This window comes from Pseudotabrizicola formosa, from assembly GCF_002900965.1.
Taxonomy (GTDB): domain Bacteria; phylum Pseudomonadota; class Alphaproteobacteria; order Rhodobacterales; family Rhodobacteraceae; genus Pseudotabrizicola; species Pseudotabrizicola formosa.
In genome coordinates, this window is record NZ_PJOM01000001.1 from 111,119 (window position 1) to 168,150 (window position 57,032).

52 protein-coding genes and 1 tRNA gene (2 of these 53 running past the window's edge) are annotated in these 57,032 nt (G+C 64.1%); 30 read left to right on the plus strand and 23 right to left on the minus strand.

Annotation, left to right across the window (positions count from 1 at the left end; all coding sequences use genetic code 11):
- Positions 1-1,090, minus strand: the 5' portion of a protein-coding gene (locus CXR43_RS00565) for a TRAP transporter permease (protein ID WP_103332117.1). Its footprint begins 1,001 nt before the window's first position; the window shows 1,090 of its 2,091 coding nt (coding positions 1-1,090); its start codon is at positions 1,088-1,090; its stop codon lies beyond the left edge, outside the window.
- A gap of 64 nt (positions 1,091-1,154) precedes the next feature.
- On the minus strand, positions 1,155-2,114 hold the full coding sequence (locus tag CXR43_RS00570) for a TAXI family TRAP transporter solute-binding subunit (RefSeq protein WP_246831240.1): 960 nt from the start codon (positions 2,112-2,114) through the stop codon (positions 1,155-1,157).
- A 310-nt stretch (positions 2,115-2,424) separates the two neighbouring features.
- Between CXR43_RS00570 and CXR43_RS00575 the strand changes: the two genes are divergently transcribed.
- The 5 genes from CXR43_RS00575 (at position 2,425) to CXR43_RS00595 (ending at position 9,958) form a co-directional block, all read left to right on the plus strand.
- Positions 2,425-3,105, plus strand: a complete 681-nt coding sequence (locus CXR43_RS00575; RefSeq protein ID WP_103332118.1) for an SOS response-associated peptidase — start codon at positions 2,425-2,427, stop codon at positions 3,103-3,105.
- Entirely contained in the window at positions 3,095-3,682 is a 588-nt protein-coding gene (locus CXR43_RS00580) for an ImuA family protein (protein WP_103332119.1), read from the plus strand. Before CXR43_RS00575 ends, CXR43_RS00580 begins: the two co-directional genes overlap by 11 nt.
- On the plus strand, positions 3,645-5,081 hold the full coding sequence (locus CXR43_RS00585; RefSeq protein WP_354000995.1) for a Y-family DNA polymerase: 1,437 nt from the start codon (positions 3,645-3,647) through the stop codon (positions 5,079-5,081). The genes CXR43_RS00580 and CXR43_RS00585 overlap by 38 nt, the downstream gene beginning before the upstream one ends.
- A complete protein-coding gene (locus CXR43_RS00590; protein WP_103332121.1) occupies positions 5,081-8,509 on the plus strand; it encodes an error-prone DNA polymerase in 3,429 nt (1,142 codons plus the stop codon). Before CXR43_RS00585 ends, CXR43_RS00590 begins: the two co-directional genes overlap by 1 nt.
- Before the next feature lie 171 nt (positions 8,510-8,680).
- Positions 8,681-9,958, plus strand: a complete 1,278-nt coding sequence (locus tag CXR43_RS00595; protein ID WP_103332122.1) for a Gfo/Idh/MocA family protein — start codon at positions 8,681-8,683, stop codon at positions 9,956-9,958.
- Between the two features lie 29 nt (positions 9,959-9,987).
- Here CXR43_RS00595 and mtaB read toward each other — a convergent pair whose 3' ends face one another.
- Both mtaB and dapF read right to left on the minus strand, forming a co-directional pair.
- Positions 9,988-11,256 carry a tRNA (N(6)-L-threonylcarbamoyladenosine(37)-C(2))-methylthiotransferase MtaB gene (gene mtaB, locus CXR43_RS00600; protein ID WP_103332123.1) on the minus strand — a complete coding sequence of 423 codons (1,269 nt, stop codon included), beginning with the start codon at positions 11,254-11,256 and terminating at the stop codon, positions 9,988-9,990.
- Entirely contained in the window at positions 11,253-12,098 is an 846-nt protein-coding gene (gene dapF / locus CXR43_RS00605) for a diaminopimelate epimerase (RefSeq protein WP_103332124.1), read from the minus strand. Before dapF ends, mtaB begins: the two co-directional genes overlap by 4 nt.
- A gap of 98 nt (positions 12,099-12,196) precedes the next feature.
- Here dapF and CXR43_RS00610 point away from each other — a divergent pair.
- Positions 12,197-12,272 (plus strand) — tRNA-Lys (locus CXR43_RS00610).
- 91 nt (positions 12,273-12,363) lie between these two features.
- Here CXR43_RS00610 and CXR43_RS00615 read toward each other — a convergent pair.
- From CXR43_RS00615 to CXR43_RS00630, 4 genes are all read right to left on the minus strand, one after another.
- Positions 12,364-13,599 (minus strand): saccharopine dehydrogenase family protein, encoded by a 1,236-nt coding sequence (locus CXR43_RS00615; protein WP_103332125.1) that lies wholly within the window; start codon positions 13,597-13,599, stop codon positions 12,364-12,366.
- 45 nt (positions 13,600-13,644) lie between these two features.
- On the minus strand, positions 13,645-14,739 hold the full coding sequence (locus CXR43_RS00620; protein WP_103332126.1) for a carboxynorspermidine decarboxylase: 1,095 nt from the start codon (positions 14,737-14,739) through the stop codon (positions 13,645-13,647).
- Positions 14,740-14,829: 90 nt separating this feature from the next.
- Positions 14,830-15,534: a winged helix-turn-helix domain-containing protein gene (locus tag CXR43_RS00625; protein WP_103332127.1), complete on the minus strand. Its 705-nt coding sequence runs from the start codon at positions 15,532-15,534 to the stop codon at positions 14,830-14,832.
- Complete coding sequence (locus CXR43_RS00630; RefSeq protein WP_246831242.1) at positions 15,506-15,796, minus strand: hypothetical protein; 291 nt, start codon at positions 15,794-15,796, stop codon at positions 15,506-15,508. The genes CXR43_RS00625 and CXR43_RS00630 overlap by 29 nt, the downstream gene beginning before the upstream one ends.
- 226 nt (positions 15,797-16,022) lie before the next feature.
- On the opposite strand from CXR43_RS00630, the gene CXR43_RS00635 reads away from it, so the two are divergent.
- From CXR43_RS00635 to CXR43_RS00650, 4 genes are all read left to right on the plus strand, one after another.
- Entirely contained in the window at positions 16,023-16,601 is a 579-nt protein-coding gene (locus CXR43_RS00635; RefSeq protein WP_103332129.1) for a hypothetical protein, read from the plus strand.
- A 102-nt stretch (positions 16,602-16,703) separates the two neighbouring features.
- A complete protein-coding gene (gene rnhB, locus CXR43_RS00640) occupies positions 16,704-17,336 on the plus strand; it encodes a ribonuclease HII (RefSeq protein WP_103332130.1) in 633 nt (210 codons plus the stop codon).
- Positions 17,337-17,426: 90 nt separating this feature from the next.
- Positions 17,427-18,548, plus strand: coding sequence for a site-specific DNA-methyltransferase (locus CXR43_RS00645; protein ID WP_103332131.1), 1,122 nt, complete (start codon positions 17,427-17,429; stop codon positions 18,546-18,548).
- Between the two features lie 244 nt (positions 18,549-18,792).
- Positions 18,793-19,938, plus strand: coding sequence for a TIGR03862 family flavoprotein (locus tag CXR43_RS00650; protein ID WP_103332730.1), 1,146 nt, complete (start codon positions 18,793-18,795; stop codon positions 19,936-19,938).
- 18 nt (positions 19,939-19,956) lie between these two features.
- Here the strand turns inward: CXR43_RS00650 and CXR43_RS00655 are convergent, their stop codons facing one another.
- The 5 genes from CXR43_RS00655 to CXR43_RS00675 form a co-directional block, all read right to left on the minus strand.
- Positions 19,957-20,277, minus strand: a complete 321-nt coding sequence (locus CXR43_RS00655) for a hypothetical protein (RefSeq protein WP_103332132.1) — start codon at positions 20,275-20,277, stop codon at positions 19,957-19,959.
- Positions 20,278-20,305: 28 nt separating this feature from the next.
- Positions 20,306-21,331 (minus strand): DNA polymerase III subunit delta, encoded by a 1,026-nt coding sequence (gene holA, locus CXR43_RS00660; RefSeq protein ID WP_103332133.1) that lies wholly within the window; start codon positions 21,329-21,331, stop codon positions 20,306-20,308.
- Positions 21,328-21,813, minus strand: a complete 486-nt coding sequence (gene lptE / locus CXR43_RS00665; RefSeq protein WP_103332134.1) for an LPS assembly lipoprotein LptE — start codon at positions 21,811-21,813, stop codon at positions 21,328-21,330. Before lptE ends, holA begins: the two co-directional genes overlap by 4 nt.
- The gene (gene leuS, locus CXR43_RS00670) at positions 21,800-24,355 is read right to left on the minus strand and encodes a leucine--tRNA ligase (protein ID WP_103332135.1); all 2,556 of its coding nucleotides are present in this window, start codon (positions 24,353-24,355) and stop codon (positions 21,800-21,802) included. The genes lptE and leuS overlap by 14 nt, the downstream gene beginning before the upstream one ends.
- Before the next feature lie 153 nt (positions 24,356-24,508).
- Positions 24,509-25,057 (minus strand): DUF3576 domain-containing protein, encoded by a 549-nt coding sequence (locus CXR43_RS00675; RefSeq protein WP_103332136.1) that lies wholly within the window; start codon positions 25,055-25,057, stop codon positions 24,509-24,511.
- A 270-nt stretch (positions 25,058-25,327) separates the two neighbouring features.
- Here CXR43_RS00675 and CXR43_RS00680 point away from each other — a divergent pair, with 270 nt between their 5' ends.
- On the plus strand, positions 25,328-26,314 hold the full coding sequence (locus CXR43_RS00680; protein ID WP_103332137.1) for a porin: 987 nt from the start codon (positions 25,328-25,330) through the stop codon (positions 26,312-26,314).
- Positions 26,315-26,405: 91 nt separating this feature from the next.
- Positions 26,406-27,059 (plus strand): YggS family pyridoxal phosphate-dependent enzyme, encoded by a 654-nt coding sequence (locus tag CXR43_RS00685; RefSeq protein ID WP_103332138.1) that lies wholly within the window; start codon positions 26,406-26,408, stop codon positions 27,057-27,059.
- Here CXR43_RS00685 and CXR43_RS00690 read toward each other — a convergent pair whose 3' ends face one another.
- From CXR43_RS00690 to ribA, 3 genes are read right to left on the minus strand one after another with little or no spacing between them, the layout of a single operon-like run.
- Positions 27,060-28,946 carry an amylosucrase gene (locus CXR43_RS00690; protein WP_246831243.1) on the minus strand — a complete coding sequence of 629 codons (1,887 nt, stop codon included), beginning with the start codon at positions 28,944-28,946 and terminating at the stop codon, positions 27,060-27,062.
- 59 nt (positions 28,947-29,005) lie between these two features.
- Positions 29,006-29,464, minus strand: a complete 459-nt coding sequence (locus CXR43_RS00695; RefSeq protein WP_103332732.1) for a L,D-transpeptidase family protein — start codon at positions 29,462-29,464, stop codon at positions 29,006-29,008.
- Between the two features lie 41 nt (positions 29,465-29,505).
- Positions 29,506-30,594 carry a GTP cyclohydrolase II gene (ribA, locus tag CXR43_RS00700; protein WP_103332139.1) on the minus strand — a complete coding sequence of 363 codons (1,089 nt, stop codon included), beginning with the start codon at positions 30,592-30,594 and terminating at the stop codon, positions 29,506-29,508.
- A 151-nt stretch (positions 30,595-30,745) separates the two neighbouring features.
- Between ribA and CXR43_RS00705 the strand changes: the two genes are divergently transcribed.
- A complete protein-coding gene (locus CXR43_RS00705) occupies positions 30,746-31,432 on the plus strand; it encodes a response regulator transcription factor (protein ID WP_103332140.1) in 687 nt (228 codons plus the stop codon).
- A 422-nt stretch (positions 31,433-31,854) separates the two neighbouring features.
- Positions 31,855-32,643, plus strand: coding sequence for an exodeoxyribonuclease III (locus CXR43_RS00715; RefSeq protein WP_103332142.1), 789 nt, complete (start codon positions 31,855-31,857; stop codon positions 32,641-32,643).
- Between the two features lie 17 nt (positions 32,644-32,660).
- Here the strand turns inward: CXR43_RS00715 and CXR43_RS00720 are convergent, their stop codons facing one another.
- The 3 genes from CXR43_RS00720 to CXR43_RS00730 are packed head-to-tail and all read right to left on the minus strand — an operon-like array spanning position 32,661 to position 36,916.
- Positions 32,661-33,479, minus strand: a complete 819-nt coding sequence (locus tag CXR43_RS00720) for a glycosyltransferase family 2 protein (RefSeq protein ID WP_354000996.1) — start codon at positions 33,477-33,479, stop codon at positions 32,661-32,663.
- Positions 33,473-35,980, minus strand: a complete 2,508-nt coding sequence (locus CXR43_RS00725) for a hypothetical protein (RefSeq protein ID WP_103332144.1) — start codon at positions 35,978-35,980, stop codon at positions 33,473-33,475. Before CXR43_RS00725 ends, CXR43_RS00720 begins: the two co-directional genes overlap by 7 nt.
- Before the next feature lie 9 nt (positions 35,981-35,989).
- Positions 35,990-36,916, minus strand: coding sequence for a hypothetical protein (locus CXR43_RS00730; RefSeq protein WP_103332145.1), 927 nt, complete (start codon positions 36,914-36,916; stop codon positions 35,990-35,992).
- 70 nt (positions 36,917-36,986) lie between these two features.
- Here CXR43_RS00730 and CXR43_RS00735 point away from each other — a divergent pair, with 70 nt between their 5' ends.
- The 11 genes from CXR43_RS00735 to CXR43_RS00785 all read left to right on the plus strand — a co-directional run bounded on the left by CXR43_RS00735 (position 36,987) and on the right by CXR43_RS00785 (position 49,764).
- Positions 36,987-37,223, plus strand: coding sequence for a WGR domain-containing protein (locus CXR43_RS00735; protein ID WP_435530773.1), 237 nt, complete (start codon positions 36,987-36,989; stop codon positions 37,221-37,223).
- Entirely contained in the window at positions 37,220-38,269 is a 1,050-nt protein-coding gene (locus tag CXR43_RS00740; protein ID WP_103332147.1) for a saccharopine dehydrogenase, read from the plus strand. Before CXR43_RS00735 ends, CXR43_RS00740 begins: the two co-directional genes overlap by 4 nt.
- Before the next feature lie 12 nt (positions 38,270-38,281).
- Entirely contained in the window at positions 38,282-39,433 is a 1,152-nt protein-coding gene (locus CXR43_RS00745; protein ID WP_103332148.1) for a saccharopine dehydrogenase C-terminal domain-containing protein, read from the plus strand.
- Positions 39,434-39,544: 111 nt separating this feature from the next.
- Positions 39,545-41,293, plus strand: coding sequence for a heparinase II/III family protein (locus CXR43_RS00750; RefSeq protein WP_103332149.1), 1,749 nt, complete (start codon positions 39,545-39,547; stop codon positions 41,291-41,293).
- Between the two features lie 15 nt (positions 41,294-41,308).
- On the plus strand, positions 41,309-42,898 hold the full coding sequence (gene purH / locus CXR43_RS00755) for a bifunctional phosphoribosylaminoimidazolecarboxamide formyltransferase/IMP cyclohydrolase (RefSeq protein WP_103332150.1): 1,590 nt from the start codon (positions 41,309-41,311) through the stop codon (positions 42,896-42,898).
- Between the two features lie 5 nt (positions 42,899-42,903).
- Positions 42,904-43,404, plus strand: a complete 501-nt coding sequence (gene lspA / locus CXR43_RS00760) for a signal peptidase II (protein WP_103332151.1) — start codon at positions 42,904-42,906, stop codon at positions 43,402-43,404.
- A gap of 53 nt (positions 43,405-43,457) precedes the next feature.
- Positions 43,458-43,973 carry a DUF3035 domain-containing protein gene (locus CXR43_RS00765; RefSeq protein ID WP_103332733.1) on the plus strand — a complete coding sequence of 172 codons (516 nt, stop codon included), beginning with the start codon at positions 43,458-43,460 and terminating at the stop codon, positions 43,971-43,973.
- A gap of 110 nt (positions 43,974-44,083) precedes the next feature.
- Entirely contained in the window at positions 44,084-45,412 is a 1,329-nt protein-coding gene (locus CXR43_RS00770; protein WP_103332152.1) for a M16 family metallopeptidase, read from the plus strand.
- Positions 45,409-46,719, plus strand: a complete 1,311-nt coding sequence (locus tag CXR43_RS00775; protein WP_103332153.1) for a M16 family metallopeptidase — start codon at positions 45,409-45,411, stop codon at positions 46,717-46,719. Before CXR43_RS00770 ends, CXR43_RS00775 begins: the two co-directional genes overlap by 4 nt.
- A 61-nt stretch (positions 46,720-46,780) precedes the next feature.
- A complete protein-coding gene (mutL, locus tag CXR43_RS00780) occupies positions 46,781-48,607 on the plus strand; it encodes a DNA mismatch repair endonuclease MutL (RefSeq protein WP_103332154.1) in 1,827 nt (608 codons plus the stop codon).
- A complete protein-coding gene (locus CXR43_RS00785; protein WP_103332155.1) occupies positions 48,604-49,764 on the plus strand; it encodes a DNA recombination protein RmuC in 1,161 nt (386 codons plus the stop codon). The genes mutL and CXR43_RS00785 overlap by 4 nt, the downstream gene beginning before the upstream one ends.
- Here CXR43_RS00785 and CXR43_RS00790 read toward each other — a convergent pair whose 3' ends face one another.
- Complete coding sequence (locus CXR43_RS00790) at positions 49,765-50,409, minus strand: ChrR family anti-sigma-E factor (protein ID WP_103332156.1); 645 nt, start codon at positions 50,407-50,409, stop codon at positions 49,765-49,767.
- Positions 50,406-50,993: a sigma-70 family RNA polymerase sigma factor gene (locus tag CXR43_RS00795; protein ID WP_103332734.1), complete on the minus strand. Its 588-nt coding sequence runs from the start codon at positions 50,991-50,993 to the stop codon at positions 50,406-50,408. Before CXR43_RS00795 ends, CXR43_RS00790 begins: the two co-directional genes overlap by 4 nt.
- Positions 50,994-51,227: 234 nt before the next feature.
- Between CXR43_RS00795 and CXR43_RS00800 the strand changes: the two genes are divergently transcribed.
- The 4 genes from CXR43_RS00800 to CXR43_RS00815 all read left to right on the plus strand — a co-directional run bounded on the left by CXR43_RS00800 (position 51,228) and on the right by CXR43_RS00815 (position 55,393).
- Complete coding sequence (locus tag CXR43_RS00800) at positions 51,228-52,520, plus strand: NAD(P)/FAD-dependent oxidoreductase (protein ID WP_103332735.1); 1,293 nt, start codon at positions 51,228-51,230, stop codon at positions 52,518-52,520.
- The gene (locus CXR43_RS00805) at positions 52,517-53,269 is read left to right on the plus strand and encodes a DUF1365 domain-containing protein (protein WP_103332157.1); all 753 of its coding nucleotides are present in this window, start codon (positions 52,517-52,519) and stop codon (positions 53,267-53,269) included. The genes CXR43_RS00800 and CXR43_RS00805 overlap by 4 nt, the downstream gene beginning before the upstream one ends.
- Positions 53,266-54,519, plus strand: coding sequence for an MFS transporter (locus CXR43_RS00810; RefSeq protein ID WP_103332158.1), 1,254 nt, complete (start codon positions 53,266-53,268; stop codon positions 54,517-54,519). The genes CXR43_RS00805 and CXR43_RS00810 overlap by 4 nt, the downstream gene beginning before the upstream one ends.
- A 136-nt stretch (positions 54,520-54,655) precedes the next feature.
- Positions 54,656-55,393: an SDR family NAD(P)-dependent oxidoreductase gene (locus CXR43_RS00815; protein WP_103332736.1), complete on the plus strand. Its 738-nt coding sequence runs from the start codon at positions 54,656-54,658 to the stop codon at positions 55,391-55,393.
- Positions 55,394-55,400: 7 nt separating this feature from the next.
- Here the strand turns inward: CXR43_RS00815 and CXR43_RS00820 are convergent, their stop codons facing one another.
- Positions 55,401-56,642, minus strand: a complete 1,242-nt coding sequence (locus tag CXR43_RS00820; RefSeq protein ID WP_103332159.1) for an RsmB/NOP family class I SAM-dependent RNA methyltransferase — start codon at positions 56,640-56,642, stop codon at positions 55,401-55,403.
- Positions 56,643-56,714: 72 nt separating this feature from the next.
- Between CXR43_RS00820 and CXR43_RS00825 the strand changes: the two genes are divergently transcribed.
- Positions 56,715-56,897, plus strand: coding sequence for a DUF1674 domain-containing protein (locus tag CXR43_RS00825; RefSeq protein WP_103332160.1), 183 nt, complete (start codon positions 56,715-56,717; stop codon positions 56,895-56,897).
- 12 nt (positions 56,898-56,909) lie between these two features.
- Here CXR43_RS00825 and CXR43_RS00830 read toward each other — a convergent pair whose 3' ends face one another.
- A protein-coding gene (locus tag CXR43_RS00830; protein ID WP_103332161.1) for an MBL fold metallo-hydrolase crosses the window boundary here: on the minus strand, positions 56,910-57,032 show its end. It continues 240 nt past the right edge of the window; 123 of the gene's 363 nt are visible here — the last part of the coding sequence; the start codon falls outside the window, past its right edge; the stop codon is at positions 56,910-56,912.

A 57,032-nucleotide genomic window follows, 5' to 3' on the forward strand; every position in this document is an offset into this window, starting at 1 on the left:
CCAGTGGCAGGATCAGGTGCCAGCCTGCCTTGAGCGCGGCGATCGGCGAGGGCAGCTCTGCCTTTGACAGCCCGCGCAGGTTCAGCCGCCCGGCCTCCAGATGCACCATCCAGAAGGCGGCGGCGAAATACAGGATAGCGGGGATAATGGCGGCGCGAACCACCTCGATATAGGCGACGCCCAGCGTTTCGGCCATGATGAAGGCCACCGCCCCCATCACCGGCGGCATGATCTGCCCGCCCATGCTGGCCGTGGCCTCGACCCCGCCGGCGAATGCCGGGCGGTAGCCAAAGCGCTTCATCAGCGGAATGGTGAACTGGCCGGTGGTGACCACATTGGCCACGCCCGACCCGGAAATCGTGCCCATCAGGCCTGATGACAGAACCGAAACCTTGGCCGCCCCGCCCATCTTGTGCCCGACCAGGCCCAGCGAGACATCGGTGAACAGCTTGATCATCCCGGCCTTTTCCAGAAAGGCCCCGAACAGGATGAACAGGAAGATGAAGGTCGACGACACATAGGTCGGAATGCCGTAGATGCCTTCGGTGCCGAAAGCCATATGCTCGACCACTTGGGCGAAATCATAGCCGCGATGGTTCAGGGGCGAGGGCAGATATTCCCCGAACAGACAATAGGCCAGAAATGTGCCTGCGATGACCGGCAAGGCAAGGCCCATCATCGCCCAGGCCGCGCCGAACACGGTGGCGAGGGCAATGACGCCCACCACAATATCCAGCGGCAGCGGATCTCCGGCGCGCATCAGCAGCGGCACATATTCCCACCATTGGTAGACTGCGACCGCCACCGACAGGCCTGCCAGACCCCATGCGATCAACCGCACCACCGGCCCGGCGCCCCGCATCAGCGCCAGCAGCGGAAAGCCCAGCAGCAGCAAAAAGCCGACGTGAAAGGCGCGGGTGATCTGGCTGGCGAAATCCACCAGATGCGCCGCCGTCAGGATCTGGAACACCGAAAAGGCAATCGCAATCCAGAACAGGGCGCGGCCTTCCCAGCCCGGAGGAAATCCTGCGGCCAGCGGATCATGCGGATTGTGCGCCTCTACCACGGCGTCGGCTTTGTCTTTGGTCATGCTGGCCCTCCCCGGCCCGATGCAGGCGGGCTGTGCAGCCCGCCTGTTCCCCTCTTGACGCGGGTTACTGGATCAAACCTGCTTCGCGGTAATAGCGTTCTGCCCCCGGATGCAGCGGCACCGGCATACCATCCAGCGCGGTTTCAAGCGTGATCGCCGTCGCTGCCTGATGCGCTGCCGCAAGCGCCGGCAGGTTTTCAAACAACAGCTTGGTCATCTGATAGGCGGTTTCGTCATCCACCCCGTCATGGGTCAGGAAGAAATTGCCGACCGCAAGGGTCTGAACATCTTCAGTCTGCCCTTCATAGGTACCGGCCGGAATCATGGCCGACAGGTAGGGCGCGCCCAGCGTTTCAGCCACTTCTGCCGGGACCGAGACGATGGTGGTGTTGACCGACGTGGCCAGATCCTTCAACGAAGACACGCCCAGGCCGGCCGATTGCAAAGTGGCATCCAGCTGACGATTTTTCATCAACTCGACCGATTCCGCAAAAGGCAGGTATTCGGTCTTGCTCAGATCGTCATAGCTCATCCCCAGCGCGCCAAGGATGGCGCGGGCATTCAGTTCAGTCCCCGATTTCGCCGCACCCACCGACAGGGATTTGCCCTTGAGATCGGCAACCGTGACAACGCCGCTGTCACCGTTTGCCGCGATCTGGATATAGTTCGGATAGGCCGCAGCAATGCCGCGCAGCTTGTCCAGCGGGGCGTTGAAACCCGCATCGGCATTGCCTTCCCAGGCCAGTTTCACTGAATCGCCCAGAGCAATGGCAAACTCGCCCTTGCCCTGCTGCAGCAGGTTCAGGTTTTCTACGCTGGCCTTGGTGGCCTGCACCTGGGTCCGCGCCCCTTCGATACCATCAGCATAGATTTTCGACAGGCCCACACCGATCGGATAATACACCCCCGACGTACCGCCGGTCAGGATATTGATGAACTGTTCGGCCTGTGCCGAAACCGGCAGAACGGTCAGCGCCGTGCAGGCGACAAGCGCGCGAAAGCCGCGCGTCATGGAAATGGTCATGTGATCCTCCTCTGATCCGGACAGGGTTGGCCTGCCCCTCCTTTTCCCTACTCCTCAGCGGGATGACATACATTGGCGCATAAGTGCCGCAGAACGAAAGGGGTTTTTGACAGTGGCCTCCTGTGCCTTGAGGTGATCCGTCATCCCGTTTTGCGTGGAACGCTGCCAAGGCAGGCAGGTTGCGGCACAGACAAAGCGGACAGCGCCCCTGCGTCAGGCTGCCCCAGACTCTATCATGGACTTTCCTTGCAGGCCTTGTTCTGCCAATGTTCCAAGGATTAACCCTTCACCATGAGTCTGTAGCGCGCCCATGTGCAACCTGTATTCCCAGACCAAAAGCCAGGATGCGATGCGCCATGTCTTTGATGACATGCTGCAAGAAAGTGAGTCGGTTGAAGATGCGACAGGCAACCTGCCATCGATGCCCGGAATCTACCCTGACTATGCCGCGCCGATTCTCCGGCACCGGCCCGGCGGCGGATGGCAGATGGCTTTGGCGCGCTGGGGCATGCCCACGCCGCAGGTGTTTCTGGCGGGCAAGCGCACAGATCCGGGTGTGACCAACATCCGCAACACCGCATCACCGCACTGGAAGCGCTGGCTGGCCCCGGCGCACCGCTGCCTTGTGCCCTTCACCAGCTTTTCCGAAATCGACAGCCGCTCCGGTGCCCCGCGCAACCATCCGGTCTGGTTCGCGCTTGGCGCAGATCGCCCGCAGGGGTTCTTTGCAGGGATCCGCACCGAATGGACCTCGGTCCGCAAGCTGAAAGAGGGGGAGGTGACGGCGGAGCTGTTCGGCTTTCTGACCTGTGATCCGAATGCCGAGGTGCAGGCGGTTCACCCAAAGGCGATGCCGGTGATCCTGACCACGCCGGAAGAGTGGCGGATTTGGCTGACAGCCCCTGTGGCGCAGGCGCTGACCCTGCAACGGCCCTTGCCTGACGGGATGTTGCAGATTGTCGCCGAAGGGGGGCGTCAGGATGCGGCCTGAACCCGCCCCCTCCGACCCTTTCGATCTGCGCAAAGCCCGCGTGCACGAGGCCGAAGGCCGGGGTCGCCGCGCCTTTGCCCTGCTGCAGGCGGCGCGGCATCTGGGGCCGCTGGTCTGGATTCTGCCCGGCCATGTGCCCGAAGTGCCCATGCTGCGCGGCCTGCCGCAGGGGGTGGGCGACCGGCTGCACCTGTTGCGACCTGCAAGTGAGGCCGATCTTTTGTGGTGCATGGAAGAATCGCTGCGCGCCGCCCCGGTTGGTCTGGTGATTGCCGAGCCGGAAAAGCCACTCTCGCTGACGGCAGGTCGGCGGTTGCAGCTGGCGGCAGAAAAGGGCCGCACCACTGGCCTTGTGCTGATCCGTCAGGATGCGGGCAGCCCGGCAACCGAAACCCGCTGGCACTGCGAAGCGATGGCAGGCCCGGTTGCGGACTCGACTCTTCATGACTGGAGTCTTAAAAAGAACAAAAAGGGAACACTTGGGCATTGGGTTGTAAACTGGGATGGCACGTCGGCTGCTTTCACTCTGGTTCCCAAGGTTGGCGAGCGACGTCAGCCTGCGGAACCGGCCTATTGAAGGCCCCTTTGCCCTGACCCTGCGGTCAGGCAATTCCGATCATCTGCATTGCCTGAACGCGGCGGCAGATCAGCGTGGGCTGCATCGCGGCATGCCGCTGGCCGATGCCCGCGCAATCTGCCCGGATCTGTCCACCCGCCCCGCTGATCTTGCCCGCGAAGGGGCGGCGCTGGCCAGCCTGCGGCGCTGGGCCAGCCGTTATGCGCCTATGGTCGCCAGTGATGGCACCGATGGGCTCATCGCCGATATCACCGGGGTCGCACATCTGTTTGGCGGCGAGGGTGATCTGCGCGCCGATCTGCACGCCCGGCTGGCCCGCGCAGGGTTGCAGGCCAGCAGTGCCATTGCGGGCACGCGCGGTGGCGCCCATGCGCTGGCCCGCCATGGCGGCGGCATCATTGCCGACGGTGCGCTGGCGCAGGGTCTGGGCGGGTTGCCGGTCTCGGCCCTGCGCATCGATCATGACACTGCCGAAGCGCTTGCGCGTGTCGGTCTGGCGCGCATCGCCGATCTGGCCCATCTGCCGCGCGCGCCGCTGGCCCGTCGCTTTGGCGCTGGGCTTGTCCTGCGGCTGGATCAGGCGCTGGGCGTGCAGGCCGAACCGGTGGCGGCCGAACCGGATATGCCGCATTTCGGGGTACGGATGACCCTGCCAGATCCGATCGGCCTGCAATCTGATGTCATGGCGGGCCTGTCCCGCCTGCTGGACCGGCTTTGTGCCAAGCTCGCCCTGCACCGGATGGGCGCGCGGCGGGTGCGGCTGGAACTGCGCCGGGTGGATCGCGGCACGGTACAGGTGGAGATCGGTCTGGCGCGGCCCATGCGCGACCCCGCCCGCATTGCCGCGCTGTTTGCCAAGGGCGTGGACGAGATTGATGCAGGGTTCGGCATCGACGCCCTGCGCCTGACTGCGCCGGTGACAGAGCCGCTGGCCCCGGAACAGATCGGGGGTGGCCCCGATGCCCGGCAGCAGGATGCGCTGGCGGATTTCCTGTCCTCCACCGGCAATCGCATCGGCTTTGATCGGGTGCTGCGGCTGTTGCCCGCCGAAAGCCTGATTCCCGAACGCAGCTTCCTTCTCGCCCCCGCTGCCTATTCCGCGCCGGAGCCGGGCTCGCTCCGCCACGGCCCCGCCCGCCCGGCCCTGATCTTTCCACCCGAACCGGTAGAGGCTGCCTCCGGCTCCCCCCCCACCAGTTTCCGCTGGCGTCGCATGCGCTTTACCACGCTGCGCGCGCAGGGGCCGGAACGGATTGCGCCGGAATGGTGGTTCGATGACCCCGCCTGGCGCAGCGGCATGCGTGACTACTGGCGGGTCGAGACCCGCGAAGGTCCGCGCCTGTGGTTGTTCCACACCCCACAATCCCCGGAATGGCGCATTCAGGGAGAATTCCCCTGATGCCTCCTCCTCTTGACAAGATCAGGCCTGAAGACAGGCAGGACAAAGCTTTGCTGCTGTCTGCAAAGGGGCCACCGGCCTATGCCGAACTCTATGTCACCTCGAACTTCACCTTCCTGACCGGGGCGTCGCATCCCGAAGAACTGGTAACCCGGGCAGCCGAACTGGGCCTGACCGCCATCGCGATCACCGACCGCAATTCGGTCGCAGGCGTGGTGCGGGCGTTTTCTGCGCTCAAGGAACTGACGCGCCTGCGTGAGGAGGCGCTGGCCACCGATCACGCAGCACAAGACGGGCCCAGCATCCGGTCGCAGCATGTCACCGACCATTCCAGCCGCCAGACCGTGCCGCATTGCACCGGGGCCACCGCCGCGCCTGTTTTGCCAGACACACCGCTGCCCCGGCTGATCCCCGGCGCGCGGCTGGTGCTGACCGATTCTCCTGTCGAATGGCTGGCCTTGCCGACCGATATTTCGGCGTGGTCACGGCTGACCCGGCTGCTGTCCGTCGGAAAACGTCGCGCGCCCAAAGGTGACTGCCACCTGACGCAGGCCGATCTTGTGGCCTGGGGCAGGGGGATGATCCTGATCGCCCTGCCGCCCGATCCGCTGGAGGATCGGGCGTTGAAAACCACCCATGCCGCGCTGCTTGCCATCGCCCGTGCCTTTCCCGGACAGTGTTTTCTGGGGGCCACGCCACAGTATGACGGTCGCGATCAGGCCCGGCTGGACCGTCTGGCGGCAACGGCGCAGCAGACCAACCTGTCGATGGTGGCCTTGGGCGGTGTGCTGATGCACCGCGCCGCGCGCCGCCCCTTGGCCGATGTGCTGACCTGCCTGCGCATCGGCTGTACCATCGACGCCATCGGGCAGCACCGCCTGCCCAATGCCGAACGCCGCCTGAAATCGGGGGACGAGATGGCGCGGCTGTTCCACCGCTATCCTGCCGCCCTGCGCCGCACGGTGGAAATTGCCAATGCCTGCGCCTTCCGCCTGGACGAGTTGCGCTATCAATACCCCGATGAGGCGCTGAACGGCGAACCGGCCCAGGCCCGGCTGGAGCGTCTGGCCCGCAACGGTCTGCTCTGGCGCTACCCGGATGGGGCTTCGCCCAAGATCGTCGCCCGGGTGGAAAAGGAACTGGCCCTGATCCGCGACGTGGACTATGCGCCCTATTTCCTGACCGTGCATGACATCGTGGCCTTTGCGCGGTCGCGCGGCATCCTGTGTCAGGGGCGCGGGTCGGCAGCCAATTCGGTGGTGTGCTACCTTTTGGGCATCACTGAAGTGCCGCCTGAGTCCATCACCCTGATCTTTGAACGGTTCATCTCGAAAGAACGCGGCGAGCCGCCGGACATCGACGTTGATTTCGAGCATGAACGCCGCGAAGAGGTGATCCAGTGGATCTATGAGCGTTATGGCCGCGAACGTGCAGGCCTGACCGCCACCGTGATCCATTTCCGCTCCCGCGCCGCCATCCGCGAGGTGGGCAAGGTGATGGGCTTGTCACAGGACGTGGTCGCCCGCCTGTCGGGCCAGATCTGGGGCTGGTCGTCCTCCGCCCCGGGGCAGGACCGGATGCGCGACGCAGGCCTTGATCCGACCGACCGGCGCATGATGCTGACCACCCGGCTGATTGCCGAGATCATCGGCTTCCCGCGTCACCTTAGCCAGCATGTCGGCGGCTTTGTCATCACCCAAGGCCGGCTGGACGAGCTGTGCCCCATCGAGAATGCCGCGATGGATGACCGCACCATCATCGAATGGGACAAGGATGATATCGACGCCTTGGGCCTCTTGAAGGTGGATATTCTGGCGCTGGGGATGCTCACCTGCATCCGAAAGGCGTTCGGCCTGCTGCGGGATCATCGTGGGCTGAGTCTGACGCTGGCCAATACCCCCGCCGAAGACCCGGCGGTCTATGACATGCTGTGCCGTGCCGATGCCATCGGCGTGTTTCAGGTGGAAAGCCGGGCGCAGCTGAACTTCCTGCCCCGGATGCGCCCGCGCGAATTCTACGATCTGGTCTGTGAAGTCGCCATCGTCCGACCCGGCCCGATCCAAGGCGGCATGGTGCACCCGTTCATCAACCGCCGTCAGGGCCGCGAGGCGGTGGAAGACCTTGGCCCTGCCATGATGGAGGTGCTGGGCCGCACCTATGGCGTGCCGCTGTTTCAGGAACAGGCAATGCAGATCGCCGTGGTGGCGGCGGGGTTTACCCCGTCCGAAGCCGACCGCCTGCGCCGCAGCCTTGCCACCTTCAAACGCATGGGCACCATCGGGTCGTTCCGCGACCGGTTCGTGTCGGGCATGCTGGAACGCGGCTATGACGCCGATTTCGCGCTGCGCTGTTTTGCGCAGATCGAAGGCTTCGGCAGCTATGGCTTTCCCGAAAGCCATGCCGCCAGCTTTGCACGGCTGGTCTATATCTCGGCCTGGCTGAAATGCCATCATCAGGCGGTGTTCACCTGTGCCCTGCTGAACTCTCAGCCGATGGGGTTCTATGCCCCCGCCCAGCTGGTGGGCGATGCGCGCGATTGCGGGGTGGAGGTGCGGCCGGTCTCGGTCAACCATTCCCACTGGGACTGCACGCTGGAACATCGCGCCGATGGCGCACTTGCCCTGCGGCTGGGGTTCCGGCAGATCAAGGGGATGCGCGAAGAGGATGCCGACTGGATCAGTGCGGCGCGCGGCAATGGCTATCCCGATGTCGAAAGCCTGTGGCGGCGGGCAGGCGTGCAACCAGCCACGCTCGAACGGCTGGCCGAAGGCGATGCCTTCGCCGCGCTTGGCCTGTCGCGCCGTGATGCGCTCTGGGCTGCCAAGGCCCTGCGTGCCCCCGCGCCGCTGCCGCTGTTCGGCCCGGATGGTGAGGGCGGGGTGGAGCCTGCGGTCACCCTGCCGCGCATGACCCTTGGGCAAGAGGTGATCGAGGATTACCTGTCGCTGCGCCTGTCCTTGCGCGCCCATCCGATGGAACTGCTGCGTTCGCGCCTGCCCGAAAGCCTGCCGCATGACCGGCTGGCAGACGCCAAAGGCCGCGTCACCGTTACCGGCCTTGTCATCACCCGCCAACGTCCCGGCACCGCGTCCGGCGTGATTTTCCTGACGCTGGAGGATGAGACCGGCACCGCGAATGTCGTGATCTGGAAAAAGGTCTATGAGACCTTCCGCAAGGCGGTGATCGCGGGCCGTCTGGTCCGGGTGCGCGGCCGGGTTGAACGCGACGGCCCGGTGATCCATCTGATCGCCGAACATGTCGAGGATGTCTCGCCGCTGCTGGCCACGCTTGGCCGTCCGGTGATCATCCCGTCCAATGACGGGCGGGCGGATGAAACGAAACGCCCGGTCATCAGCCGCGGCCAGTCCAGCGCCCGCCACCCGCGCGAACAGGCGCGCAAACTGTTCCCCAGCCGGGATTTTCACTAAGCCTGAGCATCATCTGACCATATTGGCGTCACATCGGGGCTGCAAAAGGCATCCGGGTGCAAAAATGCACCAAGCCCAACAGGCATGCCCTGTCGACCATGGAAGGTCAGCACATCATCGGGCAGATCAGGACAGTTACGGCAAGGACGCCAGAATGAAGGTTGCCACAGAATGAAGGTTGCTCTTGTCGGCTGCGGATCGCGGCATCAGATGTTCCGCAACGCTCTGACCGGGCCCTATGCCGGCCGGCATGATCTGGTGGCGCTGTGCGACACCAACCCGTACCGGCTGTCCCTCTCGGCGGCAGCGGTGGCAAAGCCCGGTACCAATGGCATCGCCACCTATCTACCCGCCGATTTCGACCGGATGATTGCCGAACAAGGGGCCGATACCGTGCTGATCGCATCCCCCGACCATACCCATGCCGGTTACATCATCCGCGCGATGGAGGCGGGCTGCGACGTGATCTGCGAAAAGCCGATGACCATCGACCTGCCCTCCTTGCGCCAGATCCTGGCGGCACAGGACCGCACCGGTCGCAAGCTGCGCGTGACCTTCAACTACCGCTATGCCCCAGCGCGCCAGCAGATCCGCGCCCTGCTGGCCGCCGGGACCATCGGCACGGTCACAGGGCTCGATTTCCGCTGGCATCTGGATCAGGTGCACGGGTCGGATTACTTTCGCCGCTGGCACCGCGACAAGGCCAACTCGGGGGGGCTTTTTGTTCACAAGGCCACGCATCATTTTGACCTGATGAACTGGTGGCTGGGCACCAACCCTGTCGCCGTCGCGGCGTCCGGCGGGCGCTTGGCCTATAGCCCCGCCCGCGCGGCAGACCTTGGGCTGTCAGGTCATGGCCCGCGCTGCACCGGATGCCCGGTCAGGCAACGCTGCCCTTATCCCCTTGATCTGGATGCCGATGACCGTCTGGCCGCCCTTTACCGAGATGCGGAAGGCGAGGATGGCTATCACCGCGACCAGTGCATCTTTTCCCCCGAGATCACATTGGAAGACACGCTGCAGGCCCAGATCCGCTTTGCCAATGGCGTCACCGCCAATTACAGCCTGACCGCCTATGCCCCCTGGGAAGGGCTGGAGGTGATGGTTCACGGCACCGGCGGACAGCTGAGCCACCGGCATGTCGAAGTGCATGGCGTGTTTGGGGGCAAGCGGCCCAAGGAAAAGCAGTCTGTCACCACCACGCTTCATCTGGCCGGACAGGAACCTGTGGCCATTGCCGTGCCAGAGGCACAGGGCGATCACGGCGGGGCAGACCCTTTGATGCTGGAAGACATTTTCGGTGCCGGCGGACCTGAAAGCCTTGCTTCAGACCATCGCGCCGGGGCCTGGTCAATCCTTGCCGGAATTGCGGCCAATGCCGCGCTGGAGTCGGGGCGCGTTGAAGAGATCGGCCCGCTGCTTGCACGGGCTGGCATCGCCCGCATCTGAACAGCAGGCCCAGACCAGACGGAGCGCGGTCACGCCAATTCCGGGCGTGCCAGCAGCCGCGTGGTCCCGAAACCCTCGATACATGCGGTCATGATCTGCCCTTCCGGCTGATCCTGCGCGAAATCGACCTCGGTAAACTGCTCTGTCCGGCCCATGCGAGGGCCCTCCATCAGCACCCGATGGGTCTGGCCGATCTGCGCAGACAGGTGCCGGGTCAACGCCGCCTCTCCCTTGGCGCGCAGCCGGGCGGCACGAGTCTTGATCTCTGGCCCGTTCAGCTGTGGCATCCGGGCTGCGGGCGTGCCTTTGCGCGGGCTGAACGGAAAGACGTGCAGGAAGGTCAGCCCGCACTCATCGACCAGCCTCAGACTGTTTTCGAACATGGCTTCCGTCTCGGTCGGAAAACCGGCGATGATATCGGCTCCGAACACCATATCGGGTCGCAACCGCCGCGCCTCTTCGCAGAAGCGGATCGCATCATCGCGCAAATGGCGGCGCTTCATCCGTTTCAGGATCATGTCATCGCCCGCCTGCAAGGACAGGTGCAGATGCGGCATCAGGCGCGGCTCGGTCGCGATGGCCAGCATCAGGTTGTCGTCGGCCTCAATCGAATCAATCGACGAAATCCGCAGGCGCGGCAGGTCCGGCACCAGCCGCAGGATGCGCATCACCAGATCGCCCAGACGCGGCGTGGCGGGCAGATCAGCGCCCCATGATGTCAGGTCAACCCCGGTCAGCACCACCTCGTTGAAGCCCTTGCCCACCAGCCGCTTGATCTGCTCGATCACCACACCTGCGGGAACGGACCGCGAATTGCCCCGACCGTAGGGGATGATGCAGAAGGTGCAGCGATGATCACAGCCGTTCTGCACCTGAACATAGGCGCGGTGGCGGCCAAAGCCGTCGATCAGATGGCCGGCCGTTTCGCGCACCGACATGATGTCATCGACCTGCACCCGCTCGGTCTGGCCGATGAAATCGGGGCCGGCGATGGCAGCCCAGGTCGCGGCCTGCATCTTTTCAGTATTGCCGATCACTTGCGTGACTTCCGCCATGGCGGCAAAGGTTTCGGGTTCGGTCTGCGCGGCACAGCCGGTCACAATGACCGCGGCACCGGGATTTTCGCGCGACAGGCGGCGAATCTCCTGCTTGGCCTTGCGCACCGCCTCGGCGGTGACAGCGCAGGTGTTCACGATCACCGCGCCTGTCAGCCCGGCAGCTGCGGCCAGTTCCTTCATCGCTTCGGATTCGTAAGCGTTCAGGCGGCAGCCCAGGGTGGCGAAAACCGGCGCAGTCATGGGTGGGCCGCCAGAAAGGCCGGCGTCAGCCAGCCATCGAACACATGCGCCACCGGACCGGTCATCCAGACGCCGTCGCTCCGCCAATCCACCTCCAGCACACCGCCATCAAGGTCCAGCACGACGCGTCGCCCGGTCAGCCCGCGCAGATGCGCGGCCACGGCGGTGGCGCAAGCCCCGGACCCGCAGGCCAGCGTGATCCCCGCCCCCCGCTCCCATACCCGCATCCGCAGGCGGTCAGGGCCGATGACAGAGACGAACTCCACATTCGTACGCTCGGGAAACAGAGGGTCATGTTCATAGCGCGGGCCAAGACCTGCCACATCCACCGCTTCGGCATCCTCGACAAACAGCACGCAATGCGGGTTTCCCATGCCCACGGCCACCGGATCGCGGGGCAGGGGCAGGTGCATAAGGTCAACCTCGTGCGCCAGTGGCACTGCCTGCCAATCGCGCTGCGGCGCGCCCATGTTCACGGATACCCGCCCATCGGTCAGCCGTACGGCGGACAGCCCGCCGCGCGCGGTGGTCAGTGTCACGGAATCCTGCCCCAACCCCCGCATCACATAATCCGACACGCAGCGTGTGGCATTGCCGCAGGCTCCGGCGCGGCTGCCATCGCTGTTCCAGAAATCCAGCGTGAAGTCTGCCCCGTCGACGCCGTCCCGAATCTCGGCAAGCTGATCAAAGCCGACACCGCGGTTCCGGTCGCCCAGGGCCAACGCCAGCGCAGGGGTCACCAGCGCCCCGGCCCGCCCGCGCGAGTCGATCACCACGAAGTCATTGCCGGCACCGTGCATTTTCATGAAGGGCAGGCCGTCTGGCTGGGGCATCTTGTCCATTCGCGGGCATATACGCCCGATCCGGCAGATTTGCCAGAGCCCTGCATCTTTTGTCCTTGACCCCACCGGCCTCTGACCGTAATCAGCGCCCCAGTTGTGGGCCGGTAGCTCAGTTGGTAGAGCAGCTGACTTTTAATCAGCGGGTCACAGGTTCGAATCCTGTCCGGCTCACCACTTCTCCAAAAACCCGGGCCTTGGCCCGGGTTTTTTGATTCTGCGCCCTGCAGCGCGCAAAAAAAACCCGCCGTTTCCGGCGGGTTGTGTTTCAGAAGGTCAAAGCCCGGTCGCCTGCGGCATCCTTGATCCGCGTCGGCAGCCCGATCTGGTTCAGCAAGGTGATGAACGGGGCAGGGTCCATGTCTTCGACATTGGCCATGGCCCCCACATCCCAGACGCCCTCGGCAATCAGCAAAGCGGCAGCGACCGGCGGAACGCCCGCGGTATAGCTGATGCCCTGAGAGCCGACCTCTTCGTAGGCTTCCTTGTGATCCGCCACGTTGTAGATCAGCACCTCGACCGGCTTGCCATCCTTGGTGCCTTTGACAAAGTCACCGATGCAGGTCTTGCCGGTGTAATTGGGCGCAAGACTGGCCGGGTCGGGCAGAACGGCCTTGACCACCTTGAGCGGAATCACTTCCAGCCCTTCGGCCGTGGTCACCGGCTGTTCCGACAAGAGGCCAAGGTTTTTCAGCACCGTAAACACGTTGATGTAATGGTCGCCAAATCCCATCCAGAACCGCACATCGGCAGCGGGATAGCGGGCAGACAGCGAATGCACCTCGTCATGCCCGGTCAGATACGCCTTCTGTTCGCCCACCACCGGCATGTCGAAGGTCTTGCCGACCTCGAACATGGTGTTGGTCTGCCATGCGCCATTCTGCCACGAATACACTGTGCCGGTGAATTCGCGGAAGTTGATCTCGGGGTCAAAGTTCGTGGAAAACCATTTGCCATGTGACCCGGCATTGATGTCGACAATGTCGATCGATGTGATGCTGTCCATCATGCCTTCGGCCACGCGGGCATAGGCATTGACCACGCCGGGGTCGAAACCGACGCCCAGAATGGCGGTCACGCCAGCGGCTTTACAAGCCTCACGCCGTTTCCATTCGTAATTGCCATACCAGGGGGGCGCTTCGCAGATCTTGCCCGGATCTTCATGAATTGCCGTGTCCATATAGGCCACACCCGCCTGAATGCAGGCATCCAGCACCGGCATGTTCACAAAGGGAGATCCGACGTTGATCACGATCTGACATCCCGTCGCCTTGATCAGTGCGACCACGGCAGCGGTGTCCATCGCATCCAAGGCATGGGCGGCAAACACGCCCGGCACCTTCATGGCCGATTTGGCATGTACGCTTTCAATGATCGCTTCAGCCTTGGCCACGGTGCGGCTGGCGATGTGAAGGTCGCCCAGGCGGTCATTGTGCTGCGCTGCCTTATGCGCCACCACTTGGGCCACGCCACCCGCGCCGATGATCAGAACATTCCGTTTCACTTCGAACCGTCTCCTTTAAGGACAGAGGGAAGGGTGCCGCCTTGATTACCCAAGGTTGCCTTCAAAATCGGCATAGCCGAATTCACGCGCGACGGTCATCGACCCGTCAAGTTCCTTGATGACGATGCCCGGCATCTTCACCCCGTTGAACCAGTTCTTCTTGACCATGGTATAGCCCGCTGCATCGGCGATGCTCAGCCGGTCGCCCACTTGCAAGGGGGCGGGGAAATTGAATTCACCGAAGACATCGCCCGCAAGGCAGGATTTGCCGCAGATCTGGACCGGGTGATCACCCGTGGTCTCGATCTTGCCCGATATGCGATAGATCAGCAGGTCGAGCATATGCGCCTCGACCGAAGAATCGACCACCGCAAGATCCTTGCCGTTGTTCAGCACGTCCAGCACTGTCACCTCAAGGCTCGCGGCCCCGGTAATCGCAGCCTCGCCCGGCTCCAGATAGACCTGCACGCCAAAGCGTTCGGAAAACGCTTTCAACCGCGCGGCCAGTTTTGCCAGCGGATAGCCTTCTCCGGTGAAGTGGATGCCGCCGCCAAGGCTGACCCAATCCAGCCGCGACAGCAGCATGCCAAACTCATCCTCAATCCGAGTCAGTTGGCGGTCAAACAAGTCGAAATCGTCATTCTCGCAGTTGTAATGGATCATGAAGCCGGAAATCCGGTCCATCACCTGTTCGATCTTGGTCGCATCCCATTCGCCCAGACGGCTGAACGGCCGCGCCGGATCGGCCAGATCAAACCCGCTGGTGGAAAAGCGCGGGTTCAGGCGCAGACCACGGTTGATGCTGGCCGACTGGGTGTCGAACCGCGTCAGCTGACCAATGGAATTGAAGATGATCTTGTCGGCATAGCCTACAGCCTCGGCAATCTCATGATCCGCCCAGGCGACCGAATAGGCGTGGGTTTCCTTGCCGAACCGCTCGCGCCCCAGCTTCAGTTCATAAAGACTCGAGGATGTGGTGCCGTCCATATGCTGCCGCATCTGGTCGAACACGCCCCATGTGGCAAAGCATTTCAGCGCCAGCAGGGTTTTTGCCCCAGATGCTGTGCGCAGCTCATCCATAATGGCCATGTTCCGCGCCAGTTTGATGCGGTCGATCAGGTAGTAGGGTGTCTGGATCATCGCATCCCCCTTTCGGGCAGCAGAAGGAAGAAGGGCGCTATTTATGGCCCCCACCCCCCCTATGCAAGCCCTGTGACGGCCCGATGACAGTCAGATCATGCGGATGACGTCCTTGCCAACGGCCAAGACATAGCCCCGGCGCGCAATGGTCTTGACCAGCAATTCACTGACCAGCTGATTGCCCAAGGTGTCGCGCAGGCGCTTCACCCGTGTGGCGCCGGCGGCTTCGTCGCAATCCACCTCGTTGCGGCCCGAAATCACCGATTCTATCTGTGCCCCCGTCAGCACTTCGTCATCCATCCGCGCTTCTGCCAGCACTGAAAGGGTTTCCAGCGCCGCTTCGGTCAGGGCAAATTCCATATCGTTGATATAGACCGCCCGGCCTTCCCGCGAAATCATCAGGCTGGCGACCTGAATGCCCGACCGCTGGATCGCCGATATTCGCCGGTTCAGGGCGATGATCATCACCAGAAAGACCAGCGCCGATATCAAGAGCGCCGTTGAAAACACCAGCAAAACAAAGATCACCATGCGGTAGCTTTGCAGGACCTCGGAAAACGACGTGCCCGATTGCGCCAGAATTTCCAAGAGCTTGATCTCGGCATTGGTGGTCAGGTTGTCGTTTTCGACAAACAACCGTTCGACCCGTGCATTGAAGGCATTGGCGTCTGGCAGGCTGAGAAACAGGAACAGCGCGGCCCCGAACAGGATCAGGACAATGGCGGCAATGCCATAGCTGACCACCCGGTTGCCTGCCTTCAGACTCTCAATAACGGAGATAGAATTCTCCAGCACTCGCTTGCCTTTCGCCAAGGCCCTCGGGGCCGAATGTTCCCAACACGTTCAACAACGTCCAGCCCGCCGATGCAAGCCGAGGCCGCAATTCGCCCTGTGCGGCACCGGGCGAGCAGTTGCCGTCGCTGACTTGCGCCACACCGTAGTGCAGACGCAAGGGGTCATCCTGCTTGGCCTTGTAATCTGCGTAGCATTCCGCCGAAGCAGGCCCCGCCGCTGTCAGGGCAAGGAAAGCCGCAAAGATCATCGAACGGGGTGTCATAGCTGTCTCCTGCGCGGCCGACTGGCCTGATGCTCCCTCCACAGTTGCGTGTCTTTGCCCCGATATTCAATATCAAGCAGCCAGATCTGCGCCGGATGGCCGCTGTTATCCCATATCAGCCAGCCGATATTGCCTGTCTGCGACGGCGCGACGCACCATCAGGGCACCGCGTCTGGTGCGATGGTCGCACCGGGCAGAATGCTTGCTTCACAGACAGGAGGCCCCCATGTTTGCCGCCGTTCCCGCCATCACCCCGACCGCGATGCTGCCCTGCATGCCGCGCCCGACACCGCAGCCGCTGCGTCGGCTGGCCGCTGTGCTGGCCACTGGCCTCACGATTCTAGTCCTGATGGCCGCCATTGGCGGACCCGCCCGCGCCGACCAGCAGCGCGGCGGCGTCGCCAAGCCTTTGATGCCTGCGCTTGCTGTTGGCATCGCCGTGCACCCCGGCACGACCGCCCGGACACATCCCGCGTATCTGCCGCCTCTGGTTCAGGTGCGCAGCCCGCGTATACCTGCGGCCTGTGCTGTCGAGATTTCCGGCGCTCGCCGTGATATCACCGTCTATCCGGAACGCTGCCTGCGTCGGCAGGGGTTTGTCGATCGTCTGCCGCGCCACTGCGCCTATCAGGCCCGTATCTTTGGTCGAACCGACCGGGTCTATGCGCAAGACTGCCTGCGCCATGCCGGCTATCGGGTCGATTCGGGGCGGCACCATGATCGTGGGCCGCGTGATTTTGGCCGTGATCGTGGCCGCTGGCAGGACCGGGACTTTGGACGTGGCCATCCGCGCCCCTATTACTGACTCTGTCCTTGCAGATGTGGACTGCCGCCACATCGGCGCGGGGTGGGAGGGTGAGCCACTTCCACCCCTGTTTTCCGCGCGCGCTCCGCGCTATGCCGGGGCATGACAAAACAGCAACCCGATTTCACCCATGAACAGTCTGCCCTTGCCAAGGGGGCGACCTTTGTCGTCGGGGTGGACGAGGTCGGCCGCGGCCCCCTGTGCGGCCCGGTCACCGCCGCGGCGGTCCGGCTCGACCCGGCCCGCATTCCCGCAGGCCTGGGGGATTCCAAGACTCTGACCGCCGCCTGCCGGGACCGGCTCTACGCCGAACTGCTGGATGTCGCTCAGATCGCAATAGCCCATGCGAGCGTGGAAGAGATCGACGCGCTCAATATCCTGCGCGCCAGCCATCTGGCGATGGAACGCGCGGTGGCAGCGCTGGGGGCCGATTTCGCGCTGATCGACGGCAACCTGATGCCCCGCAATCTTTCGTGCCCCGGGCTGGCCATCGTGAAGGGGGATGCCAAATCCCTGTCGATCGCCGCTGCCTCGATCTGCGCGAAAGTGACGCGCGACCGGCTCATGGTGGATTTGGCGCAACAATACCCCGGTTATGGCTGGGAGGGGAACGCCGGTTATCCGACCAAAGCGCATCTGGCGGCACTTCTAAATCTTGGGGTGACCCCTGTTCATAGACGTTCGTTCAGACCCGTCCACAATATCTTGTATCAAGAGAAATACGTAACCCCTTGATTCAATAAAGAATTTGACGCCGAATCATCTCTGACTCATTCTTATCCACAGATACGGCGCGCCAAATGACGCCGGGGACAGAGGCAGAAGATGACGTCAAAGACCAAAGCATCGGGGGCAGATCTGCCCCTGAACCAGATCCTTGCAGGCGACTGCATCGACGTGATGAACAGCCTGCCAGCGGGATCGGTAGACCTGATCTTCGCCGACCCTCCCTACAATCTGCAGCTCAAGGGCGATCTGCACCGGCCGGATAATTCCAAGGTCGATGCGGTGGATGACCATTGGGACCAGTTCAGCAGCTTTGCGGTCTACGATGACTTCACCCGCGCCTGGCTCAAGGCCGCCAAACGCCTTTTGAAGCCCAACGGGGCGATCTGGGTGATCGGCAGCTATCACAACGTGTTCCGCCTTGGCGCGGAATTGCAGAACCAGGGCTATTGGCTCTTGAACGATGTGGTCTGGCGCAAATCGAACCCGATGCCGAATTTCAAGGGCAAGCGCCTGACCAATGCGCATGAAACCCTGATCTGGGCCTCCCGCGATGAGAATGCCAAATACACCTTCAACTATGAGGCACTCAAGGCGCTGAACGATGGCATTCAGATGCGGTCAGACTGGGTGCTGCCAATCTGCACCGGGCATGAGCGGCTGAAAGATGCCAATGGCGACAAGGCGCATCCGACGCAAAAGCCCGAAAGCCTGCTGCACCGCATCCTGATCGCCACCACCAATCCCGGCGATGTGGTGCTGGACCCGTTCTTTGGCACGGGCACCACCGGCGCCGTGGCCAAGATGCTGGGCCGCGATTTCATCGGTATCGAACGCGAGGAAGCCTACCGTACCGTGGCCGAGGCCCGCCTCGCCCGCGTGCGCAAGTTCGACGCCTCTGCGCTGGAGATCACCGGATCAAAACGGTCCGAACCCCGCGTGCCCTTCGGTCAGGTGGTGGAACGCGGCATGCTGCGGCCGGGCGAAGAGCTCTATTCGATTGGCAACCGCTACATGGCCAAGGTGCGCGCCGACGGGACACTGGTCGGCAATGATGTCAAAGGCTCGATCCATCAGGTGGGTGCCGCCTATGAGCGGGCACCAAGCTGCAACGGCTGGACCTACTGGCACTTCAAGCGCGACGGCAAGATGATCCCCATCGACATCCTGCGCCAGCAGATCCGCGCCGAAATGGAAGCCGATCACGCGCGGCCGAACTGATCGCGGCCTGACTCCTTGGGCGGGGTGAACCCGCCCTACCTCCCTCATATTCCGTTTACGCCAGCACTGCAGTCCGCCTGCAGCGCCACTTGCCCCGCCATGGTTGCATGGCGGGGTCCTTTACTTTGATGGGGCGGTCCGGTGGCTTTTGGTTGCCATCCGTCCGGTTCCCGGCGAAAGACAAGGCATGAGTGACGCAAGCAGTGAGCGCGAAGCGGGGGATCCCACAGAGTATGAAATCCGCATGACAGATGCGCTGGTCATCGGGGCAGGGCCGGCCGGGCTCATGGCGGCAGAAGAACTGGCCCGCGCCGGCCGCCGCGTGGTGGTGGCTGAGGCCAAGCCATCCCCGGCCCGCAAGTTTCTGATGGCGGGCAAATCCGGGCTGAACGTGACCAAGGATGAATCGCCCGCCCGTTTTGCCGCCGCCTTTGACAGCGACTGGCTGGCCCCGATGCTGCGCGAGTTTGGCCCCGAACAGGTGGCGCAGTGGTGCCGTGATCTGGGGCAGGACGTGTTTACCGGCACGTCGGGCCGGGTGTTTCCCAAGGCCATGAAGGCGTCACCCCTGCTCCGGGCCTGGCTGCTGCGACTGGCCGGGCAGGGTGTGGACCTGCGCACCCGCTGGCACTGGCAGGGGTGGGAGGGCGACGCCTTGTGCTTTGCCACTCCGCATGGCCCGCAGCTTTTACGTCCGCGGGTCACCGTTCTGGCCCTTGGTGGGGCCAGCTGGGCACGGTTGGGGTCTGATGCGGCTTGGGTGCCGTGGCTGGTGGAACAGGGCGTTGCGCTCGCCCCGTTCCGCCCGGCCAACATGGGGTTCGGCGTGGAGTGGTCGTCGCATATGGCCCCGCATTTTGGCCAGCCGATCAAGCCCGCCTTACTCACGGCGGGGTCCCAAGTCGTCAAGGGCGAGTTCATCCTGTCGGCGCGCGGGGTAGAGGGCAGTGCGATCTATGCCCTTTCCGCCTCTCTGCGGGACGGGGCCGGGCTGACCGTCAACCTGCTGCCCGATCTGGCCCCTCTGGCCGTGTCGTCCCGCGTTGCGCGCCTGAAACGCGGCGACAGTCTGGCCAACCGGCTGCGCAAACTGGGGCTTTCCCCGGCTGCTGCGGCATTGGTCATGGAGTTTGGCCGCCAGATGCCGCTGGAGCGCGCCCTCACAGCCCTGCCGCTGCCGCTGACCGGCCCCAGACCGATGGACGAGGCAATTTCCACCGCCGGCGGTATCATCCGCGACAGCCTGACAGAGGGGCTGGAACTGCGGACTGTGCCGCATGTATTTGCCTGCGGCGAGATGCTGGATTGGGAAGCCCCGACCGGCGGCTATCTGCTGACAGGCTGCTGGGCGACAGGCCGTTGGGCCGGGCGTCATGCGGCGCAGGTCTGACCGAAGGGTGGAGCCGGGTCAGGCGGTGTTTGGGCTGCTGGCTCCGCCCGCCAGCCGGCTGGCCGCCTGGGGCAGGCCCGGCAAGGCGGGCTGCGCGCCCTGCCAGAAACACAGGCGGATGTGGTCGCCAAGCTGCGGGTCGGCCAGATGATCCCAGGCCAGACCAAAACCCTCCATCAACAACCCCTCGGCATAGAAGACAATTTCTTCGGCATCGAGGCTTTCCCCGGCCGCATCTGACCAGGCACCATCCTTGTGCCAGTAGACATAGGCTTCGATGGTCGTGTGTTTTCGGGTGATGCGGGCCAGCGGGGCCAGCACGGCTTCGAACTCTGACATCCCAACACTCCTGCGGCTTTGCGGTCGGCTATCGTGTATCCTGACGCCGCGCCATCGCCAACCGGATCAGCGCGCGTTCCATCAGCGCCATGCCGGGCGCGCGCGAGGTTGAGCGCAGGGTCAGATCGGTTTCCAGCAGATCTGACACCGCACGCTCCAGCGTGCGCATCCCCAATGCGAGGGCCTGCCGCTGCATCTGGTCGCGTCGCGGCCCGAACACCCGCGCCTTTTGCAAGCCATTGGCCACGCCCGACGGGTCCGAGGCCGCAATGTGCAGCGCCCGGAAGTGACGCAACGCCTGAATGCAGATGGTAACCGGCAAGACACCTTGTCCTTCCAGCCGCCGCATCAGCAGTCCGATGGCCGGGGCACGGCCATCCGCCACCGCGTGCAGCAAATCATCAACCTCGGCCTCCAGCGTGGCGGGTGCCATCGCGGCCACATCGGCAGGGGTCAGGGCAGTGGGGTCGCCATGTTTATACAGCGCGATCTTTTCCAGCGTCTGCCGAAAATCGCCCGGGTCCAGCGCCCGGGCAAGTGTGGTCAGATCGGCCATTGCCTCACGGTCGATCGCGCTCAGCCCCGCCGTCTTCAGCGCCGTCTCTATCTCTTCGCGCGTGGGTGGGTCGTCATAAAGCACCGCACAAAAGGCATTGGGGTGCTTTTCAAACAGCATCCTGAGCGCCGATTTCGCCGTCAGATTGCCTGCGGTGACGACAATTGTCGCATCTCCGGGCTTCCAGTCCTTCAGCGCCGCTGCGATGGTCGGGGCCAGTGCGTCTGTCGCATCCTCGGCAAAGGCCACGCGCGGGCCGGAGAAAAACCCCACCGCCTTGACCGCATCCAGCAGGGCAGCAGCATCCTTGCGCAACTCGGCAGCCTGGATCCGGGTCAGCCGCATTTCGCCCTCTCCCTCGGGCCCGATCAGCGCGGCGATCACCTCTTGCCGTTTGAGGGCCACGCGCATCGGATCGGCCCCGGCGATCAGCACGCCGGCCTTGGTCGGGTCTGGTTTTGCGAAATAGCGACTGGCCTCGATCCCCTTCAGGATCATGCCCAGCCACCCGAAGTGGCAATCAGCCGGGTCACGATCTGGTCGGCCAGAATCCGCATCAGACGAAAGGCGGCATCCTCTTCGGCGGACTGCCCCGCCACAGTGCTGCCGGTGGCGGAATAGGCGGTGAACCCCTGCACCCGCCCGCCGGTTGTGCGTTGGCCTGTCTCACGGCTGATCAGGGTCCAGTCGATGAACCCGGTCAGGTGATAGCGGGTGATCGCATTTTCGGGGGTGATCCCCAACGTATCGGCGGTCGTCACGATGGTGTAATTCAGATCGAACCGGGGGGCTTCGGGCCGGCCCAGCCGCTCTTCCAGACGCTCGACCAGATCGAAGCCGCGCTTGTCATTGGGATCGGCCGCCCGGATCTGCCCCTGCAGACCCCGCGCCGCGCCCCTCGGCCCATAGGCCGGGGCAAAGCCACAGGCCATAAGGGCCAGTGGCGCCAAAAGCACAAATCTTCGGTCAGGCAACGACATTTATGATACGCCCTGGCACAACGATGATTTTCTTCACCGGCTGGCCGGCAAGGAACCTGATCACATCCTCATCCGCCAAGGCAATCTTTTCAATCTCTGCCGCAGACATGTCTTTTGGTACGCTGATTTCCGCCCGGCGCTTGCCGTTGATCTGGATCGGCAGGATCACCGTGTCATCCACCAGCAGCGCCGGGTCCGCCTTTGGCCATGGGGCCTGACAGCACAGCCCCTGACCGCCCTGAAAACTCCAGATCGATTCGGAGATATGCGGCACCATCGGCTGCATCAGCTGTGCGAGGGTGCGGATCGCGTCCTTCATGACGGGTGTCGAGGCGTTGGCGCGTCCCAGCGTATTGGTGAAGCCGTAAAGCCCCGCAATCGCCTTGTTGAACGCAAAGCTGTCAATGGCCCGCGTCACCTCGTCAATCGCCTTTGCCGTCGCGCGGCGCAGATCGTCGTCACCGCTTCCCACATGATCGCCCGGCATATCGCCGATCCGGCTGCACAGGCTCCAGACGCGGGACAGGTGCTTGAACGCGGCTTCCGCCCCTGAAGATGTCCACTCCACATCCCGCTCGGGCGGGCTGTCCGACATCACGAACCAGCGCGCGGTATCGGCACCGAAGCTGGCGATGATGTTCATCGGATCGACGACATTCTTTTTGGATTTCGACATCTTGGCCGAGGGAATCACCTCAACCGCCGTGCCATCGGCCAAGGTCACCCCGGTATCGGTGTGCAGCACATCCTCTGGCAGATGATAGACCGGGCGACCAGCCGTATCGGTGGTCTTGTAGATCTCATGGGTCACCATGCCTTGGGTGAACAGTGCGTTGAACGGCTCGATGGCGCTTTCGGGCAGATGTCCGGTTTTTGCCATCGCCCGGGCAAAGAAGCGCGAATACAGAAGGTGCAGGATCGCATGTTCGATCCCACCGATATACTGGTCGACGTTCATCCAATAATCGGCATCGGGCAGCGAGGTTGGTGTGGCCGCACGCGGGGCGGTAAAGCGCGCGTAATACCAGGACGAATCGACAAACGTGTCCATCGTGTCGGTTTCGCGCCGCGCCGCGCCGCCACATTTCGGGCAGCTGCAGTCGCGCCAGGTCGGATGCCGGTCAAGCGGATTGCCGGGCACGTCAAAGCTGACATCATCGGGCAGGCGGATCGGCAGATTTTCCTTGGCCTCGGGCACCACGCCACAGGCGGGGCAATGCACCACCGGAATGGGGCAGCCCCAATAGCGTTGGCGCGACACGCCCCAGTCGCGCAGGCGGAATTTGGTGACGCCGGTGCCGTAGCCGTTTGCCTCGGCATGGGCAATGGCCGCGGCCACAGCCTCATCACCGGTCTGCACCGCAGCGCCGGAAAAGCCGCGCACATAACGCACGCGCTCTGATTTCATCGGCACAAAGGCCTCGGTCAGCGGCGTGTCATCGCCGTTTTCCGCCACAAAGACCGTGTCAATCGGCAAGCCGTACTTGCTGGCAAATTCAAAGTCGCGCTGGTCATGCGCCGGGCAGCCGAAAATTGCGCCGGTGCCATAGTCCATCAGCACGAAATTCGCGATCCACACCGGCAATTCCCATGTCGGATCAAGCGGATGCTTCACGCGGATGCCGGTGTCATAGCCGATCTTCTCCGCCGTCTCGACCTCTTCGGCACTCGTGCCGCCGCGGCGACATTCGGCCACGAAGGCCGCCACTTTCGGGTCCGCCTCCAACACCTTTGCCAGCGGATGATCGGCCGATATGGCGGCAAAGGATGCCCCCATCAGCGTATCTGGCCGGGTCGTGTAAACCTCCAGCCGGTCAAACCCTGCAGGCGCCCCCACGGTTTCGAACCCGAACTGCAGCCCCCGTGACCGGCCGATCCAGTTGGCCTGCATCAGCCGCACCTTTTCCGGCCAGTTGTGCAGCCCGTCCAGCGCGCTCAGCAGCTCTTCGGAATAGTCTGAGATCTTGAAGAACCACTGTGTCAGCTCGCGCCGTTCGACCGCAGCGCCCGACCGCCAGCCCTTGCCGTCGATCACCTGCTCATTGGCCAGCACGGTCATGTCAACCGGGTCCCAGTTCACCACCGCGTTCTTGCGATAGACCAGCCCGGCGGCCATCATGTCGATGAACATCGCCTGCTGCTGGCCGTAATATTCCGGGTCGCAGGTGGCGAATTCGCGGGTCCAGTCGATGGACAGACCCAGCGGCATCATCTGGCCGCGCATGTCGGCGATATTGCTGTAGGTCCAGTCCTTCGGATGGCCGCCACGCTCCATCGCGGCATTTTCGGCGGGCATGCCAAACGCGTCCCAACCCATTGGGTGCAATACAGAAAAACCCTGCGCCGACTTGTAGCGCGCCACCACATCGCCCATGGTATAGTTGCGCACATGCCCCATGTGGATGCGCCCCGACGGGTAGGGGAACATCTCCAGCACATAATACTTCGGTTTTGCCGGATCGCGCCGGGCCAGAAAGGCCTGGGCCTCATCCCAGGCAGCCTGCCATTTCGGTTCGATCTGGGCGGGTTCGTAGCGCGACATGAAAAACCTCCGGGTGCTGGGCGGAGTTACACCGAACCGACGCAAAAGGTCCAGCCGTCAAGGCAAAGCGCGTTTGAAACTTGCGCTGGCATCCGGCCTCAACGCAAACGGGGCGCCCAAAGCGCCCCGCCCGACCCCGTCAGGAAAAAACCCTTACAGATTGCTGTCGCGGATCCGCAGCTGCCGCGCGCGGGTCAGGATGGCATCTTCGATCGACCGCGCGGTTTCTGTCGCCACTGCCCCGCCGCCGCGGGTTTGCAGCGCCACGCGCAGCGACCGGGCATCCAGCGCCGGGTCCTGCACATAGACCGTGGCGCGATAGGCGCGGCCCCCGCCGGGCGGCGTGCCGTATCCGGTCGAGATCACGCCGGTGAACGGATCGACCGAGTCAATCGGCAGGAAGTTCAGAACGTCAAGGCTGGCCTGCCACAGATACTTGTTCACCTCGACCGTGGTGTTCGGATCATCGGCGTTGCGGAACAGATCCCAGATGGTCGAGGTCGGCCGGTCATCATCGCGCGAGGATCGCGCATAGGCAGCGCGCTGCGCTTCGGCGCGGCCCCGTTGCTCGATCTGCGCTTCGCTGGCGGGGGACCGGCGGAACAAGCCGCTGTCGCCGCTGGCGATCCCGCTGCCACAGGCCGCAAGCCCGCCGACCAATCCGCTGAAAATGACAACCCGTGCCAGACGGTGAAAGAACATCTGCACCCCCGCAATCTCTTTAAGGGTTGTCTAGCCTAGGGCTTGGGGCGTGCCAAGGCTTTTCACACCCCGGCCCGGCAGAGGGCGCCGGCGCTTTATAGGGGCACCGCGGGGGCTGCGGCCATCTGTGGCATTGCTGCACCACGCTTTCCCGGTTTTTGGCGGCGGTTGCGGTCTTCGTTGCAATCCGGGGGTGCTGGGTGGAAAACACCATCATTCCGACTGCGGATTCCCCTGCGGCGGGCTTACCTTGAGGAAAGAGGGAATAACATGAAAAAAGTTCTTCTCGCGACGACCGTGCTGGCACTGACCGCACCGCTCGCCGCTGCTGATGGCGTTGAACTGTCGGGCTTCGGCCGCTTCGGTCTGGACTACAATTCGGATGCGCCTGCTGGCACCCCGGATTCGCAGGTCAACATGCGTATGCGTGTGAACATCGACGCTTCGAAAACCACTGACGCTGGCGTGACCTTCGGTGGTCGTATCCGTATGCAGTACGACGACGGTTTGACGGGCGCTCAACTGTCGCCAGCCATGCTGTACGCAACCTACGAAGGTCTGCGCGTCGAAGTTGGTAACTCCAACACCGCGATCGACTCGGCTGCTCTGATGTACAACTCGGAAATCGGTTACCTGAACCGCAGCTTCGGCAACCCGATCGGTGGTTTCTACGCGTTCTCGACCAGCCCGTACAGCGCTGACGTGACCACCTTCACGGTCGATCCGATCACCGACGAAGTCGTTGCTACGACAGCGCAAGGCGAGCGTAATCGCATGGGTATCTTCGCAAGCTACTCGATCGCTGGCTTCAACCTGAAGGCATCGTACATCAACCCAAATCAGACCGACTCCACCACCGATGCGGAAATGTCGATCGCCGCTGACTACAACTTCGGTCAGTTTACGATCTCGGCTGCTTACGCTGACAACGCTGGCGGCGTCGATGGTGACACCGTCACCTACCTGGGTGCTCAGTACGCTCTGTCCGACATCGCAAACGTTGGCCTGCTGTACTTCAACTCTGATCCAGAAGGTGAAGCTGACCAAGAGCGTGTGACCCTGTACGGTAACTACAAGATGGACGCTCTGACCCTGCGTGGCTATGTGGCTCATGACGACGCGGTTGGCAACGTGACCGACACCGCTTTCGGTATCGGCGCTGACTACGACCTGGGTGGCGCACGTCTGGGTGCAGACATCCACCGCAACTACGCCGAGTCGACCATTGTCGGCCTGGGCGTTCGCTTCGACTTCTGATCTTAACCGATCAACGTCACGGAAAGAGCGGGCCTTGTGCCCGCTCTTTTCTTTTGTGCTATGGGGGACCACCACACACAGGGGTTTCGCCATGTCACTTGCCGCCATCCAGTCCCGCCTGACCGCCGCCTGCGCCGCCCATGGCCGCGCGCCCGGGTCGGTCCAGCTGATCGCCGTGTCAAAGGTGCAGCCGCTGGACCGCGTGGTTGCGGTGCTGGATCAGGGCCACCGCCTGTTCGGCGAAAACTATGTGCAGGAATCGCAGGCCAAATGGCCCGACCTGCGCGCCCGTTTCGGGCCGGTGCAGGTCCACATGATCGGCCCGCTTCAAACCAACAAGGCCAAAGTAGCGGTAGAGCTGTTCGATGCCATCCACACTGTGGATCGCCCGTCACTGGCTGAAAAGCTGGCAAAACTGGCGCAGGCGCGCGGTGCCAGCCCGCAGCTTTTCATACAGGTCAACACCGGGGCCGAGCCGCAAAAAGCCGGCATCCTGCCGGATGATACCGATGCGTTCCTCACCCAATGCCGTGCGATGGACCTGCCGGTGCAGGGCCTGATGTGCATCCCGCCCGAAGGCGCAGACCCGGCCCCGCATTTCGCCATGCTGGCCCAGATGGCCGCACGCAATGGCCTTTCCGGCCTGTCGATGGGCATGAGCAGCGATTTTGAGGTGGCCATCGCCCATGGTGCCACCCATATCCGCGTCGGCAGCGCCATTTTCGGCGCGCGCGACTACGGCTGATCAGACCATCCAGACCCGTGCATAGGGCGGCAGGGCCACCGCGCCATGATGCGTTTCCACCACATGGCCCGACAACATGTCGTGCATCTGGCTGACGCCCTGCGCGCGCACCCAGTCCTCGGGCACCTGCTGCCAGTGCTCGGTAAAGTTGAACAGGCACAGCACCACCCCGGTCGGGGCCAGCCGCTGAAACGCAAAGACGCCGCGTGCTTCGGGGAAGACCACCCGTGTGCCATTGCCGGCATGCAGCGCCGCGACCCCTCGCCTGCGTGCCAGAATATGCCGGGTGCCCCAATAGACCTGCGCCGCCGGGGTGGTTTCGTCATTGCGCCGTGCCACCGCCTGCCAGTCCATCTGCGGCCGGTGAATCCAGCGGCTGTCATGCGCATGGGCGGGCACCTGCAGATAGCCGTAATCATTCGGCAGGGCCAGTTCATCCCCCATGTAGATCAAGGGGATGCCGCCAAAGCTTGCGATCAGGGCATGGCCCATCAGCATCCGCTGCACCGCCAGATCCACCCCCGCCGCATCGCCCGTGGCTTGTGCCCGCTCCAGCCCGGCCAGCGCGGCAAAACTGCCGGAAATGCGCTTGTCGCCGGTGTCTGGGTTCACCTGAAACAGCGCGCCTTGGGCGAAAGACCCTGGAAAGCTTCCCTCATAGAAATCGGACAGAAAGGCCCTGTGCGCCGGACCCGACAGGCCCACCGCATGCGCATCCTCATCCGTTATTGCCCAGCCGATATCGTCATGGCAGCGGATATAGGTGGCATAGGTCGCATTGCGCAGGGTTTCGGGGAAATGCGTGGACAGTACATGTGCCATAAGCCCCGTGTCACGCGTGGCCAGCGCGCTCCAGAACTGCACCATCAGGCTGTTGTGATAGGCAAGATTGCCCTCTTTGCCATCATGCTGCCCGCGTCCCAGATAGGGCAGCATTTCCGCAGGCGATACAATCGCCTCTTCCAGATGAATCACCGCCGGGGCGGCGATGCGTGAACAGGCCCGCAGCGCTTGCAACAGCATATGCACCTCGGGCTCTGACTGACAGCGCGTGCCCAGCCGTTTCCACATGAAGGCCACCGCATCCAGCCGCAGCACATCGACCCCGCGATTGGCCAGATGCAGCATGATCTCGACAATTTCCAGAAACACCTGCGGGTTGGCCCAGTTCAGATCCCACTGGTGTTCGTTGAACGTGGTCCAGACCCAGCGATCAAAGGCCGGGTAATGCGTGAAATTTCCCGGCGCATGTTCGGGAAACACCTCAACCAGTGTTTCGGAATAGCGCGCGGGCATCTCGGGCGAGTCGAACATCAGGTAGTAATCCTGAAAGCGTGCATCGCCCTTGGCCGCTTTCTTGGCCCAAGGATGCTCTTTCGCGGTGTGGTTCAGCACCAGGTCGATGCACAACGAGATCCCGCGCTGCCGCAACGCCCGGCTGACCTCTTCAAAATCGGCCATCGTGCCATAGGCCGGGTTGATCTGCCGGTAATCCATCACCGAATAGCCGCCATCGCTGTCGCCCGGGCGCGGCTTCAGGCAGGGCATGACATGCACGTAAGTGATGCCCAGGTCGGTCAGATAGTCCAGCTTGTCCAGCACCCCGCGCAAGGTGCCGGCAAAGCGGTCGATATAGAACACATAACCCGCCATGTCCGACCGCTGAAACCAGTCCGGCTCCAGATCTCGTTTCAGGTCCAGCCGTTTCAGGTCGGCGGGCCGCGCGGCCCAGGCTTTCTTCAGCGCCTTCAGAAGGTTGGCACGAAAGGCATCAAAGGCCGGGTGGCGGCCATAGAGCGCTTCCAGCATCGGCCAGAGGTCAGAGGCAGACCGGTCAAGGCGCAGCGCGAAAATCTCGTCATCCGCCGATGCGCGTGCCAAGGCCATGGTCGTCCTCCCGTGGTGTCGGCGACAGATTAGGCAATCCAAAGCGGTTTGGAAAGAGGCTAGCCCCGGATGATCAACCGCGTCCGATGCTGGATCCGTGCCGCAATCCACAACAGATCTGCCCGCGCAAAGGCAACGCAGCCCGCCGTCGGATACCGCGGTTTGCGCCAGGTATGGACAAAGATCGCCGATCCGCGCCCCGGCTCCGCCTGTGGCCAGTTCCAATCGGTGATCAGGATCAGATCGTACAGCGGATCTGGCCGTTGCAGCCGCTCATGGCTGTGGGGATGCGGCAGACGGACCATCAGATTGTAATCGCGGTCTTCACTGTCATCCGACCAGCGGTCGGCGGGGGCCGTTGGCAGCGCCCAATCCGCAGGTGGTGCCAGCCGCGCCGGGTGATACAGCATCCCGACAATCCGGTGCGTGCCAGCGGGGGTGGCCCCGTCGCCCTCCCGTTTGGCGCGGGCGGGCACAATCCCGCCGCGCCCGACCACGCAGGGAAACCGCCGCCCCATGAACCGCGCGCCCCAGCGCGTGATCACCAGATCGGCGGGCGTCACAGCAGATGCCCCGACTTTGCCGCCTTGGTCGCCAGATAGCCCGCGTTCTGCGCGGTCTGGCCCACCTGCAAGGGCACCCGCTCCACGACCCGCACGCCGCAAGACTCCATCATCGCAAGCTTTTTCGGGTTGTTGGTCAGCAACCGCACCGCCGAAAATCCCATTCCGCGCAAGATATCGGCACCGATCCGAAAATCGCGCTCGTCATCCTCGAACCCCAGCCGATGATTGGCTTCCACCGTATCAAACCCCTGATCCTGCAAGGAATAGGCGCGCATCTTGTTGGCCAGCCCAATCCCGCGCCCCTCTTGATTGAGGTAGAGCAACACCCCCGCGCCCTCAGCCCCCATCTGGGCCAAGGCCGCACGCAGTTGCGGGCCGCAGTCGCATTTCAAAGATCCCAGCACATCGCCGGTAAAACAGGCCGAATGCAGCCGCGCCAGCACCGGGGCCTTGCGGTCGGGCTGGCCGATCTCGATCGCGTAATGTTCATCCCCACCATCTTCGGGGCGGAAGATATGCACGCGCCCGGCATCAGAGGCGACCATCGGCAGCCGCGCCGAGGTTACCTCATGCAAGGGCGAAAGCTGCAACAGGGCAGGGGCCACGGCATCCAGGGTCAGAAAGGTCAGCCCCAACTCTGCCGCCAGCGCAAGACCATTGGGCACGGTCACCAGCAGGGCCGCAGGCAACAGATGCGCCGATTTTGCCAAAGCCAATGCCGCCCGGTGCAGGTCTGCCGCGCCTTCGCGCACCGACCGCAGCGGCCCCTTCATTGGCATCCGCAAATCATCGGCCGGGTCGGCCAATGCGCGCAGCCACGCGACATCCGCATCGGCAGGCACCGTGATCCGCGCCAGATCGCCATCATAGGCCCGCGCCTTGAGCGTCTCGGCCCGCCGCGCCGTCAGCGCCAGTTCCGCAGCCCCCAAAGCCCGCAAAGACCCAAGCCGGTCCGCCGCCAAGGCTTCGACCGCCACCACCAAGGCCGCGCGCCCGCCCCCCGACAGCACAATCGGCACGCCCATGCGCAGGTCGCCCCGCGCGCGGGTCAGCCGTTCGGTAATCGTTGGCGCAAGGGTCATGGCACTCTCCTGCGCCCATCTCTAGCCGGGGAATTGCGCAATTGAAACATATCCCCCGCTGCTCACACGTCCGCGTGAGGCAAAGGTTGCAATTCTTGTGACCCGCGCCGCGCACGCTCATGTGATAGGGCAGAGAACAAGGGAGGCCCTGATGGCACAACTTCGCAAGATCCTGCTGGTGGACGATGATGACGACCTGCGCGAAGCGCTGAGCGAGCAATTGGTCATGACCGAGGATTTCGACGTGTTCGAAGCTGGAACCGGGGCCGAAGGTATGGAAAAAGCCAAGGCCGCGCTCTACGATCTTGTCATCCTGGATGTCGGCCTGCCCGATACCGATGGGCGCGAGTTGTGCCGCCGGATGCGCAAGCAGGGCGTCAAGTGCCCGATCCTGATGCTGACCGGGCATGACAGTGATTCGGATACCATTCTGGGTCTGGACGCGGGTGCCAATGATTATGTGACAAAGCCCTTCAAGTTTCCGGTGCTTCTTGCCCGCATCCGGGCGCAATTGCGCCAGCATGAACAATCCGAAGACGCGATTTTTCAGCTCGGCCCCTATACCTTCAAACCGGCGCAAAAAATGCTGCTGGATGACAAGGAAAAGAAAATCCGCCTGACGGAAAAAGAGACCAACATCTTGAAATTCCTGTACCGGGCGCAATCCGGGGTTGTGGCGCGGGATGTGCTGCTGCACGAGGTCTGGGGCTATAATGCCGGGGTCACCACCCATACGCTGGAAACCCATATCTATCGTTTGCGGCAGAAAATCGAACCCGATCCCTCGAATGCGCGCATTTTGGTCACAGAAAGCGGTGGATATCGGCTCGTGGCGTAAGGTCCTATTGTCGCCGTATTCACCCTTATTATACCTTTAGGGTTGAAATTGGCGGAATGGATTGACCGCTTGTTTTCCTGAAGTTCCCCTTGTCGTGTCGGGGTTATGGCACGGCACCTCCCTGTTGGACCTGGCCGGGCCTCGTGCCCGGCCTTTTTTTGGCCGTCAGACCCAGTGCTTTGAAAAAATCATCCTGCGGCGGGAACCGGACAGCACCATCCGGGGTTTGAAAATCACCTCCCTGTTGGACCTTGGCCCGGACCGAAAGGTTCGGGTCTTTCTTTGCCATAGCCTGCCCATCCCGGCTGTCGCGGGAATTGATCCTGGCAAGCCTCGCTCCCTTGCGCCAAGCGCTGCCACGACAAGGGTTGAGAAGCCCCGCACTGCCGCCTAACCTGCGCGCGACCCAAAGGAGACGCGCCATGACCTTCACCCTCGCCACCTGGAACATCAATTCCGTGCGCCTGCGCGAAGGTCTGGTGGCCCGTCTGATGGCCGAGGAATCCCCAGACATCCTCTGCCTGCAGGAATGCAAAAGCCCGGTCGACAAGATCCCGGTCGCGCAGTTTCAGGCGCTTGGCTATCGCTACATGGTGGCGCGCGGCGAAAAGGGCTATAACGGCGTGGCCATCCTGTCGAAACTGCCGATCATGGATGCAGGCGAGCGGGATTTTGCCCGCATGGGCCATGCCCGCCATGTTGCAGCCCGGCTGGAAAACGGGGTGACGATCCACAACTGCTATGTGCCCGCAGGCGGCGACATTCCCGACCGCGAGATCAACCCGAAATTCGGCCAGAAGCTCGATTTCCTGACCGACATGCGCGAATGGTGCCGCTGGGACAAGCCCGACCGGTCGATCCTTGTCGGAGACCTCAACATCGCCCCGCGTGAAGATGATGTCTGGAGCCACAAGGCCCTGCTGAAGATCGTCAGCCACACCCCGGTGGAGGTCGAGCATCTCAATCAGGTGATGGAGGCTGGCGGCTGGCAGGACATCACCCGCAAGGACATCCCCCAAGGCCTGCTTTACAGCTGGTGGTCCTACCGCGCCGCCGATTGGGACGCGGCCGACAAGGGCCGCCGGCTTGACCATATCTGGGCCTCGGGCGACATCGCCAATGCGGGCCATTCCAGCCGCATCCTGCGCCCGGTGCGTGGCTGGCTGCAACCCTCTGACCATGTGCCGGTCTTTGCGACCTTCGATCTATAGCGGCAGGCCAAACGCCCTTACCGACCGCGTATGAACCCCGTCCCGCCGCGCCGGGCACGTACCGCCAGCGATACGACGGCATAGGTGGCAAAGCCCGGCAGGTCCGCCAGCGCCAGCCGCATCAGCCCGGCCATGCGCAGCGCAGGCTTGCCCTCGCGTGCCATCAGCCCGGGGTGCGCGGCCCACAACTCGCGCCCGCCCGCATCCTGTCGGCGGCGCACGCGGACCAAAGCGGCAAACCCCTCGATCATCGGCCACAGATAGGGGGCGTCCACCTGCACCCGCTCTTGCGGTTCGAACTGCACCCTCACAAAGGTGTCGTCCGAAATCAGGGCCGGAAACGCATCCCAGCGCGTGCGTCCTGCCGCATTGACGGCAAACAGCCCATAACCGGGGGCCGTCGTCTGGTTAAACGGCAGCTTTTGCCAGAACCGGGCATAGGCGCGCGTCACCGCCGTTTGTGCGCGGGGAATGACCGGCGTGCCGCTGGCATAGCGCGGGGCCTCGGTGCTCAGCACCGCGATCAGCGCCGAAAGCAGCCCCGGCGACACGCAGACATCGGCATCCAGATACAGCCGCAGCGGGTGGATCGCCGCCGCATCCCCTGCGTTGAGCGCACCGGGCTTTGACCCCTGCGCCAGCTCCAGCACCGCGCTGGTCCACCCCGGGGGGAGGTGTTCTGCAAATGTTTCGCGCGCGAAACGGGCCGTGGCGTCGTGGCAGCCATTCGCCACCACAATTACCTGCACCCCCGCCGCATCTGACGCGCACAGGTGCCGCAGGCAGGTGCCGATGTAGCCCGCCTCGTTCGAGGCCGGAATGATCACGCTCAGCACGCAAGGCACCCTTTTGCCAGAACCTGCCAGCGTGGGTTGTCATCGCCCAGATGCCTGAGCGCGCCCCAACTGCCCCATTTCCCGGGGGTCGCCAGATCGACAAAGGCATTGAACGGCTCGGGTGTGACAGCCGCCCAACCCTGCATCACCCGGTCGTAAAGCTGCGCCATTTCGGGGGTGTAATTCAGGTGGACGAAGAAGGCGGTCAGCAGGTCGTCATCGACCTGTGCGCCATTGCCCACCACATGACTGCCGCCTTCATACATCATCAGCCGCAAGCCATGCGCTTTCGCCACCTGTGCCTGATGCGGCAAGGTGCGGGTCAGGTAATCCTCTACGCTGTCCTCGGCACTGCCGGTCACGGCGCCGCTTTCCAGTTCGGGCATGGCCAGCGTCACGGCCCGGTCAAACCGATGTGCGGCCACGAACGCATTGGCAGCCGCACCCTGCAAACCCTGCGCTTCTGCCCCGGCCCGCGCCGCCGCCTCGGACTCCGCAATCCACTGCCGCACCACCGGGGCCTTGTCATCGCTGCCCAAAAGCGCGCTGAAATAGCCGGTAATGGCATAGGCGTCGAACAGGGTTGCCGGGGCGGGCCTGCCTTCGGCGATCACATCGGGCGCTGCCAATATCTGCTCTTCCAGCCCCAGCCAGCCGGTCTGCGTTGCCAGAATGCGCACCAGCCGGGTGTCTGCCTCCGCGCCATAGACATCGGCCCAGATCGTCGCCACCTCGCCCGCGCGCAGGGCGTAATATTGCACCCATTTCGCGTCACTGCCCCAGCGCGCGCGGCCCTGGTCTTCGGCCCAGACCGCCTGATCGAATTGCCAGTTCCACACCTCGTTGGAAAACTCGACATGCGCCACCAATCCGGGGTCCAGACCGTCGCGGGCTGCGGTTGCGTAAAACCGTACAAGGTCATCGCTCGCCAGATGCGGCAGGGTAAACCACGGATTGGCCCCCAGTTCATTCGCCAGCGCCACCATCACCTCAATGGGCGCGCCGCGCCGGGTCCATGTATAGTCGTCCGGCTTTGGCCGGTCCTCCAGCCGTGCCAGGGGGCTGTCATTGGTGCGCATCCAGTCCATCAGCCGGATCGTCTTGACCCCGCGCAACCGCGCCAGCCAGTCGGGGTTGAAGATCTGCCCCGCCGCCAACAGCGCCGCCCGGTCCTCGCGCAGGATGACGATGTCCCGGATCGGGTCTGCGGCATCAACGGCATCGACATGCAGAAAGACGCCACCGATCCCCGGGGTGAAGTCAAACTGCGCCGCACCCTCGGCCAAGACCACATTCTGCGCCCGACCTTCGATGCGCAGATCGCCCTTGCCCTTGAAGCGGACGATATAGCGCCCCGCGACACCGCCCGCATCTGCGGGCAGATCCACCAGCACCAGCGTGGAAATGCCGGTAATTTCGGGCGGAATGGCAATCGGCCAGCCGTTCGGCCCCAAGGCTCCCGCCGCCGCCAGCCGGTCATGATCCCAGCCGCCATATTGGCCGGGCAGATGGCCGGTCCAGTCGCGGGCGGTCTTCATCACGTCAAGGAAGGGCTGCTGGACCGACCAGTCGGTGATGCCATGCAGACCCAGGGCAAGATTGGGGTTGGTGATGGGTGTCAGCGCGGCAGGGGCGATCCCCGCCTGCGCCACCGTTGGGGCAGGGGAAGGCTCCGCCTCCGGCACAGGCGCTGCCGTGGTCTGGGCGGGGAGAGAGGCCGCCGCCCGTGCGCCGGGTGCATTGGCGCGCACCGTCTCCCATGCCAGCCGCTGGAGCACGGCCGCCAGATCATCGGCGATCACGGCCTCGCGGCTTAGCCAGCTGCGCGTCATCCGGGCGGGCAATCCTTCGGGTGATGCCCCGGTGATCGCGGCGATATGGACCAGTGCCACGAAATACTTTCCCTTGTCCGACAGGTGGATGTCGTCGGAAAAGAACGCGTCCATCGAGGCCACACCCGGCACCATGCCCGCCGCAACCGCATCCGCCAGCCGCGCCATCGCCTGCCCTGCCGGGATCAGCGCCGCATCGGTGCCAGAGTCCTGCAAGGCCCCTTCCCACAGCGGCAGATCGGCTGTGAGCCGCTCGCGCCACGGCAAGGCCGAGTTCGGGTTGCCCTCCACCGGGCCGGCCGTGCGGCTGTGCCATGTTTCATAGACAAACACCCGCGTCTCCGGGTTCGCCGTCCGTGCCAGATCGGCATAGGCCGCAATCATCCCGGGCGTATCGTTCCAGCGCAAATGCTCCAGCAGCGGAATCGCTTCGGTCAGGATCAGCACCTCGGTCTCGCCCTTGGCCAGTTCGGCGCGCGCATCGACCCCCTCGGCGGTCGCCCCGTTTTCCAGATTGAACCGCAAGGGCGCGCCGTTGATGATCTGCGCCGATACGCTCGCGGGCCGGTCCATCAGCCGCAATCCGCCCTCGATCAGGGGTGGCAGATCGGGGCCGACAAGGCTGTGACCCACGAAGAGAATATCTGTCAACAGCGCAAGAAATCCCACCGTGCCACCTTATCCGCTCGCTACCCCGGTCAGACCATAGCGAAGAACCGTTGCCCAGACTATCCGTTGCAGGACCAATGCGGTCTGCTCTGGCAGCGGCATGCCATCAGCCTCTGTCTGGCCCGGCGGCAAGCCTTCCGGGCTGCGTTGATAGATCACCGCATAATGGGTCAGCGCCATCAGATAGGCCCCGACGGGGTTGAGGTGAATCTTGTCCACGGCCCCGCCGGCATCCCGCGCAAACAGGTCATCGCGCGAGCCCAGGCCCGGTACCTCGCCTGCCTCTATCGCGCGCACCACTGCGGCCATCACCGGTCCGCCGGGGATCACATAGATCTCACCTACCCCCGGTTGCGCCATGGCACCCGCCAGCAGAGCGCCTTGCCAATAGCGCGCGCTGTCGCGGTCGATGCGCTGCAACCAGCCTTCGGGGTCATCGGTCGGGTGCCAGGTTTCATACAGGTATAACCGCACGTCGGGCCGCGCCGCCCGTGCCCGGCGCGCCCAGAGCGCAAGATGGCGGGCGCTGTCATGATAGCGGATGGCATCGCGGATCTCGACCATCTCTGTCAGCACCACCACGGGATAGGCACCACTGTCCAGCGCCTCTCCTGCCGGGCGGTGGTTGGCATGGGCGTTCTCGGTCTCAAAGCCCGCGACATCGCCGGTCCAATGGTTCTTCAGGCTGCTGCCCCAGCCCAATTGGCTGGCATGATCATGCCCGCCCATCTGCGCCAGCATCAGCGGCATATCGCGCCCGACCAGCGAATGCCCGAGGTGATACACCGCCACCGGCCCTGTGGGTGCTGCGACTGGGGCCGCAAGCCGCGCCGACAAGGCGTCTGGTGCCAGCGGTTTGACCATCCGGCCCTGCTGACCCCACCACAGCCCCCCGGCCAGGGCGGCGATCCCCAGTGCAAGCATCCTCTTCCGCATCGCTTTCCCCCTGTTTCCCGCTGTCATATCTGATAACCCTGAAACCGAAAGACCAGATGGAGGCCGCCTTTTGCTGACCTTTCTCATGACCCGCACCGCGCAAAGCCGCGCCCGGTTCTACCGGGTCGAGGTCGCCTATAACCTGTTCGGCGAATATTCCGTCGTGCGGGAATGGGGGCCAAAAGGGCGGGGTGGGCAACATCTTCTGGTCTGGTTTTCCAACCTGCGCGATGCCTGCATGGCGGCCGAGCGGTGGCGCAAGCGGGCGATGCGGCGGGGTTATGTGACCGAAGGAACACAGCGATGACACATCTATGGGTGCGGGCCGAACAGCGCCCGAATGAAGAACGCGTGGGCCTGACGCCTGACGGGGCCGCCGCACTGGTGCAGGCGGGGCTGCGGGTGACGGTGGAGAAATCATCTGTCCGCGCCATCCCGGTGGAGGGATATGTCCAGGCAGGGGTTGAGATTGCCGAGGAAAACAGCTGGCCGCAGGCCCCTGCCGATGCCATCATCTTCGGCCTCAAGGAATTGCCCGAGGACGGCACGCCGCTGCCGCACCGCCACATCATGTTTGGCCATGCCTACAAGGGCCAGCCTGCCGGGCGCGACCTGCTCAAGCGCTTCAAGGCGGGCGGCGGCACGCTCTATGATCTGGAGTATCTGGTGAATGAAGAGGGCCGCCGCGTCGCCGCCTTCGGCTATTGGGCGGGCTATGCCGGGGCGGCGGTGGCGCTCAAGACATGGGCCGCGCAACAGCGGGGCGACAGGATCGGCCCGGTTGCCAAATACCCGGGGCGGCAGGCTCTGCTGGAGGATCTGGCGGCGGAAATGCAATCCATGCTGCGCCCCCGCGCCATTGTCATCGGGGCCTTGGGCCGCGTCGGCACCGGCGCGAGTGATCTGTGCGAAGCGCTGGGCGTGACTGTCACCAAATGGGACATGGCGGAAACCGCCAGCGGCGGCCCGTTTCCGGAAGTCTTGCAGCATGAGATCTTCCTCAACTGCATCCTTGCCCGTCCCGGCTGCCCGGTCTTTGTGCCCGCCAGCGCAAAGACGGAGTCCCGCACGCTGACCGTGATCGGCGATATCGCCTGTGATCCGACATCGGATTTCTCGCCCATCAAGGTCTATGACCGTGCGACCGATTGGGCCGCCCCCGCCCTTCGCGTGGCCGACACCCCGCCGCTGGATGTGACCGCCATCGACAATCTTCCGTCCTTGCTGCCGGTGGAAAGCAGCGAGGATTACGCAGCGCAACTTCTGCCCAGCCTGCTGACGCTGACCGCGCTAGATGCGGGCGTCTGGGGCCGGGCAAAGGCGGAGTACGACCGCCATATCGCAACTGTCTAAGGAATTACGGATATGACACTTCATTGGTGCGGCACCGGCCTGTCCTCGATCCCCGGTCTGCGGCGGTTGATTGACGCCGGCCACAAGGTCGTTGTGTGGAACCGCACGGTCGACAAGGCGCGTGACGCTGTGGGCGACATTGCCACCGATCTGCGCGCCTTTTCCATGGAGGCGCTGTCCGACGCCCTGCATCCCGGCGATATTGCCATTTCCATGCTGCCCGCCGATCAGCATGTGCCGATTGCGCGGCTGTGCCTGGACAAGGGCGCGCATTTTGTGTCGTCCAGCTATATTGCCCCTGAGATGCGGGATCTGGATGCGCAGTTCCGCGAAAAGGGTCTGGTCAGTTTGAACGAAATCGGGCTCGACCCCGGCATCGACCACCTGATGGCGCATGATCTGGTGGCGCGCTACCGCGCCAGCCCCGCCTATCACGCCGGGAATGTGCTCAGCTTCACCAGCTATTGCGGTGGGGTGCCCAAACAGCCCAACCCATTCCGCTACAAGTTTTCATGGGCCCCGGCAGGCGTGCTCAAGGCGCTGCGCTCGCCGTCGCGCAGTTTGCGAAACTTTTCCGAACTGCGCGTCAGTCGCCCATGGGAGGCGATCACCGGGTATGACGCGCCCTTGCCGACCCCTGAATCCTTCGAGGTCTACCCGAACCGCGACAGCCTGCCCTTCATCGCCGACTACCGGTTTGACCCGGAATGGAAGCTGCGCGACTTTGTCCGTGGCACCCTGCGCCTGAACGGATGGGCCAAGGCCTGGGAGCCGATCTTTGCCGAGGTCGAGGCTCTGGAAGGATCACCCCCCGCGCAGATCGACGCTGCCCTGACCGCCCGCGCCAATGCGCTGTTGAAAGACAATTCCTACGCGCCGGGCGAGCCTGACCGCGTGGTGCTGTTCGTGTCGCTGAAGGCCGAACGGGATGGCAAACCTGTGTTCCACGAGACATGGGCAATGGACGCCGCAGGCGATGCGCGTGGCACGGCGATGGCGCGTCTGGTCTCGGTTCCGGTCTCGCTGGGGGTGGAAGCTGTGGCCGCACGGCAGATCGCGGCCGGCGTGCATGCCGCCCCGCATGACCCCACCCTGATTGCAGACTGGATGGAACAGGTGCAGGGGCTGGTTCAGTATCTGGACCGCATCGACCATCTGGCCTGAGGGCCGGCGCTGCGCGGGGTGGCCGTTCTAGGTGACAGACACCCTGCGCATCGGCTATGCTCTGCGCTGACAAGCACCGGGAATCCGGGCGGGCAGGGCAGGCGGAACCTTATGGCCTTTTATCGCGCATCTCAGGGCGGCTTTGGCGCGGGTGGCTGGCGCACGCGCCTTGCTGTCTGGCGCGCGGCGCGTGGCCCTGTGGCGCAGGGCTTCACCTCATCGCCCGAACCCCGGTCGATCGGCCTGTTTGCCAAGGGGCGGCAGCTGGTGGCGGGCAATTTCCTGTTTGCGGGGCACCTGATCGAATCCCCGGGGGCGGGCCCATGGGACATTGCCCCGCCCGATGCCGATTTCGCCGCCGAGCTTCACGGATTCGGCTGGCTGGATGATCTGGCGGCGCTTGGGGATGCCCAAGCCCGTCTGCGCGCCCAAAGCTGGACGCAAGACTGGATCACCCGGTTTGGCGCAGGTCGTGGTCCGGGCTGGACGCCCGACCTGACCGGGCGGCGGGTGATCCGCTGGAGTCACCACGCGCTTTTCCTGCTCAACAGTGCAGACAGCGAGGCGACCGATGCCTATTACCGCGCGCTGACCACCCAGACCCGCTATCTGTCGCGCCACTGGTCCAGGGCCGCCCCCGGCCTGCCACGGTTCGAGGCGCTGACCGGGCTGGTCTACGCCGGTCTGTCGCTGATCGGACTGGAGGCACTGGTTGCCCCCGCTGTCGCTGCCCTTGCCGCCGAGGCCCGGACCCAGGTGGATGAGGGCGGCGGTATTGCCACCCGCAACCCCGAAGAGCTGCTGGAAGTGTTCACCTTGCTGAACTGGGCCGCCCAAGCCCTGACCGACGCCGGCCACACCGTTCCCAATGACCATCTTGACGCCATCGAGCGCATCGCCCCCACCCTGCGCACCCTGCGCCATGCCGACGGCGGGCTGGCCCGCTTTCATGGCGGCGGCAAAGGTGCCGAAGGGCGGCTGGATCAGGCGCTGGCCACGGCGCGCATCCGCCCGCACAAGCCGCTGGGTCATGGCAGCGACCCGGCGATGGGCTATGTGCGGATCTCTGCCGGGCGCACGTCAATGCTTGTCGATGCTGCCGCCCCGCCCGGCGGCTATGCCGGTGGATCGGCGCATGCCTCCACGCTGGCGCTGGAGGTGACCTCGGGCCGCCGCCCCTTGGTGGTCAATTGCGGTTCCGGCGTGCCCTTTGGCACCGAATGGCGGCGCGCAGGCCGGGCCACGCCATCGCATTCCACGCTTGGCATCGACGGGGTCTCCTCCTCGCGCTTTGGCACCGGGACGGGCGAGGTGCTGGAAGAACGGGCCGCCATCCTGACCCTGCGCCAGCAGTCCAGCACCGACGGGTCGGCCTTCCATGCCGCCCATGATGGCTGGGCCCTGACCCATGGCCTGACCCATGCCCGCGATCTGGCCCTCTCTTCCGATGGCCGCCACATCGCCGGGGCCGATACCCTGATTTCGCTCAACCCGCAGGGCAAGGCCCGGTTTGAACGGGTGCTGGCCGCCACCGGGGGGCAGGGCGTTGCCTTTTCCATCCGCTTTCACCTGCACCCCGACACTGATTCGACCCTCGACATGGGGGGGAACGCGGTGTCCGTTGCGCTCAAGTCGGGCGAAATCTGGGTGTTTCGCCATGACAACCGCGCCCGTCTGTCGCTGGAACCATCGGTTTATCTGGAACGGGGGCGGCTCAAACCCCGCGCGACCAAACAGATCGTGCTTTCGGCCGTTGCGGCCCAGATTGAAACCCGTATCGGCTGGACCTTGGCCAAAGCACAGGATACTCCGCTTGCCATCCGCGATCTGGACCGCGACGACACCCCGGTCCCCCTCTGACCAAAGGGCTGCCTCATGACCAACCTCGTCCCCGTCGGCCGCGCGCTGATTTCCGTTTCCGACAAATCCGGCCTGCTTGATCTGGCCCGCGCGCTGCACGCCATGGGGGTAGAGCTGATTTCGACGGGCGGCACCTCTGGCATGCTGCGCACCGCCGGACTGCCGGTGCGCGATGTGGCCGAGGTGACAGGCTTTCCGGAAATGATGGATGGGCGGGTCAAAACCCTGCACCCGGCGGTGCATGGCGGGTTGCTGGCCCTGCGCGATGATGATGAACATCTGGTCGCGATGGCCGCGCATGGGATCGAGCCGATCGACCTGTTGATCGTGAACCTCTATCCGTTCGAGGAAACCGTGGCCAAAGGTGCCGATCACGCCACATGTATCGAGAATATCGATATCGGCGGCCCCGCCATGATCCGCGCGGCGGCCAAGAACCACAGGTTCGTTGCCGTTGTCACCGATCCTGCCGATTACAGCCCGCTGCTGGACCAGATGAAGGCGCAGGATGGCGCGACCAACCTTGCCTTCCGGCAAAAGCTGGCCCTTTCGGCCTATGCCAAGACGGCGGCCTATGACACCGCTGTCAGCACCTGGCTGGCGGGTGAGATCACAGAAAAGGCCCCGCGCAACCGGTCCTTTGCGGGTAAGCTGGCGCAGACCCTGCGCTATGGCGAAAATCCGCATCAGTCGGCGGCGTTCTACACCGATGGGTCAAAGCGCGAAGGTGTGGCCACGGCGCGTCAGTGGCAGGGCAAGGACCTGTCGTACAACAACATCAACGACACCGATGCCGCCTTTGAACTGGTCGCCGAATTTGCCGCCGATCAGGGCCCGGCTTGCGCGATCATCAAACATGCCAATCCCTGCGGCGTGGGCCGTGCCAGCAGCCTGAAGGACGCCTATATCCGCGCCTATCACTGCGACCAGACCTCAGCCTTCGGCGGCATTGTGGCGCTGAACCAGCCGCTGGATGCCGAAACGGCCGAAGAGATCGTCAAGATCTTTACCGAAGTCGTCATCGCGCCGGGGGCGAGCGATGAGGCGAAGGCGATCTTTGCCACCAAGAAGAACCTGCGCCTGTTGACCACATCCGGCCTGCCCGATCCGCGCGCGGGCGGCCTTGCGTTCAAACAGGTCTCGGGTGGTCTGCTGGTACAAGACCGCGACAACGGCTTCCTGACCCATGCCGACCTGAAGGTGGTAACGAAACGTGCGCCCACGCAGGCCGAACTGGCCGATCTGCTGTTCGCGTGGAAGGTTGCCAAGCACGTCAAATCCAACGCCATCGTCTACGTCAAGGACGGCGCGACCGTCGGCGTCGGTGCCGGGCAGATGAGCCGCGTGGACAGCACCCGTATCGCCGCCCGCAAGGCGCAGGATATGGCCGATGCGCTGGGCCTGACGCAGCCGCTGACCATTGGCTCTGCCGTGGCGTCGGATGCCTTCTTCCCTTTCCCTGACGGCTTGCTGACCGTGGCCGAGGCCGGGGCGACGGCGGTGATCCAACCCGGCGGCAGCATGAATGACGCTCAGGTGATTGCCGCGGCGGATGACGCCGGGCTGGCCATGGTCTTCACCGGCATGCGCCATTTCCGGCACTGACAGCCATGCGCATCGCCACGATCACCGCCATCGCGACCTTTGCCATCGACCAGATCACCAAGCTGGCCGTGGTCCACGGCCTGAACCTGATCGAACGTGGCGTGATCGAGGTGGCCCCTCCCTATCTTGTGTTCCGCATGGCGTGGAATCGGGGCATAAACTTTGGCCTCCTGGCCAATGATGCCGATCTGGTGCGCTGGGGTCTGATCGTGGTGTCGCTGGCAATTTCGGCCTGGGTCTGGCTTTGGGTCCGGCGGGAAGATCCGGGTCGCTGGACCCAGATCTCTGCCGGTCTGCTGGTGGGGGGGGCGCTGGGCAATGTGATTGACCGGATCGTTTATGGCGCGGTGGCCGACTTCCTCAACATGTCCTGCTGCGGCTTTGAAAATCCCTATGCGTTCAATGTCGCCGATATCGCCATCTTTGCCGGTGCTGCGGGTCTGGTGCTGTTCAGCGGCGGCGACAAGGACAAACCAGTGCGCAAGCCGCGCCGAAAGACCCCGTGACGCGGCGCAATGATTGCGTTAAGACAGAGATGTTGAACCTGGTGGAGGCGATGATGCAGACAGGACGGATACTCCTCGCACTGACATGCGCGGCTGTTCTGGCTGGCTGTGCCGGTGACAAGACGCCTCAGCTGATGAACATCCGCTCTTCAAGCGCCGGGCCCGATGAATTCGGCATTCTGCCGCCGAAGCCGCTGGAAATGCCGACCGATCTGGCACAATTGCCCGAACCCACCCTTGGTGGCACCAACCGGAGCGATCCTACGCCAGAGGCGGATGCAATCGTGGCGCTTGGGGGGCGTCCGGGGGCCGGAGCCGGGCTGGATGCCGGGCTGGTCAACCACGTCTCACGCTATGGCGTGGCACCTGGCATCCGGCAGACCGTTGCCGCCGAAGATCTGGAGTGGCGGCGCGACAACAATGGCCGCATTCTTGAGCGTCTGTTCAATGTGAACGTCTATTACCGCGCCTATGAGGATCAGCAGCTGGACCAGCATGCCGAACTCTGGCGCTGGCGGCAGCGCGGGGCCCGCACCCCATCGGCCCCACCGCCGCAAGACGGCGAGTGATCATTCGGGCGCGGTTGCCACAGGCGCGCGGTCACATTGCCGTAGGCAGGGGTTGCGCCACGCGCCGTACGGCGTAGCTTTCCCGCACAACGATCAAGGATGAACCGGCAATGCTGCGCTGCACACTTGCGCTTTTCCTGATGGCCGCCCCGGCGCTTGCGGAAGAGGTCACAACCTTCGCACTCGACAATGGGTTGGAGGTGGTGGTGATCGAAGATCACCGCGCCCCCGTGGTGACGCAGATGGTCTGGTACCGCACCGGCGCGGCGGATGAGGCCCCGGGCAAATCCGGCATCGCGCATTTTCTGGAACACCTGATGTTCAAGGGCACCGACACGCTGGCCCCCGGCGAATTTTCCGCGACCGTCGAGGCGCAGGGCGGTGATGACAACGCCTTTACCAGCTGGGATTACACCGCCTATTTCCAACGGGTGGCCGCTGACCGGCTGGATCTGATGATGCAGCTTGAATCCGACCGGATGCGCAATCTGAACATCCTCGAAGACGACATCATCACCGAACGCGCGGTCCTCATCGAAGAGCGCAAGCAACGCACCGACAGCAGCCCCGCCGCCTTGTTGCAGGAACAGATGCGCGCGGCGCAGTTCCTGAACCACCCCTACCGCATTCCGATCATCGGCTGGCTGCACGAGATGGAAGCGCTCGACCGCGAAGATGCGCTGGACCATTACAAACGCTTTTACGCGCCCAATAACGCCATTCTGGTGGTTGCCGGCGATGTGACCCCCGATGCCGTGCGGGCGATGGCCGAAACCCATTACGGCCCGCTTGCGCCCTCCGATGCCATCACCGACCGTCTCCGCCCCGCAGAGCCGCCGCAGATTGCCGAACGTCGCATCACGTTGACCGATCCGCGTGTCTCGGAACCCTATGTGCTGCGCACCTACCTTGCACCAGAGCGCGACCCCGGCGATCAGGAGCAGGCTGCGGCATTGACCCTGCTGGCAGAACTGCTTGGCGGGTCGGGCCAGACCTCGCTTTTTGCCCAAGGGTTGCAGTTCGGGGCCGATCCGGTGGCGGTATATGCCTCGGCCTATTACAGCGGCACGGCGGTGGATGATGGCACCTTTGGCCTTGTCGTCGTGCCGATGCCGGGGGTTGATCTGGCCACGGCAGAGGCGGCGATGGATGACATCATCGCAGACTTCATCGAAACCGGCCCCGACGCTGACGATCTGGCCCGTATCAAGACCCAGATCCGCGCCAGTGAGATTTATGCCCGCGACAATGTCGATGGCCTTGCCCGCCGCTATGGCGAGGCGCTGGCCGTGGGGCTGAGCGTGCAGGACGTGCAGGACTGGCCTGCCGTGCTGGAGGCCGTGACCGCCGAACAGATTGTCGAAGCCGCGCGGCAGGTGCTCAACCGTGACCGCGCCGTGACCGGATGGCTGATGCCCGAAGCGGAGGCTGCAGAATGAAAATCCTCAAGCTCGCCACCCTGCTGATCGCTTTTGCCCTGCCCGCGCAGGCCGAAATCGACATCCAGACCGTCACCTCGCCCGGCGGCATCACCGCCTGGCTGGTGACCGAACCGGATATCCCCTTCACCGCGCTGGAAATCCGGTTTCGCGGCGGCACCTCGCTGGATGCTCCGGGCAAGCGCGGCGCGGTCAACCTGATGGCCGCGCTGATCGAGGAAGGCACCGGCGATCTCGATTCCGTCGGCTTTGCCCGCGCCCGCGATTCCCTTGCCGCCAGCTACAGCTTTTCCGCCGATCAGGATTCGGTCAGCGTCTCGGCCCGCTTTCTGAGCGAAAACCGCGATCAGGCGATAGATCTTCTGCGTCGCGCCCTGACAGAGCCAAGCTTTGATCCGGCGGCCATAGACCGCGTGCGCGGTCAGGTGCTGGCCGGGCTGCGGCAGGATGCCAAAGACCCAGGCACGCTGGCAAGCCAGCGCCTGCGCGCGATGGCCTATGGCGACCACCCCTATGCCACCACCGGGGATGGCACCATCGAGTCCGTGTCTGACCTGACCCGCGAGGACATGGTCGCCGCACATCAGGCCAGCATCGCGCGCGACCGCATCTATGTCGCGGCTGCGGGGGATATCACCGCCGAAGACCTCGGCCCCCTGCTCGACACACTTTTGGGCGGCCTGCCCGCCAGCGGTGCTCCATTGCCGCCCCGCGCACCGATGGCTCTGACCGGGGGCATCACTGTCCAAGAGTTCCCCGGCCCGCAAGCCACGGTGCTGTTCGCGCATGAAGGCATCAAGCGCGACGATCCTGACTTCTTCGCCGCCTCGATCCTGAATGAAATCCTCGGCGGTGGGCGGTTTTCGGCCCGGCTGATGACAGAGGTGCGCGACAGGCGCGGGCTGACCTATGGCATCGGCAGCTATCTGATCGGCTATGATCAGGCCGAATTGCTGATGGGTCAGTTTTCCTCGGCCAATGCCACCGTGGGCCAGGCGATAGAGGTGATCCGCGACGAGTGGCGCAAGATCGCGACCGAAGGCGTTTCAGAGGCAGAGCTGGAGCAGACCAAGACCTACCTGACCGGCAATTACCCGCTGCGGTTTGACGGCAATGGCCCGATTGCCAGCATGCTGGTGGGCATGCAGATGATCGGGCTGGACCCGGACTATCCGTTGACGCGCAACGCCAAGGTCGAGGCGGTGACGATGGCAGACGTCAAACGTGTCGCCGCAACCTTGTTCCGCGAGGCCGATCTGCGCTTTGTGGTGGTGGGCCAGCCCGAAGGGGTCACGGCGACCGACTGACAAAGGCGCGCGCGGTCCGAATCTATGGCCCTTCGGCACCAGCAGTGCTAGACTTGGGGGTATGAACATGGCCTCCCCCAACATATCCACAGACCGCCCGGTCATCCGGCCGCTGGATGAAGCCGCGATCAACCGCATCGCGGCGGGGGAAGTGGTGGAACGTCCGGCATCCGCCGTCAAGGAACTGGTCGAAAACGCGCTCGATGCCGGGGCGACGCGGATTGCGGTGGTCTTCGCGGATGGCGGCAAAACGCTGATCCGGGTGACCGATGATGGCTGTGGCATGACGGGTGCCGATCTGCCGCTGGCGATTGCCCGCCATGCCACGTCAAAGATAGACGGCACCGATCTGCTGAACATCCACAGCTTCGGGTTCCGGGGCGAGGCTTTGGCCTCGCTGGGCTCTGTGGGGCGCCTGACGCTGACCTCCCGCGCGCAGGGCCATGAGGCCGCGCAGATCAGCGTGGCCGGGGGGCGTATCGGTGATGTGCGCCCGGCAGCACTGACCCGGGGCACGGTCGTGGAACTGCGCGATCTGTTCTATGCCACCCCGGCACGGCTGAAATTCCTGCGCAGTGACAGGGCCGAGGCGCAGGCGATTGCCGAGGTGATCCGCCGTCTGGCCATGGCCGAACCGCATGTCGGTTTCACCCTGACCGAAACCTCAGACGGCGATCAGCGGGTGATCTTTCGCGCCGATCCGGAATCGGGCGATTTCTTTGATGCGCTGCAGGGTCGACTGACCAGGATTCTGGGCGCGGATTTCACCGGCAACGCCTTGCGCATCGACATTCGGCGCGACGGGCTGCACCTGACCGGCTATGCCGCCCTGCCAACCTATTCGCGGGGATCGGGGGCGCAGCAATTTGTCTTCGTCAACGGTCGCCCGGTGCTGGACAAGCTGCTGCTGGGTGCCTTGCGGGTCGCCTATTTCGACTTTCTGTCGCGCGACCGTCACCCGGCAGCGGTGCTCAATCTGTCCTGTGACCCCGAACGGGTCGATGTGAACGTACACCCCGCCAAGGCCGAAGTCCGCTTTCGGGAACCCGATGCCGCGCGCAGCCTGATCATCACCGGGCTGCGCAGCGCGTTGTCCGGGGCCGGCCATCGTGCCTCCACGACTGTGGCAAATGAAACCCTTTCCGCGATGCGCCCCGAACCGCGCGTTTATCAGATGGACCGCCCGTCGCAGGCGAGCTTTGCGCGTGCCTTTGCGTTTCAGGCCCCTGCGCCAGACGGATTTGCCGAAGCGCCGACCGCCCGCTTTGATGCGCCACACACCACAAGCGACGCGGCACCCGCGAGCGATCACCCGCTCGGGGCTGCCCGCGCACAGGTGCATGAAAACTACATCATCGCCCAGACCTCGACCGGCATCGTCATCGTCGACCAGCACGCCGCGCATGAGCGGCTTGTCTATGAGGGCCTGAAACGCCAGATGGCCGAAACCGGCATCACCGCTCAGGCCTTGCTGATCCCGGAGATAGTGGAACTGTCGCCCACCGACGCCACCCGCATCCTCGACGCCGCCCCGACGTTGGCCGAAATCGGCCTGACCGTTGAACCCTTCGGCGGCAGCGCCGTCGCGGTGCGCGAAACCCCGGCCATTCTGGGGGCGGTCAACGCCGCTGCCCTGATCCGCGATGTGCTGGATGAATTGGCCGACACCGGCCACAGCACCAATCTGCGCGCGAAAATCGACGCTGTGCTGTCGCGCATGGCCTGCCATGGGTCGATCCGTTCGGGGCGCCAGATGCGCCCGGAAGAGATGAACGCGCTGCTGCGCGAGATGGAGGCGACACCGCATTCCGGCCAGTGCAATCATGGCCGCCCGACCTATGTCGAGTTGAAACTCCACGATATTGAACGGTTGTTCGGACGCAGATGATCACCCTTTTCGGCCAGAGCTTTCAGTGGACCGACCCCGAGGTGCTGATCCTTGGCGGTGCTGCACTTACCCTGTTGATTTTCCTCGCGCTGATCCTGCGCGCTGCCGGCCGCTCGGCCACCATGGCCGCCCCGTTGATGCGGGAAATGGGCTGGCTGAGCCAACGCGTGCAGCAGCTGGGCGACGGGCAGGAACGGCTGGCGGGGGGGCTGCACCATGTGTCAGAGGCACAGGCCGTGTCGCAGACCGCCATGCTGCAGGTGATGGAACAGCGGCTTGCCGAAGTGTCCCGCCAGATGGGAGAAAGCCTGCACGGCACCTCCACCCGCACCGCGCGGTCCTTGGGCGAATTGCAGCAGCGGCTGGAAACCATAGACAAGGCGCAGGCCAATATCGAAAAGCTGTCGGGCAATGTGCTGTCCTTGCAGGATATCCTGTCCAACAAGCAGACCCGGGGCGCGTTCGGGGAAATTCAGCTGCATGACATCGTGCAAAAGGCGCTGCCCAAAGACGCCTATACCATGCAGGCCACCCTGTCGAACAACCGCCGTGCCGATTGCCTGATCCATCTGCCCAATCCGCCCGGGCCGATTGTCATTGATGCGAAATTCCCGCTCGAGGCCTATGAGGCGATCCGCCGTGCCGAAACCCCCCGTCAGGCGCAGGAGGCCGCGACCCTGATGCGTGGCGCGGTGCGCCAGCACATCAAGGCAATTGCCGAGCGCTACATTGTCGAGGGGGAAACAGCAGATGGCGCGCTGATGTTTCTGCCGTCCGAGGCGGTCTATGCCGAACTGCATTCCAACTTCCCGGAAATCGTGCGCGAAGGCTTTGCGGTCAAGGTCTGGATCGTCTCTCCAACCACCTGCATGGCAACGCTGAACACCATGCGCGCGGTGCTGAAAGATGCGCGCATGCGCGAACAGGCCGGCGCGATCCGCAAGGAACTGGCGCTGCTTTACGCCGATGTGGACCGGCTGGGCAATCGCGTGGAAAACCTTGACCGGCACTTTACACAGGCCGCCAAGGATATCGAAGAGATCAAGATCAGCTCGGACAAGGCCACTAAACGCGCCCGTCGTCTGGACAATTTCGACTTCGAAGAAATCGCGACGGCCCCGCCGACCCCGGTCATCGCGCCGCCTGCGGCGGAATGATCAGATCCGGAAAAAGGGCTGTGCCAGGCGCGGCAACAGCGCGTTGAACTTCAGTGACCCTTGGGTTGCCGCCAGGCAGATACAGGCCTCGCCTGCTTCGGCCACGGGCGTATGCTCCACCGATGAATCGGCAATCTCGATGTCACCCCGTGCAAACCTGTCCGCCTCATCGCGGAAGGCGCCCTGCAGCACAAGCGTCAGTTCCATGCCGCGATGGCCGTGGTCGGGCATCGCGGCCCCGGCGGGAATATACAGCAGACGCGCCGAGGCACCCTTGTCGCCGATCCGCAGGATCGACTGGCGCACCCCCATGCCGAGCGACCGCCACTTCACCGAACTCAGCCCGCCACCGACATAATCCAGAACCGGCGCTGGCAACACGGCATCACTGTGGCGCCGTTCCGGCACCACGGCCTGTGGCAGCATCTCGATGCGCGACAGGCATGCCTCCAGACTGCCTGCCGACATCTCACAGGTGCTGTCTTCGATCACCGCCCCGCCCAAGGCATCAAAAGCCATCGACCGGGCCCGGCATTCATCGCAGATCGACAGATGCGAAGCGATCACCAGATTGAACGCCTCGGGCAATTCGGCTGCCGCATAAGCCATCAGCAGTTCATCCGACAGGTGGTGTTTGATCGTCATTTTTCCGTTGCCTTCACATCCATCTGTTGGCGCAAGCGGTCGAGCGCCAATCGTATCCGCGACTTAATGGTGCCAAGCGGCAACCCGGTTTCTGCGGCAATCTCGCTGTGCGACAGATCGCCGAAATAGGCCCGTTCGATCAGAACCCGCTGCTTGAGCGGAAGCTGCGCCAGTGCCACGCCCAGCCTTTCGGTTTCTTGCTGCGCCTCGAACACCTCGGCCTGATCGGGTTCAGGCTCTGGCCCCCAAGGCAGGTCTTCCGGTTCGGGGCGGCGCGATTTGCGCAGCGCATCAATCCGCCGGTTGCGGGCGATGGTAAACACCCAGGTGGCAACAGAGGCCCGCTCTGCATCAAACAGCCGCGCCTTTTGCCACAGCGTCGCCATCACATCTTGCGCACATTCCTCGGCCAAGGCCTCGGAGGCACCAGACTTCATCAGGAACGCCTTCACCCTTGGGGCGAAATGTCGGAACAACGCGGCAAAGGCCGCCCTGTCCTGATGGTCGCGCACCCGGAACACCAGGGCCGACCAATCTGTCTGTTCGACATCCGCTGCCAAGCGCAAACTTCCTTTTCGTCGCATAGCCCTGTCCTGACCCGCAGCATAGGGCTGTGGTCTGACCAGTGCATCCGCAATATTGGGGTCCATGGCATCAAACATCATAACCTGTCTACGCAGCACGGGCCTGCCCGGATCACATTTGGGACATCCGTCTTTCACAATGCCGGTTCACGCTCTGCCGTGGCGAAATGCGCGCTGGTGATCCGTCGGCGGTTCTGTACGTATATCCAACCAAAGCACAGTGAAAGCCGCCCCATGCCATTTGAGACCATCGCCTCCGCCCCGCGCCGCATTGCCATCATCGGGGGAGGCATTTCGGGCATGTCGGCCGCGCATATGCTGGGCGACACCAATCAGGTTGTCCTGTTCGAGGCCGCGGGGCGTCTGGGCGGGCATGCCCGTACCGTGATGGCGGGAAAGCATGGCGACCAGCCGGTGGATACCGGATTCATCGTTTTCAACACCGTGAACTATCCGCATCTGGTGGCCCTGTTCGACAAGCTGGCGGTGCCGGTCGCCAAAAGCCAGATGAGCTTTGGGGCCAGCATTGACGGTGGCCGCATCGAATATGCGTTGGCCAGTCTGGACACGCTGTTTGCGCAGCGCCGGAACCTGCTGAACCCCAAGTTCATCGGCATGATCCGCGATATCCTGCACTTCAACAAGCACGCGGTGGCCCTGGCCAAACCCGGCATGGTGATCCGGGATCTGCTGGCCGCGCTTGGCACCGGCGATTATTTCCGCGACTATTACATCACGCCGTTTTCGGGTGCCATCTGGTCTACCCCCACCAAGGGCATTCTGGATTTCCCTGCCGATGCGATGATCCGGTTTTTCGACAACCACCGCCTGCTGCACACCGAAGGCCAGCACCAATGGTACACCGTACAGGGCGGGTCGGTGCAATATGTGCAGCGCCTGCAGGCGTCGCTGGCGCGGCAGGGCGTGGACCTGCGGCTGGGCGCGGGGGTGGCCGGGGTGCGGCGGCAGGATGGCATGGTCCACGTCCGGGCGCAGGGCGCGGAATGGGAGGCTTTTGACCATGTGATCTTTGCCACCCATTCGGACGACACCCTGTCGCTCCTGTCGGATGCGACGCCGGCGGAACGCGCCACGCTGGGCGCCATCCGCTATCAACCGAATGAGGCGGTGTTGCACCGCGATGAGTCTCTGATGCCAAAGCGGCGCAAGACCTGGTCCAGCTGGGCCTATGTCGAACCAAAGGGCGGGCCGGGCGAACGGATCGACCTGACCTATTGGATGAACAGCCTGCAGCCGATTCCGCAGGATGACCCGCATTTCGTGACGCTCAACAGCAACCGCGCGATCCGGGAAGAGCTGATCTATGACAGCACGATTTTCCGCCACCCGGTCTATGATGCAGCGGCCTTGTCCGCCCAAACGGCCATCCGTCAGATGAATGGCACTGCGAACACCTGGTTCTGTGGGGCCTGGATGAAGAACGGCTTTCATGAGGACGGCATTGCCAGTGCGGTTGATGTGGTTGCCGCGCTGGGTCAGCGCAGCGCCTCTGGCGTGGCAGCATGACGGTTGACCTGATCCATGGCGAAACCTTCCACGGCCGCAAAGGCGCAATCCGCAACAGCTTTCGCTACACCGTGGATTATGTCGCCCTCGATGCCGAAGCCCTGGTGTCCGGGCCTGCCTTGTTCGGCCGCAACCGGCGCAATCTGACCGCGCTCTGGGACAGCGATCACGGTGGCCCGCCGGGGCAGGGCAGGGGGGCCGCCTGGGTACGCGATGTGCTGGCCGCCCATGGCCTGCCCGCGCCCGCCCGCATCCTGCTGATGGCGCAACCGCGCGTTTTGGGTCATGTGTTCAACCCGGTATCGTTCTGGCTGTGTCATGACGCGGCGGGCGATCTGCGGGTGGTGATTGCAGAAGTGTCGAACACCTATGGGGACCGGCACTCCTATCTGGCCCACCACGACACCCACGGCCCCATCACCCGCGAAGACACGCTGCAGGCGCGCAAGATCTTTTACGTCTCCCCCTTCCAGCCGATCGAGGGGGACTATGCCTTTCGTTTCGACATCACGGCAGACCGTATCGGCATCTGGATCGATTACACCACCCCCGGAGGCGGGCTGTTCACCAACCTGATTGGCCGCCGCGTGCCGCTGACCAATGCCGCCATCCTGCGCGCCTGCCTGCGTCGCCCGCTCGGGTCGCGCCGGGTATTGGCGCTGATCCATTGGCAGGCGCTGAAACTGGCGCTCAAAGGGGTGAAATTCCGCAGCCACCCGAAACCTCCTGCCGAAGACGTCAGCAGATGACCCCGAAGGTCGCGCTCTGGCCGTGGTCCTTGTTTGCGGCGATGATCGCGGCTGCGGGCCTGCCGATCTATATCCATGCGCCGAAGTTCTATGTCGACAGCTATGGCACCGGCCTGACCGCGCTCGGGCTGACCCTCGCCGCCCTGCGGCTGATTGACGTGGTGCAAGACCCTCTGCTGGGCTGGTTGGCCGAAGCCGGGCGCAAACGCCGTGCCACGCTGGTCTGGGGTGCTGCGATGATCATGGCCTTTGCGATGACGGGTCTGTTCGCCGTCACGCCACCCATCGCCCCGCTGGCATGGTTTGCGGTGACGCTGATCCTGCTGTTCAGCGGGTTTTCCTTCCTGACCATCGTGTTTTATGCCCAAGGCGTGGACAAGGCAGCGCAGCTTGGCCCCAAGGGCCATTTCCGGCTGGCCGGTTGGCGCGAGACCGGCTCGCTGCTTGGCGTCTCGGTCGCGGCCGTCGCCCCTGTGGCGCTGGGCAGCCTGACCGCCAGCCCCTTCACCGGTTTTGCCGCAGGCTTTGCCGTCCTCGCACTGGTGGCCACCCTTGCCATGCGCGGCGAATGGGGCAGCGCCTCCCGGCAAGCCACCGACACGCCCACCGCCGATCTGTCGCTGTTCCGGCCCATCCTCGCCGATCCGCTGGCCCGCCGCCTGCTGCTCATCGCGCTTTTGAATGCCGCACCTGTTGCCGTCACCTCCACGCTGTTCCTGTTTTTCGTCGAAAGCCGCCTGAATGCCCCCGGGCTTGAAGGACCGCTCTTGCTGCTGTTCTTCCTCTCCGCCGCCGCCTCGGCACCGGTCTGGAGCCGCAGTGCCGCCCGCTTCGGTGCAAAGCGCAGCCTGCTCGCCGCCATGGCGCTGGCCATCGCGGCCTTCCTCTGGGCCGTGGCGCTGCGAGAGGGGGATATCATCCCCTTTGCCCTGATCTGCGCCGCCTCCGGTGCGGCGCTGGGGGCAGACCTCACCCTGCTGCCCGCCCTTTTCGCCCGCCGTCTTGGGCGCTTGGGCAAGGGGGAAGGGGCCGCCTTCGGGCTGTGGTCCTTCATGTCGAAACTCTCTCTGGCCCTTGCCGCCGCCAGCCTGCTGCCAGCCTTGCAGGCCGCAGGCTTCACCCCCGGCACTGAAAACACCCAAGAGGCGCTTTTTGCGCTGACGCTGCTCTATGCCGCCTTGCCCTGCGCGCTCAAACTGCTGGCGATCACCCTGCTGGCCTTTACCGAAACCGACGAGGCCACCGCATAGGGCTTGACCCGGGGGCCACTGCGGCCGAACCTCTGGGTAAGGGTCTGGTGTGTCTGAAGACAAACGGAACCATCACCAACCTGCCCCCGTTGACGCAGGCGCGCGCCGCAGGGGCAGGATGAAGGAGATACACAAGATGAGAGACTGGACCGGAAAACGCTATTGGCTTGTGGGCGCCTCTGAAGGGCTGGGGCTGGCCCTTGCGCAAATGCTGTCCCGTGCCGGGGCCGAGGTGATCCTGTCCGCCCGCTCGCAAGACCGGCTGGATGCAGCCGTGGCCACATTGGCCGGCAAGGGCAGCGCCGTTGCCTGTGACGTTGCTGACCGTGCTTCGGTGCAAGCGGCGGCGGATCAGATCGGCCCGGTTGATGGTGTGGTCTATCTGGCCGGTGTCTACTGGCCCACCAAGGCGCAGGAGTGGAAGGCCGAAGAGGTCGAGGCGATGTGCGACGTCAACTTCACCGGTTGCGCCCGCGTGATCGGCGCGGTGCTGCCCGGCATGGTGGCGCGCGGCAGCGGGCATGTGGTCATCACCGGCTCGCTTTCGGGCTTTCGCGGATTGCCGGGATCCATCGGCTATACCGCGTCCAAGGCCGGGGTCATGTCGCTGGCGGAATGCCTCTACGCCGATCTGCGTGACTCTGGCATTGATGTGCAGGTGGCCAATCCCGGCTTCATCCGCACCCGCCTGACCGACAAGAATGAATTCACCATGCCCTTCCTGATGGAACCGGACCAGGCCGCGCGCGAGATGTTCGAACATATGAACAGCGATTCGTTCAAGAAAAGCTTCCCGCTGGTGTTTTCCTGGGTGTTCAGACTGTCGCAATTCCTGCCCGACTGGGCCTATTACCGGATCTTCGCCCGCAAATAGCGCCCTGTCAGGCAGCAATCAGCGTGGCGATGAAAAACCCATCCATCCCGCCCCAGTAATCAGGGCGCAGCCGGACCCCGCCCTGTGCTGTCACCCATTCCGGTGGCAACCACGGCAGGGCAGGGGGCACAACCTTCAGCGACGGATGGCGCAGCAGCGCCGCCGTCAGCTGATCCTCGCCCTCCGCGGGCAGCAGCGAACAGGTGCAATAGACCAGCCGGCCGCCGGGTTTCAGCCAGCCAAGCGCCCGGTCCAGCAGGGCGGCCTGCAACGCGACCAACCCCTCAACCTCTGATCCGTCCTTGATGAAGGGCAGGTCTGGGTGGCGGCGCAGCGTGCCCGTTGCCGAACAGGGTGCGTCCAGCAGGATCGCGTCAAACCCTGCATCGGGGTGCCAATGCAGCGCATCGGCCACCACCAGCTGCGCGCTCAGCCCGGTGCGGGCCAGGTTTTCCGCAACCCGCGCCATGCGCGGGGCCGAGATATCCAGCGCCGTCACCACCGCCCCGGCATCTGCCAATTGCAGCGTCTTGCCCCCCGGCGCGGCGCAGACATCCAGCACCGCCTCACCCTTTTGCACGCCCATCAGCCGCACGGCCATGGCAGCGGCCGCATCCTGCACCCACCAGTCGCCCTGGTCATATCCCGGCAACTGCGTGATCTGACCCGGCGCTGCCAGACGGATGCTGCCCGACGGCAACCTCGTGCCCTCCGGCAAGGCCAGCGCCCCGGCTTTCGGCGTCACGTCCACCGGGGGCACTTGCGCCTGCACCGCCTCGATGGCGTTCACCGCGTCGCGCCCATGGGCATGAACCAAGGGCTGGCGAATCCAGCGTGGCATCTGCGGCGCGGGCAGCGCGGACAGATCCAGCGTCTCCGGCAGGGCCCGCAGCACCGCATTCACCAGACCCGACAGATGGGTGGTGCGTTTGCCGCGCCGTGCCAGCGCCACCGCCTCATTCACCACGCCATGGGCTGCCGCGCCATCGGCGCGCTCCCACACCGCCAGCCGCAGGATGTTCAGCACCGCCAAAGGCGGCGTCTTGCGCAACAAGGGCCGCAACACCCGGTCAATCCGGTCCAGCTGGCGCAGCACCTGCGCCGCCAGACGTTCGGCCCGCGCCCGGTCCGGCCCCGACAGACCCTCGGGCAGCACCACCTGTGACAGCATCTGCCCGTCGCCCAGAACCGCGTTCAGCACCCCCACGGCGGCGCTGCGTGCGGTCACGCTGTCTGATCCGGCTTTCATCCTGCGACGTCCCTGCTTCTTGTCTCGCTGGCCAAAGGCCGTATATCAAGAACCACAGACAGGAAAGCCGCCATGACCGATACAGACGCCACGCCAGACCTTCCCCCCGCTGCACAGCGCGCCCTTGCCGAAGCGGCAGAGCGTCGGCGGCAGGCCGAAGCCTTGGTGCTGCCAACGGAACTTGGGGGCCGCAAGGGCCCCGAACCCGTCCGCTACGGCGACTGGGAGAAAAAGGGTCTGGCCATCGATTTTTGATCCTGCTGCGGCTCAGCGCAAGCGGAAGGACGCCGAACTGCCCGCACCCTTGTCGACGGTAAAGCGAAGGTCACGCCCATCCCGTGTCTCGACCAGCTGACAGTTGAACGGAATCGCATAGCCGCTCCAGTCCAT

Coding starts and splice junctions, on each gene's coding strand:
- CXR43_RS00570 (WP_246831240.1), bottom strand. CDS start 2,114: ATGACCATTTCCATGACGCGCGGCTTTCGCGCGCTTGTCGCCTGCACG.
- CXR43_RS00795 (WP_103332734.1), bottom strand. CDS start 50,993: ATGCGACGAAAAGGAAGTTTGCGCTTGGCAGCGGATGTCGAACAGACA.
- CXR43_RS00810 (WP_103332158.1), top strand. CDS start 53,266: ATGACCCCGAAGGTCGCGCTCTGGCCGTGGTCCTTGTTTGCGGCGATG.
- CXR43_RS00715 (WP_103332142.1), top strand. CDS start 31,855: ATGACCTTCACCCTCGCCACCTGGAACATCAATTCCGTGCGCCTGCGC.
- holA (WP_103332133.1), bottom strand. CDS start 21,331: ATGATCCTGAAGGGGATCGAGGCCAGTCGCTATTTCGCAAAACCAGAC.
- CXR43_RS00595 (WP_103332122.1), top strand. CDS start 8,681: ATGAAGGTTGCTCTTGTCGGCTGCGGATCGCGGCATCAGATGTTCCGC.
- CXR43_RS00695 (WP_103332732.1), bottom strand. CDS start 29,464: ATGGGGCGGCGGTTTCCCTGCGTGGTCGGGCGCGGCGGGATTGTGCCC.
- CXR43_RS00650 (WP_103332730.1), top strand. CDS start 18,793: ATGACAGATGCGCTGGTCATCGGGGCAGGGCCGGCCGGGCTCATGGCG.
- mtaB (WP_103332123.1), bottom strand. CDS start 11,256: ATGACTGCGCCGGTTTTCGCCACCCTGGGCTGCCGCCTGAACGCTTAC.
- CXR43_RS00635 (WP_103332129.1), top strand. CDS start 16,023: ATGTTTGCCGCCGTTCCCGCCATCACCCCGACCGCGATGCTGCCCTGC.
- CXR43_RS00740 (WP_103332147.1), top strand. CDS start 37,220: ATGACACATCTATGGGTGCGGGCCGAACAGCGCCCGAATGAAGAACGC.
- mutL (WP_103332154.1), top strand. CDS start 46,781: ATGAACATGGCCTCCCCCAACATATCCACAGACCGCCCGGTCATCCGG.
- CXR43_RS00655 (WP_103332132.1), bottom strand. CDS start 20,277: ATGTCAGAGTTCGAAGCCGTGCTGGCCCCGCTGGCCCGCATCACCCGA.
- CXR43_RS00675 (WP_103332136.1), bottom strand. CDS start 25,057: ATGTTCTTTCACCGTCTGGCACGGGTTGTCATTTTCAGCGGATTGGTC.
- CXR43_RS00815 (WP_103332736.1), top strand. CDS start 54,656: ATGAGAGACTGGACCGGAAAACGCTATTGGCTTGTGGGCGCCTCTGAA.
- CXR43_RS00785 (WP_103332155.1), top strand. CDS start 48,604: ATGATCACCCTTTTCGGCCAGAGCTTTCAGTGGACCGACCCCGAGGTG.
- CXR43_RS00590 (WP_103332121.1), top strand. CDS start 5,081: ATGCCTCCTCCTCTTGACAAGATCAGGCCTGAAGACAGGCAGGACAAA.
- CXR43_RS00580 (WP_103332119.1), top strand. CDS start 3,095: ATGCGGCCTGAACCCGCCCCCTCCGACCCTTTCGATCTGCGCAAAGCC.
- ribA (WP_103332139.1), bottom strand. CDS start 30,594: ATGACCCTTGCGCCAACGATTACCGAACGGCTGACCCGCGCGCGGGGC.
- leuS (WP_103332135.1), bottom strand. CDS start 24,355: ATGTCGCGCTACGAACCCGCCCAGATCGAACCGAAATGGCAGGCTGCC.
- CXR43_RS00690 (WP_246831243.1), bottom strand. CDS start 28,946: ATGGCCTTGGCACGCGCATCGGCGGATGACGAGATTTTCGCGCTGCGC.
- CXR43_RS00765 (WP_103332733.1), top strand. CDS start 43,458: ATGCAGACAGGACGGATACTCCTCGCACTGACATGCGCGGCTGTTCTG.
- purH (WP_103332150.1), top strand. CDS start 41,309: ATGACCAACCTCGTCCCCGTCGGCCGCGCGCTGATTTCCGTTTCCGAC.
- CXR43_RS00825 (WP_103332160.1), top strand. CDS start 56,715: ATGACCGATACAGACGCCACGCCAGACCTTCCCCCCGCTGCACAGCGC.
- CXR43_RS00800 (WP_103332735.1), top strand. CDS start 51,228: ATGCCATTTGAGACCATCGCCTCCGCCCCGCGCCGCATTGCCATCATC.
- CXR43_RS00745 (WP_103332148.1), top strand. CDS start 38,282: ATGACACTTCATTGGTGCGGCACCGGCCTGTCCTCGATCCCCGGTCTG.
- CXR43_RS00730 (WP_103332145.1), bottom strand. CDS start 36,916: ATGCGGAAGAGGATGCTTGCACTGGGGATCGCCGCCCTGGCCGGGGGG.
- CXR43_RS00775 (WP_103332153.1), top strand. CDS start 45,409: ATGAAAATCCTCAAGCTCGCCACCCTGCTGATCGCTTTTGCCCTGCCC.
- CXR43_RS00575 (WP_103332118.1), top strand. CDS start 2,425: ATGTGCAACCTGTATTCCCAGACCAAAAGCCAGGATGCGATGCGCCAT.
- CXR43_RS00770 (WP_103332152.1), top strand. CDS start 44,084: ATGCTGCGCTGCACACTTGCGCTTTTCCTGATGGCCGCCCCGGCGCTT.
- CXR43_RS00805 (WP_103332157.1), top strand. CDS start 52,517: ATGACGGTTGACCTGATCCATGGCGAAACCTTCCACGGCCGCAAAGGC.
- CXR43_RS00620 (WP_103332126.1), bottom strand. CDS start 14,739: ATGATCCAGACACCCTACTACCTGATCGACCGCATCAAACTGGCGCGG.
- lspA (WP_103332151.1), top strand. CDS start 42,904: ATGCGCATCGCCACGATCACCGCCATCGCGACCTTTGCCATCGACCAG.
- rnhB (WP_103332130.1), top strand. CDS start 16,704: ATGACAAAACAGCAACCCGATTTCACCCATGAACAGTCTGCCCTTGCC.
- CXR43_RS00685 (WP_103332138.1), top strand. CDS start 26,406: ATGTCACTTGCCGCCATCCAGTCCCGCCTGACCGCCGCCTGCGCCGCC.
- CXR43_RS00820 (WP_103332159.1), bottom strand. CDS start 56,642: ATGAAAGCCGGATCAGACAGCGTGACCGCACGCAGCGCCGCCGTGGGG.
- CXR43_RS00705 (WP_103332140.1), top strand. CDS start 30,746: ATGGCACAACTTCGCAAGATCCTGCTGGTGGACGATGATGACGACCTG.
- CXR43_RS00680 (WP_103332137.1), top strand. CDS start 25,328: ATGAAAAAAGTTCTTCTCGCGACGACCGTGCTGGCACTGACCGCACCG.
- CXR43_RS00790 (WP_103332156.1), bottom strand. CDS start 50,409: ATGACGATCAAACACCACCTGTCGGATGAACTGCTGATGGCTTATGCG.
- CXR43_RS00750 (WP_103332149.1), top strand. CDS start 39,545: ATGGCCTTTTATCGCGCATCTCAGGGCGGCTTTGGCGCGGGTGGCTGG.
- lptE (WP_103332134.1), bottom strand. CDS start 21,813: ATGTCGTTGCCTGACCGAAGATTTGTGCTTTTGGCGCCACTGGCCCTT.
- dapF (WP_103332124.1), bottom strand. CDS start 12,098: ATGGACAAGATGCCCCAGCCAGACGGCCTGCCCTTCATGAAAATGCAC.
- CXR43_RS00645 (WP_103332131.1), top strand. CDS start 17,427: ATGACGTCAAAGACCAAAGCATCGGGGGCAGATCTGCCCCTGAACCAG.
- CXR43_RS00630 (WP_246831242.1), bottom strand. CDS start 15,796: ATGACACCCCGTTCGATGATCTTTGCGGCTTTCCTTGCCCTGACAGCG.